At 70.8% G+C, this 56,962-nt stretch carries 50 protein-coding genes (2 of these 50 running past the window's edge); 20 read left to right on the top strand and 30 right to left on the bottom strand.

The window, feature by feature from the left end; genetic code table 11:
- Positions 1–477: the final stretch of a C40 family peptidase gene (locus ACZ7L9_RS11600; RefSeq protein WP_471414473.1), read on the top strand. The gene continues 699 nt to the left of window position 1, outside the view; 477 of the gene's 1,176 nt are visible here — the last part of the coding sequence; its start codon lies beyond the left edge, outside the window; its stop codon occupies positions 475–477.
- Positions 478–585: 108 nt separating this feature from the next.
- Here ACZ7L9_RS11600 and ACZ7L9_RS11595 read toward each other — a convergent pair whose 3' ends face one another.
- Entirely contained in the window at positions 586–939 is a 354-nt protein-coding gene (locus tag ACZ7L9_RS11595; RefSeq protein WP_471414472.1) for a hypothetical protein, read from the bottom strand.
- A 356-nt stretch (positions 940–1,295) separates the two neighbouring features.
- On the opposite strand from ACZ7L9_RS11595, the gene ACZ7L9_RS11590 reads away from it, so the two are divergent.
- Positions 1,296–2,342: a C40 family peptidase gene (locus ACZ7L9_RS11590; RefSeq protein WP_471414470.1), complete on the top strand. Its 1,047-nt coding sequence runs from the start codon at positions 1,296–1,298 to the stop codon at positions 2,340–2,342.
- Positions 2,343–2,400: 58 nt separating this feature from the next.
- Here ACZ7L9_RS11590 and ACZ7L9_RS11585 read toward each other — a convergent pair whose 3' ends face one another.
- Positions 2,401–3,096 (bottom strand): LuxR C-terminal-related transcriptional regulator, encoded by a 696-nt coding sequence (locus ACZ7L9_RS11585; protein ID WP_471414468.1) that lies wholly within the window; start codon positions 3,094–3,096, stop codon positions 2,401–2,403.
- Positions 3,080–4,381: a PspC domain-containing protein gene (locus ACZ7L9_RS11580; protein WP_471414466.1), complete on the bottom strand. Its 1,302-nt coding sequence runs from the start codon at positions 4,379–4,381 to the stop codon at positions 3,080–3,082. Before ACZ7L9_RS11580 ends, ACZ7L9_RS11585 begins: the two co-directional genes overlap by 17 nt.
- Positions 4,382–4,560: 179 nt before the next feature.
- Here ACZ7L9_RS11580 and ACZ7L9_RS11575 point away from each other — a divergent pair, with 179 nt between their 5' ends.
- Positions 4,561–5,901 carry a PspC domain-containing protein gene (locus ACZ7L9_RS11575; RefSeq protein ID WP_471414465.1) on the top strand — a complete coding sequence of 447 codons (1,341 nt, stop codon included), beginning with the start codon at positions 4,561–4,563 and terminating at the stop codon, positions 5,899–5,901.
- A gap of 156 nt (positions 5,902–6,057) precedes the next feature.
- Here the strand turns inward: ACZ7L9_RS11575 and ACZ7L9_RS11570 are convergent, their stop codons facing one another.
- The 5 genes from ACZ7L9_RS11570 to guaA all read right to left on the bottom strand — a co-directional run bounded on the left by ACZ7L9_RS11570 (position 6,058) and on the right by guaA (position 11,319).
- Positions 6,058–6,567 carry a DoxX family protein gene (locus ACZ7L9_RS11570; protein ID WP_471414680.1) on the bottom strand — a complete coding sequence of 170 codons (510 nt, stop codon included), beginning with the start codon at positions 6,565–6,567 and terminating at the stop codon, positions 6,058–6,060.
- Positions 6,568–6,742: 175 nt separating this feature from the next.
- Positions 6,743–8,011 carry a hypothetical protein gene (locus ACZ7L9_RS11565; protein WP_471414464.1) on the bottom strand — a complete coding sequence of 423 codons (1,269 nt, stop codon included), beginning with the start codon at positions 8,009–8,011 and terminating at the stop codon, positions 6,743–6,745.
- Between the two features lie 113 nt (positions 8,012–8,124).
- Entirely contained in the window at positions 8,125–8,895 is a 771-nt protein-coding gene (locus tag ACZ7L9_RS11560) for a class II aldolase/adducin family protein (RefSeq protein WP_471414462.1), read from the bottom strand.
- Between the two features lie 111 nt (positions 8,896–9,006).
- Entirely contained in the window at positions 9,007–9,609 is a 603-nt protein-coding gene (locus ACZ7L9_RS11555) for a Uma2 family endonuclease (protein WP_471414460.1), read from the bottom strand.
- A 114-nt stretch (positions 9,610–9,723) separates the two neighbouring features.
- Complete coding sequence (gene guaA / locus ACZ7L9_RS11550) at positions 9,724–11,319, bottom strand: glutamine-hydrolyzing GMP synthase (protein ID WP_471414459.1); 1,596 nt, start codon at positions 11,317–11,319, stop codon at positions 9,724–9,726.
- A 408-nt stretch (positions 11,320–11,727) separates the two neighbouring features.
- Between guaA and ACZ7L9_RS11545 the strand changes: the two genes are divergently transcribed.
- Both ACZ7L9_RS11545 and ACZ7L9_RS11540 read left to right on the top strand, forming a co-directional pair.
- The gene (locus ACZ7L9_RS11545) at positions 11,728–12,030 is read left to right on the top strand and encodes a chorismate mutase (RefSeq protein ID WP_471414457.1); all 303 of its coding nucleotides are present in this window, start codon (positions 11,728–11,730) and stop codon (positions 12,028–12,030) included.
- Positions 12,031–12,642: 612 nt separating this feature from the next.
- On the top strand, positions 12,643–13,662 hold the full coding sequence (locus ACZ7L9_RS11540) for an LAETG motif-containing sortase-dependent surface protein (RefSeq protein WP_471414454.1): 1,020 nt from the start codon (positions 12,643–12,645) through the stop codon (positions 13,660–13,662).
- Positions 13,663–13,747: 85 nt separating this feature from the next.
- Here ACZ7L9_RS11540 and ACZ7L9_RS11535 read toward each other — a convergent pair whose 3' ends face one another.
- From ACZ7L9_RS11535 to ACZ7L9_RS11515, 5 genes are all read right to left on the bottom strand, one after another.
- Positions 13,748–15,598, bottom strand: a complete 1,851-nt coding sequence (locus ACZ7L9_RS11535; protein WP_471414452.1) for a GMC oxidoreductase — start codon at positions 15,596–15,598, stop codon at positions 13,748–13,750.
- 49 nt (positions 15,599–15,647) lie between these two features.
- Positions 15,648–17,276: a succinic semialdehyde dehydrogenase gene (locus ACZ7L9_RS11530; RefSeq protein WP_471414451.1), complete on the bottom strand. Its 1,629-nt coding sequence runs from the start codon at positions 17,274–17,276 to the stop codon at positions 15,648–15,650.
- A 201-nt stretch (positions 17,277–17,477) separates the two neighbouring features.
- On the bottom strand, positions 17,478–19,205 hold the full coding sequence (locus ACZ7L9_RS11525) for a serine/threonine-protein kinase (RefSeq protein ID WP_471414450.1): 1,728 nt from the start codon (positions 19,203–19,205) through the stop codon (positions 17,478–17,480).
- 131 nt (positions 19,206–19,336) lie between these two features.
- Positions 19,337–22,075, bottom strand: a complete 2,739-nt coding sequence (locus ACZ7L9_RS11520; RefSeq protein ID WP_471414448.1) for a serine/threonine-protein kinase — start codon at positions 22,073–22,075, stop codon at positions 19,337–19,339.
- 183 nt (positions 22,076–22,258) lie between these two features.
- A complete protein-coding gene (locus tag ACZ7L9_RS11515; RefSeq protein WP_471414447.1) occupies positions 22,259–24,250 on the bottom strand; it encodes a serine/threonine-protein kinase in 1,992 nt (663 codons plus the stop codon).
- Between the two features lie 120 nt (positions 24,251–24,370).
- Between ACZ7L9_RS11515 and ACZ7L9_RS11510 the strand changes: the two genes are divergently transcribed.
- Positions 24,371–25,450 (top strand): serine hydrolase domain-containing protein, encoded by a 1,080-nt coding sequence (locus tag ACZ7L9_RS11510; protein WP_471414445.1) that lies wholly within the window; start codon positions 24,371–24,373, stop codon positions 25,448–25,450.
- 59 nt (positions 25,451–25,509) lie between these two features.
- Here the strand turns inward: ACZ7L9_RS11510 and ACZ7L9_RS11505 are convergent, their stop codons facing one another.
- Entirely contained in the window at positions 25,510–27,216 is a 1,707-nt protein-coding gene (locus tag ACZ7L9_RS11505; protein WP_471414444.1) for a glycerol-3-phosphate dehydrogenase/oxidase, read from the bottom strand.
- A gap of 303 nt (positions 27,217–27,519) precedes the next feature.
- Here ACZ7L9_RS11505 and ACZ7L9_RS11500 point away from each other — a divergent pair, with 303 nt between their 5' ends.
- Together ACZ7L9_RS11500 and ACZ7L9_RS11495 are read left to right on the top strand one after the other, a co-directional pair.
- The gene (locus tag ACZ7L9_RS11500) at positions 27,520–28,782 is read left to right on the top strand and encodes a nucleotide sugar dehydrogenase (RefSeq protein WP_471414442.1); all 1,263 of its coding nucleotides are present in this window, start codon (positions 27,520–27,522) and stop codon (positions 28,780–28,782) included.
- Between the two features lie 138 nt (positions 28,783–28,920).
- Positions 28,921–29,526: a hypothetical protein gene (locus tag ACZ7L9_RS11495; RefSeq protein WP_471414440.1), complete on the top strand. Its 606-nt coding sequence runs from the start codon at positions 28,921–28,923 to the stop codon at positions 29,524–29,526.
- 80 nt (positions 29,527–29,606) lie between these two features.
- On the opposite strand, the gene ACZ7L9_RS11490 is transcribed toward ACZ7L9_RS11495, so the two are convergent.
- From ACZ7L9_RS11490 to ACZ7L9_RS11475, 4 genes are all read right to left on the bottom strand, one after another.
- Complete coding sequence (locus ACZ7L9_RS11490) at positions 29,607–30,731, bottom strand: GuaB3 family IMP dehydrogenase-related protein (protein ID WP_010058709.1); 1,125 nt, start codon at positions 30,729–30,731, stop codon at positions 29,607–29,609.
- Positions 30,732–31,036: 305 nt separating this feature from the next.
- Positions 31,037–32,542, bottom strand: a complete 1,506-nt coding sequence (gene guaB / locus ACZ7L9_RS11485) for an IMP dehydrogenase (RefSeq protein WP_471414438.1) — start codon at positions 32,540–32,542, stop codon at positions 31,037–31,039.
- 149 nt (positions 32,543–32,691) lie between these two features.
- Positions 32,692–33,267, bottom strand: coding sequence for a sigma-70 family RNA polymerase sigma factor (locus ACZ7L9_RS11480; RefSeq protein WP_093893485.1), 576 nt, complete (start codon positions 33,265–33,267; stop codon positions 32,692–32,694).
- A 292-nt stretch (positions 33,268–33,559) separates the two neighbouring features.
- Entirely contained in the window at positions 33,560–34,171 is a 612-nt protein-coding gene (locus ACZ7L9_RS11475) for a response regulator transcription factor (RefSeq protein WP_003948568.1), read from the bottom strand.
- Positions 34,172–34,581: 410 nt separating this feature from the next.
- On the opposite strand from ACZ7L9_RS11475, the gene ACZ7L9_RS11470 reads away from it, so the two are divergent.
- Complete coding sequence (locus ACZ7L9_RS11470) at positions 34,582–34,917, top strand: WhiB family transcriptional regulator (RefSeq protein ID WP_266748016.1); 336 nt, start codon at positions 34,582–34,584, stop codon at positions 34,915–34,917.
- An 85-nt stretch (positions 34,918–35,002) separates the two neighbouring features.
- On the opposite strand, the gene ACZ7L9_RS11465 is transcribed toward ACZ7L9_RS11470, so the two are convergent.
- A complete protein-coding gene (locus tag ACZ7L9_RS11465; RefSeq protein WP_471414435.1) occupies positions 35,003–35,893 on the bottom strand; it encodes a LysR family transcriptional regulator in 891 nt (296 codons plus the stop codon).
- Positions 35,894–35,992: 99 nt separating this feature from the next.
- Here ACZ7L9_RS11465 and ACZ7L9_RS11460 point away from each other — a divergent pair, with 99 nt between their 5' ends.
- Positions 35,993–36,667 (top strand): MOSC domain-containing protein, encoded by a 675-nt coding sequence (locus tag ACZ7L9_RS11460; protein WP_471414679.1) that lies wholly within the window; start codon positions 35,993–35,995, stop codon positions 36,665–36,667.
- 68 nt (positions 36,668–36,735) lie between these two features.
- Positions 36,736–37,509 carry an SDR family NAD(P)-dependent oxidoreductase gene (locus ACZ7L9_RS11455; protein ID WP_471414434.1) on the top strand — a complete coding sequence of 258 codons (774 nt, stop codon included), beginning with the start codon at positions 36,736–36,738 and terminating at the stop codon, positions 37,507–37,509.
- 38 nt (positions 37,510–37,547) lie between these two features.
- Here ACZ7L9_RS11455 and ACZ7L9_RS11450 read toward each other — a convergent pair whose 3' ends face one another.
- Positions 37,548–39,080, bottom strand: a complete 1,533-nt coding sequence (locus ACZ7L9_RS11450; RefSeq protein WP_471414432.1) for a hypothetical protein — start codon at positions 39,078–39,080, stop codon at positions 37,548–37,550.
- A 199-nt stretch (positions 39,081–39,279) separates the two neighbouring features.
- Between ACZ7L9_RS11450 and ACZ7L9_RS11445 the strand changes: the two genes are divergently transcribed.
- From ACZ7L9_RS11445 to ACZ7L9_RS11425, 5 genes are all read left to right on the top strand, one after another.
- Positions 39,280–40,365, top strand: a complete 1,086-nt coding sequence (locus tag ACZ7L9_RS11445) for a LacI family DNA-binding transcriptional regulator (protein ID WP_471414431.1) — start codon at positions 39,280–39,282, stop codon at positions 40,363–40,365.
- A 178-nt stretch (positions 40,366–40,543) separates the two neighbouring features.
- Entirely contained in the window at positions 40,544–41,869 is a 1,326-nt protein-coding gene (locus ACZ7L9_RS11440; RefSeq protein WP_471414429.1) for an ABC transporter substrate-binding protein, read from the top strand.
- Positions 41,869–42,762, top strand: coding sequence for a carbohydrate ABC transporter permease (locus ACZ7L9_RS11435; RefSeq protein ID WP_471414427.1), 894 nt, complete (start codon positions 41,869–41,871; stop codon positions 42,760–42,762). The genes ACZ7L9_RS11440 and ACZ7L9_RS11435 overlap by 1 nt, the downstream gene beginning before the upstream one ends.
- Positions 42,759–43,613: a carbohydrate ABC transporter permease gene (locus ACZ7L9_RS11430; RefSeq protein WP_471414425.1), complete on the top strand. Its 855-nt coding sequence runs from the start codon at positions 42,759–42,761 to the stop codon at positions 43,611–43,613. The genes ACZ7L9_RS11435 and ACZ7L9_RS11430 overlap by 4 nt, the downstream gene beginning before the upstream one ends.
- A gap of 35 nt (positions 43,614–43,648) precedes the next feature.
- Positions 43,649–44,677 (top strand): hydroxyacid dehydrogenase, encoded by a 1,029-nt coding sequence (locus ACZ7L9_RS11425; RefSeq protein ID WP_471414423.1) that lies wholly within the window; start codon positions 43,649–43,651, stop codon positions 44,675–44,677.
- A gap of 89 nt (positions 44,678–44,766) precedes the next feature.
- On the opposite strand, the gene groL is transcribed toward ACZ7L9_RS11425, so the two are convergent.
- Entirely contained in the window at positions 44,767–46,392 is a 1,626-nt protein-coding gene (gene groL / locus ACZ7L9_RS11420) for a chaperonin GroEL (protein ID WP_471414421.1), read from the bottom strand.
- 99 nt (positions 46,393–46,491) lie between these two features.
- Positions 46,492–46,800, bottom strand: a complete 309-nt coding sequence (groES, locus tag ACZ7L9_RS11415; protein WP_124716902.1) for a co-chaperone GroES — start codon at positions 46,798–46,800, stop codon at positions 46,492–46,494.
- Between the two features lie 317 nt (positions 46,801–47,117).
- Here groES and ACZ7L9_RS11410 point away from each other — a divergent pair, with 317 nt between their 5' ends.
- A complete protein-coding gene (locus ACZ7L9_RS11410) occupies positions 47,118–47,582 on the top strand; it encodes a DUF6234 family protein (RefSeq protein ID WP_471414419.1) in 465 nt (154 codons plus the stop codon).
- A gap of 259 nt (positions 47,583–47,841) precedes the next feature.
- Here the strand turns inward: ACZ7L9_RS11410 and ACZ7L9_RS11405 are convergent, their stop codons facing one another.
- Complete coding sequence (locus tag ACZ7L9_RS11405; protein WP_471414417.1) at positions 47,842–48,882, bottom strand: polysaccharide deacetylase family protein; 1,041 nt, start codon at positions 48,880–48,882, stop codon at positions 47,842–47,844.
- An 82-nt stretch (positions 48,883–48,964) separates the two neighbouring features.
- Between ACZ7L9_RS11405 and ACZ7L9_RS11400 the strand changes: the two genes are divergently transcribed.
- Complete coding sequence (locus tag ACZ7L9_RS11400) at positions 48,965–50,230, top strand: THUMP-like domain-containing protein (protein WP_471414677.1); 1,266 nt, start codon at positions 48,965–48,967, stop codon at positions 50,228–50,230.
- A gap of 172 nt (positions 50,231–50,402) precedes the next feature.
- Here the strand turns inward: ACZ7L9_RS11400 and ACZ7L9_RS11395 are convergent, their stop codons facing one another.
- Complete coding sequence (locus ACZ7L9_RS11395) at positions 50,403–51,068, bottom strand: hypothetical protein (protein ID WP_471414416.1); 666 nt, start codon at positions 51,066–51,068, stop codon at positions 50,403–50,405.
- Between the two features lie 100 nt (positions 51,069–51,168).
- Between ACZ7L9_RS11395 and ACZ7L9_RS11390 the strand changes: the two genes are divergently transcribed.
- The gene (locus tag ACZ7L9_RS11390; protein ID WP_471414414.1) at positions 51,169–51,789 is read left to right on the top strand and encodes a class I SAM-dependent methyltransferase; all 621 of its coding nucleotides are present in this window, start codon (positions 51,169–51,171) and stop codon (positions 51,787–51,789) included.
- 57 nt (positions 51,790–51,846) lie between these two features.
- On the opposite strand, the gene ACZ7L9_RS11385 is transcribed toward ACZ7L9_RS11390, so the two are convergent.
- From ACZ7L9_RS11385 to tsaB, 6 genes are all read right to left on the bottom strand, one after another.
- Positions 51,847–53,118: an RNA polymerase sigma factor gene (locus ACZ7L9_RS11385; protein WP_471414413.1), complete on the bottom strand. Its 1,272-nt coding sequence runs from the start codon at positions 53,116–53,118 to the stop codon at positions 51,847–51,849.
- A 41-nt stretch (positions 53,119–53,159) separates the two neighbouring features.
- Positions 53,160–53,525: a YciI family protein gene (locus tag ACZ7L9_RS11380; protein ID WP_471414411.1), complete on the bottom strand. Its 366-nt coding sequence runs from the start codon at positions 53,523–53,525 to the stop codon at positions 53,160–53,162.
- Between the two features lie 214 nt (positions 53,526–53,739).
- A complete protein-coding gene (locus tag ACZ7L9_RS11375) occupies positions 53,740–54,021 on the bottom strand; it encodes a hypothetical protein (RefSeq protein ID WP_471414409.1) in 282 nt (93 codons plus the stop codon).
- The gene (gene tsaD, locus ACZ7L9_RS11370; protein ID WP_471414408.1) at positions 54,018–55,118 is read right to left on the bottom strand and encodes a tRNA (adenosine(37)-N6)-threonylcarbamoyltransferase complex transferase subunit TsaD; all 1,101 of its coding nucleotides are present in this window, start codon (positions 55,116–55,118) and stop codon (positions 54,018–54,020) included. Before tsaD ends, ACZ7L9_RS11375 begins: the two co-directional genes overlap by 4 nt.
- Complete coding sequence (rimI, locus tag ACZ7L9_RS11365) at positions 55,118–55,636, bottom strand: ribosomal protein S18-alanine N-acetyltransferase (protein ID WP_471414406.1); 519 nt, start codon at positions 55,634–55,636, stop codon at positions 55,118–55,120. Before rimI ends, tsaD begins: the two co-directional genes overlap by 1 nt.
- Entirely contained in the window at positions 55,633–56,295 is a 663-nt protein-coding gene (tsaB, locus tag ACZ7L9_RS11360) for a tRNA (adenosine(37)-N6)-threonylcarbamoyltransferase complex dimerization subunit type 1 TsaB (RefSeq protein ID WP_471414404.1), read from the bottom strand. Before tsaB ends, rimI begins: the two co-directional genes overlap by 4 nt.
- A 152-nt stretch (positions 56,296–56,447) precedes the next feature.
- Here tsaB and ACZ7L9_RS11355 point away from each other — a divergent pair, with 152 nt between their 5' ends.
- A protein-coding gene (locus tag ACZ7L9_RS11355; RefSeq protein WP_471414402.1) for a hypothetical protein crosses the window boundary here: on the top strand, positions 56,448–56,962 show its 5' portion. It continues 52 nt past the right edge of the window; 515 of the gene's 567 nt are visible here — the first part of the coding sequence; it begins with the start codon at positions 56,448–56,450; its stop codon lies beyond the right edge, outside the window.

Below are 56,962 nucleotides of genomic sequence, written 5' to 3'. Positions count from 1 at the left end.
GCCGCCGCCAAGGCGGAGGCGGACCGTAAGGCCGCAGAGGCCGCGAAGGAAGCAAATTCCGGCAGCGGTACGAGCACGGGCACCGGCACGGGCACCGGCACGGGCACCGGCTCGGACAGCAGCGCCACCACCAAGGCGGAGAAGGTCCTCGCCTTCGCCCGGGCCCAGATCGGCAAGCCGTACGTCTGGGGCGCGACGGGCCCGTCCTCGTACGACTGCTCCGGGCTCACCCAGGCGGCGTGGAAGGCCGCGGGCGTCGGCATCCCGCGCACCACGTGGGACCAGGTGAAAACAGGCACCCGGGTCGCGACGGCGGACCTGCGCCCGGGCGACCTCGTCTTCTTCTACGACGACATCAGCCACGTCGGCATCTACAAGGGCGACGGGATGATGATCCACGCGCCGAAGCCGGGAGCGAATGTGCGCGAGGAGTCGATCTACTACATGCCGATCTACGGCAGCGTGCGGCCGGCGTAGCGGTTCGCGTGGCCGTCGGCCGGGGCGCGGGCCGCGCCCCGGCCGACGCAGGACCCGGGTCCGGCTCAGGCCCCGGCTCTCAGGACAGCGGCCCCAGGTCTCGGTTTCTCAGGTCCAGAGCGTGGCGATGAAGATGTTGGCGAGCGTCAGCCCGCCCACGGCCGAGAAGGCACCCTTGTCGACCTTCTCCTCGTCCCGCTTGATGTAGACCAGCGCGAGTATGACGACCAGGAACAGCAGCTTGACCCCGATCTTGATGTTGTTCACGGTGTTGCCGTCGGCCTGGTTGAGCCCGACCAGCGCGACACCGGTGACCAGCATCGTCAGCGCGCCGTGCAGCATCGCCGGGACGAACCGGGCCGTGCCCGCGCCCATCGCCTTCATCTGGGTCAGGAAGCCGCCCAGCAGAGAGGCGATACCGATGATGTGCAGGGCGACGAAGACATGAATGAGTGCTTCCATGAGGCCGCAGCCTAGCCCCGCCCATATCACCACTCCGCAGGCAGGTGCAGCTTCCTGCCGCTTCACTCGTGTCTGCACCAATTGCCTCACTCTGTTGTCATTTTTCCGATCAAACAGAGACAGTGCCGCGCCAAAATGAGGCAATAGGCGTCATTACGACTCTTCCCCGTGCCCCGGGTTTAGCGTCCCTGGCAGGTGACCGTCTTCACCGCCGCTCCGCACCCGGACGGCACACCGGTCACCCCGCCGAGAAGTCCGGCGGCGGGCCGCTCCCCTGTTGGTGACCCGCCGCCGGACCTCCGGCGGGCCCGCCGGTAGACCCCGACGGGAAGTCGCCAGGAAGGACGCACGCCCCCGTGGCAGCGCACCGGAAACCCAAGCAGCGCCCGTACATCGGCTCTGCTGCCCGCACCGCGGCCACACTCGCCTTCGCCGGGGCCGCCACCGCTGCCGTATTACCGGGTTCGGCACACGCCGACCCCCAGCGAACCCCCGCTCAGATCACCGCCGAGGTGGACCGGCTCTACCACGACGCGGAGGTCGCCACCGAGCAGTACAACGGCGCGAAGGAGCAGGCGACCGCTGCCGCCGACGCCGTCGACACCCTGCGCGACGAGGCCGCTCGCAGGACCGAGCGTCTCAACGCCTCGCGCAACGCACTGGGTTCGCTCGCCGCCGCGCAGTACCGCACCGGCGGCCTCGACCCGTCCGTACAGCTGGCGCTCTCCTCCGACCCCGACCAGTACCTGGAGCGCGCCTCGTACATGGACCGGATCGGCGACCGCCAGGCCGCCGAGGTCGACCAGGTGGAGCGGCAGGTCGCCCGGATCGCCCAACTGCGCTCGCAGGCCAAGGGCAAGCTGGCGGCGCTGGCATCGCGCCAGGCCGAGCTGAAGGAACACAAGGCAACGGTCAGGGCCAAACTGGCCGACGCGCAACGGCTCCTCGCCACCCTGTCCCCGGCCGAGCGCACCGCCTACGAGGTCTCGGACGGCGTGCTTTCCGCCGGCCGCGCCGACCGCAGCACCGCGCGCGGCCCCGTACTGGCCGCCAACTCCCGCGCCGCCGAGGCCGTCGCGTTCGCGTACGGGGCGCTCGGCAAGCCGTACGTCTGGGGCGCGACAGGCCCGTTCTCGTTCGACTGCTCCGGGCTCACCCAGGCCGCCTGGCGCTCCGCCGGCGTCTCGCTGCCCCGGACCACGTACACCCAGATCAACGCCGGACAGCACATCCCGCGCTCCGAACTGGTCCCGGGCGACCTGGTGTTCTTCTACTCGGGCATCAGCCATGTCGGGCTCTACATCGGCAACGGCCAGATGATCCACGCCCCGCACCCGGGAGCGCCGGTCCGGATCGCGCCCATCGATCAAATGCCCTTCGCCGGAGCGACCCGGGTGGCATAGGCTCCCGGCTCCCGGTCAATCGGCGGCCGGTACCGGCCTACCGGTACCGGCCGCCGCCTCAGACCAGCCGTCGCGCCGTCGCCCACCGGGTCAGCTCGTGCCGGTTGGACAGCTGGAGCTTGCGCAGCACCGCCGAGACGTGCGACTCGACCGTCTTCACCGAGATGAACAGCTGCTTGGCGATCTCCTTGTACGCGTAGCCGCGGGCGATCAGCCGCAGCACCTCGCGCTCGCGCTGCGTCAGCCGGTCCAGGTCCTCGTCGACCGGTGGCGCGTCCGTGGAGGCGAAGGCGTCGAGGACGAAGCCGGCCAGCCGCGGCGAGAACACCGCGTCGCCGTCCTGGACCCGGAAGACCGAGTCGACCAGGTCGGTGCCGGTGATCGTCTTGGTGACATAGCCGCGGGCGCCGCCGCGGATGACTCCGATGACGTCCTCGGCGGCGTCCGAGACGGACAACGCCAGGAACCGCACCGGGTTCTCGACCGCGCCCATCAGCGGGGCGCAGCGGCGCAGCACCTCGACGCCGCCGCCGCCCGGCAGGTGGACGTCGAGGAGGACGACCTCGGGGCGGGTCGCCGTGATGACGGTGACCGCCTGGTCGACGTCGGCGGCCTCGCCGACCACCTCGACGCCCGTCTCCTCGGTGCGGCCGATCTCGGCCTGGACGCCGGTGCGGAACATCCGGTGGTCGTCGACGAGCACGACCCGTACCCGGCGCTCCGGGCCCCCGGCCGCCTCAGTGGTCTTGGTCATCGCTCGCCCTCTCCATCTCCAACTCGACTTCCGTGCCCCCGCCGGGCACCGAACGCAGCCGCGCCGTACCGCCGTTGCGCTGCATCCGGCCGATGATTGATTCTCGTACGCCCATTCTGTCCCCCGGTACGGAATCCAGATCGAATCCCGGCCCCCGGTCGCGCACCGAGACGAAGACCGAGCGGCCTTCGACCTCCGCGTAGACCTGCACGGCTCCGCCCTCGCCACCGTACTTGGCGGCGTTGACCATCGCCTCGCGCGCGGCCTGCATCTGCGCGGCCAACTTCTCGTCCAGCGGGCAGTCGCCGACGACGACGACCTCCAGTGGGACGCCGTGCTTGTCCTCGACCTCGGCGGCGGCACGTTTGACCGCCTCGGCGAGGGTCTCGGGTTCGTCGTCCTCGTCCTTGCCGGTGCCCTCGGGGTTGTACAGCCAGTTGCGCAGTTCGCGTTCCTGGGCCCGGGCCAGTCTGCGGACCTCGCCCGCGTCCTCCGCGTGGCGCTGGATCAGGGTGAGGGTGTGCAGCACCGAGTCATGGACATGGGCGGCGACCTCGGCGCGCTCCTGGGCCCGGATCCGCATCGTGCGTTCCTCGGAGAGGTCCTGGGTCATGCGGACGAGGTAGGGGCCGGCCAGCAGCGCGATGCCGGTGAGGACGGCTATCGCGGCGGTGAGGACGTTTCCGAGCTGGGCCGCGGAGCCGCGTACCACCATGAAGACGGCCAGGCCCAGGCCGACCAGGGCGACCCCGGCCAGCGCCCGGGCCAGGTGGAGGACCCGGCGGCGGCTGCCGACCTCCATCCAGCGGGCCCGCCGGGCATTGTCGGCCTGCCGCCACACCAGCACGGAACCGGCGCCGATCAGCAGCGTGGGCCAGATGTAGCGGTCGGCGCCGCTGCCCATGTCGACGTTGCCGACGAAGATCATGGCGCCGATGAACAGCGCGATGAGGGCGAAGATCTGGCCCCTGTCGGGTTTACGGAGCCGGCGCCTGCCGTCCGGGGCGGTCTCGAAGACGGAGCGCGGCGCCTCCACGCCACCGACACCGAGCGGGACGACGATCCAGAACACGGCGTAGAGCAGCGCGCCGAGGCCGTCCGCGAAGAACAGGCCGAGGAAGACGAACCGTACCCAGACGACGGGCAGCCCGAGATGCCCGGCGAGTCCGCGCGCGACACCGCCGAGCATCCGTCCGTCGGCGCTGCGGTACAGCTTGCGCAGCGGCGGCTCCTCCGGGTCGGTTCCGGCGGAGCTCGCGGCGGCTCGGGGAGTGGCGGCTGGCATGACCCGATGGTCACATGCCCGCCCGCGCGACGGCATCAGGGTCCGCCCCGGACTCGACCCTGAGAGCTCGGCTCCGGAAGGCGCGGACGATTCCCCCAGGGGTTCCGCGGGCCAATATCAGGGATCGGCCAGGGTCGGCGCGGGTCCCGGACGGGCGCCCGGCCCGTCACCATGGAGCCATGACCGTTCCCCAGGACGCCTCCCCCGGTGTCGCACCGCCCCCGGCCCCGGGACCTCACCTGCGCCGCAGCTCGCGGCACAAGGTCGTGGCCGGGGTGTGCGGCGGGCTCGGCCGGTACTGCGACGTCGATCCGGTGATCTTCCGGATCGTGCTCGGTGTGCTGTCCGTCACCGGCGGCATCGGACTGATCTTCTACGGCTTCGCCTGGCTGCTGATCCCCCTGGAGGGGGCGGACGAGAACGAGGCGCGCAGACTGCTGTCCGGTCGCGTCGAGGGGGCGTCCCTGATCGCGGCGCTGCTCGCGCTGATCGGCTGCGGGCTGTTCCTCTCGATGCTGGGCAACGGCGGCACGCTGGCGTTCTCCGCGATGCTGACGCTCGCGGTCGTCGGCTTCGCCGTCTGGACGCAGAACCGCAGGACCGCGGCGCCCGAGGACCCGCTGCATCCGGCGACCGCGCAGGCGGCGGCGGACGCGCCGCCCGAGGTGAAGGCCCCGCCCACGCCGGGCAGCCCGTCGTGGTGGCGGGACCCGATCATCAAGGACGGCACCTCGGGGCCGGTGGGCCCCGGCTATCTGTGGGGCCCCGCCGACACCGCGCCGGCCGACCGGGCGGTACGGCCCCGCGGGGCGCCGCCGGAGGACCCGTTCCGCGTGCCCCGGCGGGAGCCCGGCACCACGGGCCCGGTCTCGATCGGCGGTCTCGTGTTCCTGTTCGCGCTGATCGCAGGCGGGCTGGGCACGGGGCTGAGCTGGGACTCCCACCCCCTCGGCACGAGTCTGCAGATCGGTCTGGCCGGCGCGCTCGCGGTGTTCGGACTGGGAATGCTGGTCAGCGCGTTCCTCGGACGGACCGGATTCGGCACGGTCATGCTGTCGATGATCACTGCGGCCCTGCTGGCGGGCGCCTCCACGCTGCCCAAGAACATCACCACCCAGTGGGTGCGTGAGGGCTGGCGGCCGGCCTCGGTGGCGGCGGTCCGGCCGCACTACGAACTGGGCACCGGGGTGGCGCGGCTGGATCTCACGGAGATCACGGTTCCTCCGGGCGGCACCGTCCGTACGGAAGTCAACGTCGGGGCGGGCCGCGCGGTCGTCGTCGTACCGAAGGCGGTGACCGTCAAGGTGGACGCGCGGGCGACCCTCGGCGACATCACTCTGCCGCTCAGCCGGCCGAGCGGCGCACCGGCCGGCAGCAAGGCGCGCGAGGTGGACGTCAATCCCTCGCAGAATGAGCACAGGACGCTGCCGCCGCCCCCGGGGAGCAAACCGGCCGGCACGGTCGAGCTCACTCTCGAAGTCGGCATCGGACAGGTGGAGGTCACCCGTGCTGCGTCATGAGATCCGTCCGGGACGGGCGGTCGCGGGTGTGGTCATGCTCGCGCTGGCAGCGGGATACGCGGCGGACGCGGCGGGGGCCTGGAACGCCCCGTGGGTGTTCTTCTTCCCGCTGTTCTTCGGCGGCCTCTGGCTGGCCGCCACCGCGACCTGGGTGAACTACCTGATCCGTCGCCGTCGGGACGCGAGAAAGGCGTCCACGGAGAACGCCGTGGCCCCGCCGAGCAGCAGCGGCAGCCAGGCCATGAGGTAGGCCAGGTCGTTGCCGAAGTAGTACGGCTCGATCTGCCAGCTCACCGTCAGCCACAGGCTCAGCGAGATCAGTGCCCCGCCGAGCGCGGCGAGCTGTGCCCGGAGCCCGATGAGGGTGCCGATGCCGACGAGGAGTTCGCCGATGGCGATGGCGTACCCGAAGGAGCCGGGGCTCTTCAGCGCGAGGTCGACGAGGGCCGGGATCGCGGACGAGTCGCGAACCGCGTGCATCGTCTCGCCGATGGAGCCGGCGCCGCTCGCGCGGAAGAAGGAACTGTCCGTCAGTTTGTCGAGCCCGGCGTAGATGAAGGTGACGCCGAGAAGGACCCGCAGCGGCAGCAGGGCATGCTCCCGTGCCAGCTCCTTTAGCCCTCTCGGCTCACCCAGACCGCGTACGTTCGTGCCGTACCCCTGCATGTGGCTGCCCGCCTTCCGTAGATCCGTCACCAGACCATACGTACGCGGTGAACGCGCTGTTCACCCGGTGGGGCGTCCGATCGGCGGTGTTCCATGGGCCATCCGATAGGCCGGTGTCCACCAGCCGGTGTCCATCGGCCGGTGACCGTCCGCCCGGCGGGGTCGCCTCCTGCCGTCAGTCCGTCACATCGATCTCGACCCGGTTCGTCTCGACCCCGGCGGCGGTCACGACCTGCACCTCCACCAGCCCCGGTTCCACCTCCACCGGTACCGGCACGGTGAGCAAGCCGTCGGTCGGGTTGGCGAAGCCGCCGGCGACCGGGACCAGCGGCACATGCACATGGACCCGGCCGATCCGTACGACCATGCGGGCCAGCCGGTCCGGCGCCCCGGCGCCGGGCGGCACGAAGCCCGCACCCCGGATCTCGATGTCGTCGCCGGTACGGATCGGCGCGTCCAGATCCCCGGCCTCCCGGGCCCGGACCACCGAGAGCACCACGGGGCGCCCGCCCTCCGCGTACTTCCCGGCGAAGTACGCGAGCGCCGAGACGGTGACCAGCAGCGCGAGGCCCCAGGGCAGGTCGGGCAGCTGCTCGGGCCGCCGGGCCAGCCGGACCGCGGCGAACAGCACGGCAACGGTGCTCACCAGCACGTACTGCACATCCGTGAAGCTGCCCCGCCCCGAGTCGTCGGTGAGCAGATCCGCGGCGCGCGGCCGCTCGGCCCGCAGCTTCTGCAGCCGCCCGGACAGGGCGCGTACGGTCACCACCCGACGTACGACGACGGCGACGGCGCACACCAGCGCCAGCACGGTCACCACCCCTGCGCCCCGGGACAGCTCCAGCCCCTCGATCAGTTCGTCGCGCTCGGCGTGGCCGGAGGCCCCGGCCAGCTGGAGCGCCAGTACGAGGACGGAGAAGACGGCGATCAGCACCCAGGACGCGGCGACCGCCCGGGAGGTGGAGAGCCGGTTGTCCTCGCCGATCACCGGGGCGAACAGGCCGCCGCGGGCCCGGTGGACGTGGGCGGCGGCGGTCAGCAGGCCCGCGGTGACGAGTCCGGCGACGAGCCCCGCCGTACGGGCGTTGGTCCAGCCCGCACCGATGGCGGTGGCGGCCTCGGCGACGACCAGCACGGCGACGCTCCCCCACACCGCGATCAGGGTGCGCCGCCACACCCGGTACAGCCAGACGTCGCCTGCCTCCCGGCCCCGTTCGGCCACGGTCCTGGCCGACTGGGTCAGCTCGTCCGAGACCCACTGGCGGGTCGCGGAGGCGGACTGGGCGACCCCGGGCGGCAGCCCCTGGCCCGCGGCGAATTCGTCCCGTTTGGCCAGGAAGGCGGCCACCGCGCGCCGGTGGCCCTCGCGCGCCCCGTGCGGGCAGTCGCCGCACGTGCAGCCGCCGCCGTGCGTGCCGCTCGCCCTCACCTCGTCCAACGCCACGGAGAACGCCGCCCTTTCAAGCCCCGGTACAGCCAACTCGGCTGTGATTGCTGCGAATTGTGCCGTACGACAGGGCTACGGACCGCATCGGGGCGGCCCGTCGGCGCGTATCGTCAAAATGTGCGACTGATCCGGCGCCACAGCGGCTGGTAGTTGATCCACGCCACCAAATCGCTGCCGAGCTGCTCACGGGTGGCGACGGCGTCCCGGTGCTCGATCAGCACCGGCTTTCCGGCCGCCCGCGCGGCCAGTTGCACCTGGCAGGAGCGTTCGAGTGCGATGAACCACCAGGCGGCCGCGTCCACCGAGTCGCCGACGGTCAGCAGCCCGTGGTTGCGCAGCACGATCGCCTTGTGTCCGCCGAGCGCGGCGGCGATCCGGCGCCCTTCCTCCTCGTCGACCACGACGCCCGTGTATGCGTCGTACAGCACGTGATCTTCGTAGAAGGCGCAGGATTCCTGGGTGATCGGTTCGATGAGCTCGCCGAGCGCGGAGAGGGCCCGTCCGTGCACGGAGTGGGTGTGCGCGACGGCGACGACGTCCGGACGCGCCCGGTGCACCTGCGCATGGACGGCGAACGCCGCCTGATTGACGTGGTGTCGCCCCTCGACGACCTGTCCTTCCCCGTTGACCAGTATCAGCTCGTCCGGCGCGAGCCCGTCGAAGGGGGCCCCGAAGGGGTTGACCCAGAAGCAGTCGGCGAACTCCGGGTCCCGCGCGGTGAGGTGACCGGACACGCCGTCCTCGTACCCGTACTCCCCGAACAGCCTGAGCGCCCCGGCCAGCCGCTCCTTGCGGTACGCGCGTTCCTCGTCGACCGACTGATGGACCGGCGGCAGCGCGAACTGCAGCTGTTCCACAGGTATCGGTGTGGGCTCGGGCATGGCGGCTCCTCCGGACTCCCAGGGCGTACGGGATCGGAAGTTACCGCCGGTTGCCGCAAGTGGCCAGGGGTGTCGGGGAACGATCCGTCGTGGGGCCGGGGACGGGCTCCTTCAGGGGCGGCGACGGTTGATCGCGGTGAGGTCGATATCGATGGGGAAGGGGGCGTCCAGCTTCAGCCTGCTGTGGTGGATGCCGGTGGCCACGTAGGCCCTGAGCGCGGGATCGAGCTCGTAGACGTACACCACCGGGAGGCCCTCGTTCTGCTCCACCCGCCAGAAGTACCGGACGCCTGCGGCAGCGTATTTGCGGGGCTTGACCTCGCGGTCCCTGTCTTCCGACTCCTCCGAGACGACCTCCACGGCCAGAATGACGTCCTCCGGCCGCAGCCACGTGTCGTTCGGTCCGGTATCCGCTCCGAGCGGAACCACGAGCACGTCCGGCTCCGGCCGGTTCCGCTTGTTCAGCCTGATGCTGAATTCCCGGAAGACATCGAGACCGTCCGGAGCCTGGTCGAGAAGTGCGTTTTCCAGCAGACGCATGGTTCGCATATGAAACTTTGTCTGCGGACTCATGAAAACGAGACTCCCGTCGATCAACTCCGTGCGCCTCGGCAGATTCGGCAGCCGGTCGAGGTCGTCAGCAGTCCAGCCACCGGGCGGCGGAACGGGATAGTTGTACTTCTCGTCCAACTCGAACTCGGGTGCGGCGCTCATGATTGCTCCCATGGGAGTGAGTCTCGTCCAATAAGCCAGCCTACCCAGCTGGTACGACAATGCCGCCGCCCAAACGAATGAGCGACGGCATCGGCGTTGACCCTGCAAAAAAGGTCACTCCCACTCGATGGTGCCCGGCGGCTTGCTCGTCACGTCGAGCACGACGCGGTTGACGTCGGCGACCTCGTTGGTGATGCGGGTGGAGATCCTGGCGAGGGTCTCGTACGGCAGGCGCGACCAGTCGGCCGTCATGGCGTCCTCGGAGGAGACCGGGCGCAGGACGATCGGGTGGCCGTACGTGCGGCCGTCGCCCTGCACGCCGACCGACCGGACATCGGCGAGCAGGACCACCGGGCACTGCCAGATGTCGCGGTCCAGACCGGCCGCGGTCAGCTCCTCGCGGGCGATGGCGTCGGCCTCGCGGAGCAGGTCGAGCCGCTCCTTGGTGACCTCGCCGACGATACGGATACCGAGGCCTGGGCCGGGGAACGGCTGGCGCTGGACGATCTCGTCGGGCAGGCCGAGCTCCTGGCCGACCATCCGGACCTCGTCCTTGAACAGCTGGCGCAGCGGCTCGACGAGCTGGAACTCGATGTCGTCGGGAAGACCGCCGACGTTGTGGTGGGACTTGATGTTGGCGGTGCCGGTGCCGCCGCCGGACTCGACGACGTCCGGGTAGAGCGTGCCCTGGACGAGGAAGGCGACCTCTTCGCCGTCGGCGGCGCCCTCGGCCACGAGCTCGGCCTGGGCCTGCTCGAAGACACGGATGAACTCGCGGCCGATGATCTTCCGCTTCTGCTCGGGTTCGGAGACCCCGGCCAGCGCGTCGAGGAAGCGCTGCTCGGCGTCGACGACCTTCAGCTGAACGCCGGTGGAGGCCACGAAGTCCTTCTCGACCTGCTCGCTCTCGCCCTTGCGCATCAGGCCGTGGTCGACGTACACACAGGTCAGCTGGGAGCCGATGGCCTTCTGTACGAGGGCTGCGGCGACCGCGGAGTCCACGCCGCCGGACAGGGCGCAGATGGCGCGCTTGGTACCGACCTGCTCGCGGATCAGCGCGATCTGCTCCTCGACCACATTGGTCGTGGTCCAGGTCGGCTCGATGCCGGCGCCGCGGTAGAGGAAGTGCTCCAGGACCTGCTGACCGTGCGTGGAGTGCAGGACCTCGGGGTGGTACTGGACGCCGTAGAGCTTCTTCTCGTCGTTCTCGAAGGCGGCGACCGGTACGACGTCCGTGGACGCGGTGACCTTGAAGCCCTCGGGGGCGGCGGAGCAGGCGTCGCCGTGCGACATCCAGACCGACTGCTCGGCGGGGGTGCCCTCGAAGAGCGTGGAGCCGGACTTGGAGACGGTGAGCGGGGTGCGGCCGTACTCGCGGGCACCGTTGTCGTCGACGGTGCCGCCGAGCGTGGTGGCCATCAGCTGGAAGCCGTAGCACATGCCGAAGACCGGAACCCCGGCCTCGAAGATCGCCCGGTCGAGGGAGGGCGCGCCCTCCGCGTACACCGAGGAGGGGCCGCCGGACAGGATGATCGCCCGGGGGTTCTTGGCCAGCATCTCGGCCACCGGCATCGTGGACGGGACGATCTCGCTGTAGACCCGGGCCTCACGGACGCGTCGGGCGATGAGCTGGGCGTACTGCGCCCCGAAGTCGACAACGAGAACCACGTCGGTGGCGATGTCGGGGGCGGCGAGGGGTGCTGCTGGCACGGGCGGCCTTCCGGCGGTGAAGGGGGGTCGGTTCTCTCGATTCTACCGGTCCACCCGGGTTACGGAGTCGGCCGTCGTCCCGCCCGGGACCGGGGGCACGGAGCCGGACGTCGTCCCACCCGGGACCGGGGGTGCCGGAAGCACGGGCCACGGAGCGGCCTCCGGGCGGTGTCTCATCATCCGGGCGCCGGGTTGGTCCGCCCGGGCCGACCGGGCCATACTGGGTTCCATGCGTCAGCACACGACCTTCGTCTTTACCTATGGCATCCGGCCCGCCGGCTGCCATGGTCGTGCTGCTTGATCCACTGACAAGCAACGTTCCAGGCGCCCCGGGCCGAAAGGCCCGGGGCGTTCTGGCGTTCCGGACCGGTCGGCTTCGGGGGCCGCATCCCACGAGGAGTCACCACCATGGCCAGCACCGCTCCCACGAAGACCGCCGCCGAGAAGACCGGCGCGCACACCGATGAGGCCGCCGCCCTGATCGACGGCGCCAGGTCCCGCATCGACGCCCTCGACGACCGGATCATCGGACTCGTCCAGGAGCGAATGGCCGTCTCGGCGGTCATCCAGGAGGCCCGGATCACCTCCGGCGGCCGCCGGATCAACCTCTCCCGCGAGATGGAGATCCTCGGCCAGTACCGGGACGCGCTCGGCAAGCCCGGCACCTCCCTCGCCATGACGCTGCTGGAGCTCTGCCGCGGCCGGGCCTGACGCCCGGTGCCCGGGGCCCGGGGTGTGTCGACGTATCCCAGTTCGGGCCGACTCTCACCCGTACGGCGCGTGACCGGGTCCGTCGCGGCTTCGTTGGTCCCGGTGTCCGTGCCAGCCAGGGGCGGCTTTGGAAGAAACCACGCGTGGCTCCGCTGGAGCGTGTGGCGTACTGCAGGTACGCCGTGGGACCGCGCCCCAGCGTGCGTGACCGGTCGGCAGGGGACAGCAGCCCGGTCACTCCAAGAAACGGTCGGCTCCGGGGACGCTCGGAGCCGACCGTATCCGGTCGAAACGGTCCGCTCGGGGAGCAGCCCGTCCAGCTCGGCGCCGAGACCGCGTCCGGGTGTTCATCCAGCAGGGCCCCCTGGACCACTTCCGGTCCGCGGGGCCCTTGCTCATGTGCGTGTCCAGGTTCCCGGCGACCACGGATCGGGCGCGGAGAGGGACGTGAGCGGTATCACATAAAGGTTCTGTGAATAAGCGGACAACCATTGCGGCGGACCACGGGTCAATCATGCGGAACCACCGGACCCGCTCGTGTCCCCCGCCACGCCGGGCCAGTCCCCTTATCCGTACTGCTCCCAGCGGTACGCCGGACTTCTGAGGTCATTCATGAAGCTTCGCCGCGCCATGGCGCTCGCCGCCGCCACGGCAGTCATCGCTCCCGCCGCGATCCTGGCCGCCCCGGCCGCGTTCGCCGAAACGACGGACGGGACCGCTGCCGTCGAGACCACCGCCTCGCCCTCGCCGAGCGAATCCGAGTCCACGGAGGCCGAGGCGAGCCCCTCCGCCAGCGAGTCCACCACCGCTCCCGCCGAGGAGCCCGGCAAGCCCGGCCCGAGCGAGACGACCGAGGCGGCCGCCCCGAAGGAGACCGCCACCGCAAGCCCGAGCGATGCGGCGAGCGCCTCCTCGTCCGCGTCCCCGTCGAAGTCCGCTTCCCCGTCGGAGTCCGAGGACCCGGAGATGCCGGCGGAGTGCTCCAAGTCCGACCTGGACATCTCCATCAACGGCCTGCCCGGCAAGATCGCTCGGGGCAGTGGCTGGCACAAGTTCAAGATGAACGTCTACAACTCCTCGAAGTCCGTCGTGAAGGAGATCGACTACTTCGCGGGCGCCTCTTCCGACAAGGACGGCAACGACCTCTTCAAGTCGAAGCACGTCAGCCTCCAGGCCTTCAACGAGGACACGAACAAGTGGGAGGACCTCAACGAGGACGGCCGCGCGGTCGGCTACGTCGGCCAGTCCGACGAGATCCGTCCGGGTTACGAGGTCGACATCCCGCTGCGCATCAACGTGAAGTCGACCGCCCCCATCGGCGCCGGCTTCACCCTCGGTGCCGGTCTGTACGTGGGTGACAAGGACTGCTTCGGCGTCAGCGACGTCGCGTACAAGTTCAAGATCGTGAACTCCGGCGAGAGCGGCTCGACGCCGCAGACCGGCGGCACCGCTCCGGTCCCGACCACGAAGCCGGCCGACAACCCGACGGGGAAGGTCTCCGGCTCGCTCGCGGAGACCGGTTCGTCCTCCGCGGTCCCGGTGATCGCCACGGCGGGCGGCGCGGCCATTGTGCTCGGCGCGGGCGCGATGTTCATCGTGCGGCGCCGCAGGAACGGTGACGCTGCCGCGTAAGGCGTTTCGTCACCGTAAGCACGGAGGGGGCTGCACTCGGAGGGGGGTGCAGCCCCTTCTGCTGTCCCGGTCCGCCGGGGCCCTGCTACCGCTGCTCCGACCGCTCCTGCGGATTCTTCTTCGGCGGGACCGTCGGCAGCCCGAGGAACGGCAGCTTCAGCGCGCCGAACGCCTCCTTCGGTACGGCCGGTGCCTGCGGCTCGACCGCGGCCAGCCGTTCGTACCCCGCACCCTGCGCGGGACGCGGGTCCGCCCCGCCCTTGTTGGGCCAGAAGGACATCGCGCGCTCTGCCTGTGCGGTGATGGTGAGCGACGGATTGACGCCGAGGTTCGCCGAGACCGCGGAGCCGTCGACCACCGAGATGCCGGGGTGTCCGTAGAGCCGGTGGTACGGGTCGATCACTCCTTCCTCGGCGCTCGCGCCTATGGGGCAGCCGCCGAGGAAGTGCGCGGTGAGCGGGGTGCCCATCAGCTCGCCGATGTTCGAGCCGGCGAAGCCGTTGATCTCGTCGGCGAGCAGGGAGGCGCTGCGCGTCGCCTCCTCGATCTGGGTCGGGTTGGGTGCGCCGTGCCCTTGCCGTGCGGTGAGCAGGCCCTTCCCTATTCCGCCCGGCTTCCGGTACGTCGTCAGGGAGTTGTCCAGCGACTGCATGACGAGCCCGATGATGGTCCGCTCCGACCAGCGGCGGTTGGAGAGCGACCGCAGGGCGAGGGTCGGGTGCTTTGCCACGTTACCGAGCCAGCCCAGCACCCGGCGGCCGCCGTAGGGCACCTGGAGGATGGACATCGCGCCCATCGCGTTGGAGCCCTTGCCGTAGCGGACCGGCTCGATGTGGGTGTTCTCGTCGGGGTGGATCGAGGAGGTGATCGCGACGCCCTGGGTGAAGTCGGCCTTCGCGGTGCCGTGCTTCTTGCGGTAGCGCCGGTCGCTGGTCTGCGAGCCGACGAGCGCCTCGGAGTTGGTACGGGTCAGCTCGCCGAGCCGGTCGGAGAGCCGGGGCAGCAGACCGCGGTCCTTCATCGTGTGCAGCAGGGTCTGCGTTCCGTACGTGCCCGCTGCGACGACCACCTGGCGGGCGCGCAACCGCGTGGGCTTCGCCTTCTTGCGGCGGTCGGTGGGGACGGTGGTGACGTGGTAGCCGCCCTCCGGGTGGTCCGTGATCGCGACGACGGAGGTCATCGGGTGGATGACCGCCCCGGCCTTCTCGGCGAGGTGGAGGTAGTTCTCGTTGAGGGTGTTCTTCGCGCCGTGACGGCAGCCCGTCATGCATTCGCCGCACTCGGTGCAGGCCTTGCGGGCGGGGCCCGCGCCGCCGAAGTACGGGTCGGCGACCGTGCCGCCGGGCTTCGCCGTGGCCGTGCCGTCGGCGTCCTCGCCATCGCCGAAGAAGACGCCGACCGGGGCGAGATGGAAGGTGTCTCCGACACCCATGGTCTGCGCGGCCGCCTTCAGATGGACGTCGGAGGGGGTCATCGTCGGATTGAGCCGGACCCCGAGCATCCGCTTCGCCTGGTCGTAGTACGGCTTCAGCTCGTCCTGCCAGTCGGTGATGGACGCCCACTGCCGGTCCTCGAAGAACGGCGCCGGGGGCACGTACAGCGTGTTGGCGTAGTTGAGCGAGCCGCCGCCGACACCCGCACCGGCCAGCACCATCACGTTGCCGAGCAGGTGGACGCGCTGAATGCCGTAGAGGCCGAGCGCGGGGGCCCACAGGTAGTTCTTGATGTCCCAGGAGTTCTTGGGGAGGGTGCCGGGGCTGAAGCGGCGGCCCGCCTCCAGGACCCCGACCCGGTATCCCTTCTCGGTCAACCGCAGGGCCGAAACCGCGCCGCCGAAGCCCGAGCCGACGACCAGGACGTCGTAGTCGTACGCGGCGTCGTCGTCGGTCCCGCCGGCCGGTTCGGCCTGATTCTGGGCAGGGCTGTCCTGGGACATGGCTCTCCTCGGTACGAAAAGGGCAGAACGTGCTGCGGTGCTACGGGGGTCAGCGCAGGCGGAACGCCTTCATCGCCTTCAGGCTGCGAGTCATGAACGCCGCGTACTTCTCGTCGTCCATGCCGAACGCCGGGGCGAGCGGAATCAGCCGCTGCTGGGCGACGGTCTGCGCCTCCGTGTACTTGAGGATGCCCTCGGAGCCGTGCCGCCGGCCGAGACCGGAGTCCTTCATGCCGCCCATCGGGGACTGCACGCTGCCGTACGCGGGGGCGTACCCCTCGTTGATGTTGACCGTGCCGGTCCGGAGCCGGGCGGCGACCTGGTGGCCGCGCTTGGCGTCCTTGGTCCAGACGCTGGAATTCAGGCCGTACGGGGTGGCGTTGGCGAGGGCGACGACCTCGTCCTCGTCCGCGAAGCGGTAGATGGAGACGACCGGGCCGAAGGTCTCCTCGTTGCACACGGCCATCGGCGCCTCGACGCCGTCGAGGATGGTCGGCTCGTAGAAGAGCGGGCCGATGTCCGGGCGGGCGACGCCACCCGCGACGAGCCGGGCGCCCTTCTCGACGGCCTCCGCGACATGCCGGGTGACGGTCTCCAGCTGGCGCTCGCCGACCAGCGAGCCCATGTCGGCGCCGTAGGCGAGGGAGCTGCCGAGCCGCATGGCCTTCGTACGTGCGGCGAAGCGGGCCACGAAGTCGTCGGCGACCGACTCGTGGACGTACAGCCGCTCGATGGAGATGCAGAGCTGGCCGGCCGAGGAGAAGCAGGCGCGCACGGCCCCCGCGGCGGCCTTCTCCACGTCGGCGTCCTTCAGGACCAGCATGGCGTTCTTCCCGCCGAGCTCCAGCGAGACCCCGACGAGCCGGGCCGCCGCGCCCTGTGCGACCTCGCGACCGGTGCGGGTGGAACCGGTGAACGAGACGTAGTCGGCGTGCTTGACGACCTCGGGGCCGACGACCGGTCCGTCACCGAGGACCACCTGGAACACCTCGGCGGGCAGCCCGGCCTCGATCAAGAGGTCCCGGGCCCACAGCGCGGTCAGCGCGGTCTCCGTGTCGGGCTTCATCACGACGGCGTTGCCGGAGACGAACGCGGGCAGCGCATCGCCGACGGACAGCTCGAGCGGGTAGTTCCACGGCGCGATCTGGCCGATGACACCGCGCGGCTGACGCAGCTCGGTGACCTTGGTGAGGGTCGGTACGACTCCGGTGTGCCGCTTCGGCTTCAGGTACGCGGGGGCCTTGCGCCCGTAGTGCCGGGCCGCGACGGCGACGGCCTGCACTTCCTCGTGGGCGTGCAGCCTGGCCTTGCCGGTCTCCAACTGGATGAGATCGAGCACCTCGGCCTGGCGGCTGAGCACGAGGTCGTGGAAGCGGAGCAGGACGGCCGCTCTGGCGCGGACGGGGGTCGCGGCCCAGGCCGCCTGGGCCGCCCCGGCCCGCTCGAAGGCCGTCGCCACGTCCTCGGGGGTGGCTTCGGGCAGATCGGCCAGCTTCTCCCCCGTGAAGGGGGTGTGGTTGGCCGTACGGCCGGAGCCGGCCACGCCACGGGTCAGCTGGGCGACCACCTCGGGTGTCACCACATCGGCTGCGGTGCGCACGCCTGCGGGGGCGGCGGCCACGGGGTTGGTGCCGACCGGGGCTGCGGGGGTGGACGTGGAGGCCTGCGAGTCCGTCATGAGGGCGAGAGTACGTCCAGCCGCACGCTTTGGGTACCCGTGAGTAACGGGTTTTCACACTCCCCACAAACAAGCCAGTGATCACTGGCAACAAAGCCCCTGATCAGGACCCCTGCGGTCACCGGACCGACCCGACAGTCCCCGGTCGGAGCCGCCGGGCCGCAGCCCGAACTGCCGGGCAGCAGCCCGGGCTGCCGGATCTCAGCCGGAGCTGTCGGGCGGCCGCCAGCCGCGCAGCATCGTGTCGAACTGTTCCCGGGTCGTGTCCCAGTCCGAGGCCGGACCCGTCATGTACATCGCATACTCCGGGCCGCCGTCCTCCCCGTAGTACATCTGGTCGATCGCGTGGCGCGGGCCCGGGTGGTCCTTGGTCTCGGTCCAGGTGAACTCCCAGAGCGAGCCCGCCCGGTCGCGGTACGTGTTGGAGTGCAGGGTCTCGCGCTGGTACCCGGGAAGCCGTTCGGCCAGCTGCTTCTCCAGGTTCAGCATGTGCATGTACGAGTTCTCGAAGTCGGGCGCCGGGTCGATGCTGATCCGGATGTAGTGCACGCCGTTGTCCGGGGTGTAGTCGATCTGGTTGCCGTCCGCCCGGCGCACCCAGCCGTCGGGCACGGTCAGGCTGAAGCCCTCGGGGTCGTTCACCCGGTGCCAGCCGTCGGGCATGCCCTTCCCCGGCGTGTCCGGCTTCGGGGTGTCCGGCTTCGGCGCCCGCGAAGTGCTGGGCTGCGAGGGGGTGTCGGTCGCGTGCGTGCCCGTGCCGCCGCGCCCGGCGGTACTGTCCGCGCGGTCCCCGTACTTCATCGCGGCGAGCCCCGCGCCGCCGCCGACCAGCGCGGCCGCGGCGATGACCAGGACCGTCGTACGCCACCGGCTCCGGCTGCGCCGGGTCACCGGGGACGACGCCGGCCCGGCGACGGAACCGGCGGCCGGGTGCGGAAGCCGGGCCGTACCGGGCGCACCCGCCGTACCAGGAGCACCGGAAGCACCCGCCGTCGCACCGGCCGCCTCTCCCGACGCGCCGTCCGGGTCCAGCGTGCGCAGGACCTCGTCGGGGACGCGCTGCGTCGGTACGAACGCCTGCGCGGCCCGGGGCTCGCGGCCCTCCATGGCCTCCAGCAGCATCCGTTCCGCCTCGGCCGCCGACGGCCGGTCCGCGGGCTCCTTGCGGAGCAGCGCGGTGATCACTGGGGCCAGCGGACCCGCCCGCTCCGGCGACGGCGGCTCCTCGGTGACGACGGCCTGCATGGTGGAGATCGGGGACGTGCGGCGGAACGGCGAGCGCCCCTCGACCGCGGTGTAGAGCGTGGCACCGAGGGACCACAGATCGGACGCGGGGCCCGGATCCCCGCCGCGTACCCGTTCGGGCGCCAGATAGTCGATGGAGCCGACCAGTTCACCGGTCCTGGTGATGGTCGAGTCGCCCTCTATCGCCGCGATCCCGAAGTCGGTGAGCAGCACCTGGCCGTCCCTGGCCAGGAGTACGTTGCCGGGCTTGACGTCCCGGTGCAGCACCCCCGCACCGTGTGCGGCGCGCAGGGCGCCCAGCACGTGGAGGCCGATCCTGGCGGCCTCGCGGGGCTCGATCTCGCCGGACTCCTTGGCCGCGTCGGCGAGTGACGGACCGTCGACGTACTGCATGACGATCCAGGGCCGGTTGTCGTACTCGATCACGTCGTGGACGGTGACCACGCCCGGGTGCGTGATCCGGGCGGCGGCGCGGGCCTCCTTCTGCGTGCGGGCGTGCAGCACGATCCGGTCGGCCTCGGCGACGTACAGCCCGGCGGTCAGCTCCTTGACCGCGACCGTGCGGTGCAGCACCTCGTCGTGGGCACGCCAGACCTTGCCCATGCCGCCGCGCCCGAGGACTTCACCGAGCCGGTACCTTCCGGCCAGCACCAGTCCCGCGTCCGTGCCCTGTGATCGATCCACGTATTCCGCCCCGTTCCCTCGGAGGCCAGATTACGGAGCTGATGCGGGGCCACGGAACCTCGCATCACCCAAGAGACCGCACTGTGATGCTTGTCGCTCCGCCCACTGTCCAGGTGACGCACCGGAATGCTTCAGTGCGTCACCCGGTAGGAGGCGATGGCTTGTTCGTAGATGTCCGCGACCTCGTCGCGCCGATCCTCCGGGCCGATGACCTGGAGGATGTGGTAGCGGCCGCCGACAATCATCGCGAGGTTGCGGGCGTACACCTCGCGGCCACTGGCGTCCTGCCAGGTGAACTGCCCCTCGGCCATGGCCTGTCGGCCGACGTCGATCCGGCGCAGCCCGCTCGACCCCGACCAGCTGGAGTCGCGGAACGGCTGCAACTCCAGCTCCTTGTCGGCCTGGTACGCCAGCGGGTCGTCGCCGTTGGCCTTTACGGTGTCGCGTCCGGGGACGATCAGCAGGCTGAAGCCGTCACTGCCGTACCGGATCTGCCGGTCCGCGTTGGCGGGACTGCGCTGCCAGCCCTTGAGCACACCGATCTCGAAGCCCTCCGGGTCCTTGCGCAGGACATAACCGGGGGCGAGCGCGACGGCGGAGCGGCTGGTCTGCGGCTGCTGCGCGCCGGGGGGCTGCGAGGGTGACTGCCCGTCGGACGCGCCCTCGCCGGGCTCCGGTGAACCGGAAGCCGCCGACGCCGAGCCCGAGGAGCGGGTGCCGGAGCCGCTGTCCGCCTTGGGCATGAACATCACGGCGTACGCGATGGCCGCGAAAAGGGCCAGCAGGATCAGCAGCAGAAGCAGCCGTCCCAGCCGTCGCGGCGCCCGGCCCTCGCCCGGCCGGCGGTCCGGCGGCGGGGTGCGCAGCGCCTTGGGGCCCTTGGGCTCGCGCGGCGTCCTGGGCGCCTTCTCCGCCCGGGGCCTGTCGTGCCGGTCGGGCTTCTCCTTCGTGTGGCGGTGACGGCCGTGGGACGCCCCCTGGCCGAAGCGGCCGCGGCGCCTGCGGACCAGCTCGCCCCGGCGGCGCACGACGGGAAGCCGGGCGCTGTCGACGGACGGCAGCGGTACGACGTCCAGACCGGCCTCGGGCTCGGGCGCCGACCGTACGAGGGAGCGCAGCCAGCCGCGCAGCTCCTCGAAATCCGGCCGCTCGGTGGGGTCCTGACGCAGCAAGGACTCGACCACGGGGCGCAGTGGACCGCATTCCTCGGCGAAGGCGGGCGGCTCGGCGCAGACCATCTGGACGAGCTCGGCCGCGTTCTCCTCGGGGTACGGGGCGTGGCCCTGGACGGCGCGGTAGAGCAGCGCGCCGAGCGCCCAGAGGTCGGTGGCGGGTCCGATCGGCGGCGCCAGCCGCCAGTTCTCGTGGACGGGGCCGGCCTGCTCGGGCGCCCAGCGCTCGGTGACCGCGCCGACGACTGCGATCCGGGCCTGCCGGGCGCGCTCGGCGGCGAGAGTGGTGGCGGGGCCTCGGTAGACGGCGCCCGTACGGCCGCTCGCCACGAGGTCGTCCCAGCGGGTCGGCTCCTGCCGCTGCTCGGGCCGGTGTGCGGGCAGCGCCGGGGAGTTGCCGTGGCGGCGGGCATCGGCACGCAGGGCGTCCTCGCCCGAGCCCCCGGCGGGCACGGGACGCCCGGATCCGGGCCCGTCGCTCCAGCTGCCGGTGAGGTGCAGCCGCCGGGCGGGCGGTGACTGGTCGTCGCCTCCGTAGCCGTCCTCGTCCTCGTCGTCCTCGTCGTCGTACGGGTCCTCGGCGGGCCGGCTCCAGGGGCCGGTCGGCCGCGGGTGGCCGCGGTCCGGGTCCGACGGCCCCGCGGGGCGCTGGACGGGGAGGGATCCGGTGTCCTCCGCGTCCCCCGCCTCGCCTGCCCCGGCCCGGCGCCGGTCCTCGCCGGCCCGGGCGGCGGCGAGGGCGCCCGCGCGGTACGCGGCGATGGCTCCGGCGCGCTCGGCTCGCGACTGCGCGCCGCTCCCCGTTCCGGCGACGGGGCTCCCCGGCCGCCGTACGGCCTCCAGCTCGCCCGGTGCACCGGTCTGCGCATCGTCGCCTTCGTACGCATCGCCATCGCTGTACGCGTCGTCACCGCCGTATGCGTCGTCACCGCCGTACGCGTCGTCACCGTACGGATCGCCGGTCGCGCGGCCTGTCTCGATCGCCGCCGGGCCTCGCGAGGCCGGCACCACGGCCGGAGGGACGGGTGGGACGGATGGCGTGTACGGCCCGGACGGCCTCGTCTCGACGGCCGGGGGGCCGAAATCGATCTCTTCCTCGTCGTCGGGCTGCGGCGTCGGTACGTACCCGCAGAGCGCCTCCTCCGCCGCCCCGGCCGCCAGGCCGGTCAGCACGACGCGGCCGTCGTCGCAGATCAGCACCGTGCGGACGGTGATGTTCCGGTGGGTCCAGCCATGGGCATGCAGCACCCGCAACGCCGTCAGCACGTCGGAGCCGATCTCGGCGGCCCGGAAGGGATCGAGCGGGCGATCCGCCAGCAGGGCCGCGAGCGGGCGGGCCATGACGAGTTCGCTCACGATCCACAGCGAACCGGCCTCGGCGAACACGTCGAAGACCTGGTCGAGCCTGGGATGGTCGGGGATCCGGGCCGCCGCCTGCGCCGCCTCGATGGCGCGCCGCACCGCCGGATCCGTGGACCGCCGCACGGCACGCCCGGTGACCTGCCGGGCCGCCCGTGCCGGACCGTCGGCATCGACCACCTCGGCGTCCACCACCTCGGGCAACGGCACCTGCCGGACCAGGACTTCCTGTCCGCTGTAGGTGTCGAACGCCCGGGTCTCGGCCAGTTCGTACTCGTCGGACGGCGGCAGCGGAAGGCGGTAGCGGTCGGCAAGCACCCGACCCGCGTAGTCGTCCACGACGCCTCCCCAGAGCGCGCTGTCCCCCCGGTCACGATGACCGCACAAACCCATCAATTGCGGTCACTTACCGTGCAATTGACCCGCCGTTCCGGCTGCGTACGGTCTTCCGGCTCTCACGATACGTGGCAAGTGACCGCCACGCGTCAGGGTCGGCGCATCCCGGCCCTTTTCGCCCACGGATCAGTCGGTGGGCTCGAAGGTGTCGAACGCGGTCTTGCGCAGCGTCCGGCACTCCTCGCTGTCCCATTCGCTCGCCTTGCAGCTGATCATGATCGCGTAGCCGTGGGTGGCATCGACCTTGAAGCCCCGGTTCAGCACCCGGATCGGCTGACCCTGCTGGGTGCGCTCGAACTGCCAGTCGGCGACGGTCGGGTAGCCGTTGTACTGGACCTTCTTCACGCCGAGGTGGTGGTAGTTGTTGCTGCTGGCCGCGACGCCGCCCTTCGCGGCGTTCCAGGCCGCGGCGGCGTCGCCGCCGGGCGAATCGGTGTAGTCGACCTGGACGCGCGGGAAGCCGCCGTCGGCGTTGAAGATGCCGCCGGAGTTGCGGCCGGCCGTGTTATTGAGCCGGAAGTCCTCGGGCATCGCCATCGCGAAGTGGAACCGCTTGTTCGTGATGGTCCGGTATCCGGCGGGCAGCGCGTCGGCGCCGTCCTGGCCGTCGCCCTTCGAACCGTCGGACCCCTTGTCCGGGTTGCCGCCCTTGCCCTGGTCCTTGCTCTGGTCCTGGGTCTTGTCGCTGCCGTTGCCGCTGTCGGTGTCGGCGGAGCCGCCGGTCGTCGTCGAGGCCCCGGCCGAGGTGGACTTGTCGTCCTTGCCGCTGCCGCCACCCGCGTTGTTCTTGTCGTCTCCGCCGAGCGTGAGCGCGAGGACCGTGCCGATCACGGCGAGCACGATCACGGCCGCGGTGATCGCCAGAGTGCGGCGCGGCACCACGTCCGTGAGGGACGCGCGGGACTCGGTGGCCGACGACGTGGCCTGGCGCGGCGGTGGTACGGCGGCGGAGGCCGCGCCCCCGGTCGCCGCGGCCGGGGGCCGGGCAGGCTTCGCGGGGGCTGCGCCACCACTCGCCGAGGCAGCGGCCTTCGAGGGCGGGGGCGGCGCGGCGGCCGAGGCGGCGGCGGCCGGGGTCGCGGCTGCGGCCGGCGCCGCCTTCGCGCTGCGCACGGAGCGCAGTGCACCGCGCAGCCGGTCCCGTGTGCCCTCGCCCTGCTCGCCGGACTTCGGGGCCGTCTTGGCGCCGGACGCGGAGGTCTGCCCGGGCAGCGCCATGACCTGGGTGGCGTCGGCGGGCGGGGGCACCACCGGGTCCGGCTTCTCGGGGGCGTGGATCACGTCATTGAGCAAGGCACGCGCGCCCGCGTCGTCGAGCCGCTGATCGGGATCCCTGGCGAGCAGGCCGTAGATGACCTCCTCCAGCGGACCGGCGTTCTTCGGCGGGTCGAGCGGCTCGGTCATCACCGCGGTCAGGGTGGCGATGGCCGACCCCTTGTCGTACGGCGGGGTGCCCTCGACGCTGGCGTACAGCAGTCCGCCGAGTGACCACAGGTCGGCGGGCGGCCCCGGCTTGTGTCCGCGGGCGCGCTCCGGGGAGATGTACGAGGGGGCGCCGACGAGCATGCCCGTCGAGGTGACCGACGGGTCGCCCTCGACCTGCGCGATACCGAAGTCGGTCAGCACGACCCGGCCGTCCTCGGCGATCAGTACGTTGGACGGCTTCACATCGCGGTGCAGGATGCCCTCGCGGTGTGCCGAACGCAGCACGTCGAGGATGGCGAGGCCGACCTCGGCGGCGCGCTTCGGCGTCAGCACCCCGTCCTCGCGGATCGCCTCGGCGAGGGACTTGCCCTCGATGAGCTCCATCACGATCCACGGCCGGTCGTCCTCGTCGACCACGTCGTAGACCGTCACCGCACCGTTGTTGCGGATCCTGGCGATCGCCTTCGCCTCACGCAGCGTGCGCGTGATGAGGCGACGCTTCTCGTCCTCGTCGATGGCCGAGGGGAACCGCAGCTCCTTGACCGCTACCGTGCGGCCCAGCGTCTCGTCGACGGCACGCCAGACCGTGCCCATACCGCCCCGGCCGAGCACCTCCCCGAGCCGGTAGCGCCCCGCAAGGAGACGTCCGTCCTTGTCCCGTTGGGGCTCCCGTGCCTGCTCCGCCTCCGACATGCGTCCCCTCTGCGATCAACCCGCCCTGGCAGAGCGTTCATTGTCCCTCACCCCGGGACCGGTCATGGTGCCGGGTCCGTGGGCCCGGCATGATGTGCCCGGAGGAAGGGAATCCCTGCCATGCCGACACTCAGGGCGCTGCTCGCCGCCCCGCTGCTGCTGGCACTGTTCGGCTTGGGAACAGCAACCCTGCCCAGCGAACCACACCTCACGCCCGCAGCCTCCTACCTTCCCCGGCTCGTCGCCGGGGGCGGCGCTCCCACGGCGGCGCTGCTGGCCCGTCAGACCTCTTCCGCACCGTACGGCACCTATCGCTCGACGGGCCCCGGCATTCACAGGGAGGACCGGTTCCGGGCCGGCAGCATCACCAAGACCTTCGTCGCCACCGTCGTGCTCCAACTCGCCCGGGAAGGACGGCTGCACCTGTCGGACACCGTCGACCGGCTGTTGCCCGGCCTGATCCACGGTAACGGCAACGACGGCCGCCGCATCACCCTGCGCGCCCTGCTGAGCCATACCAGCGGCCTCTACGACTACACCGCCGACGCCTCCGCCCGCCCCGTCTCCGCCACCGCGGCGGTCCGTGTCGCCCTGGCCCACCGCCCGACGAACGCCCCCGGCCACTACGCCTACTCCAACACCAATTACGTCGTACTCGGACTCGTCATCCGACGCGTCACCGGACACGGCTACGCCACCGAGATCCGCCGCCGCATCATCACCCCCCTCCGTCTCACCGGTACCTCACTGCCCGGCTCCCGTACCGCGCTGCCCTCCCCGCACGGCCGCGGCTTCACCCGCGATCCGGCCGACGGCAGCCTCCGCGACGTCACCGATCTCGACCCTCGCACGGCGGGCGCGGCCGGGGAGCTGATCTCCACGCTCGCCGATCTGAACCGCTTCTACGCGGCTCTGCTGGGCGGGCGCCTCCTCCCGCCCGCCCAGTTGACGGCCCTTCTGAACACGGGTACCACGCACGGCGCCTACGGCCTGGGCATCTACCCGCAGAGGCTCACCTGTGGCATCACCGTCTGGGGCCACAACGGTCACATAGCGGGCAGTTACGTCCGTACCGCCGCCACGCTCGACGGCCGGCACGCCCTGACGTACCGCATCGACACGGACACCCTGACCGATGCGGAGACGCTCGAACCGGCGCTGCTCGACGCAGAGTTCTGCAACCGACCCGCCCGGCCCTAGCGCTGCTCCCGGCAAGCTTTGCCGGTCACGGCACCAGGTCCTGTCCGGCAGGACAGGACCTAGATCGGCACGATGTCCGGCGCGCCGAGCCGCGCCGCGTCCGCCGTGAGGTCGTCCGGCTGCCGCTGCGACTCCCGCTCCGCCTGCACCCGCTTCTCGTAGTGCTCGACCTCGCGGTCGATCTGCCCCTCGTCCCAGCCGAGCACCGGCGCCATCAGCTCCGCACAGATCCTGGCGCTGCGTGTGCCCCGGTCGAAGGTCTCTATGGAGATCCGGGTGCGGCGGGTCAGCACGTCGTCGAGATGGCGGGCCCCCTCGTGCGAGGCGGCGTAGACGATCTCGGCCTTCAGGTAGTCGTCCGCCGACGGCAGTGGCTCACCCATCGTCGGATCATCGACGATCAGTTCGAGCAGTTCCTCGGTCATGGAGCCGTAGCGGTTGAGCAGATGCTCCACCCGGGCGACATGGAGCCCCGTCCGGGCCGCGATCCGCGCCCGGGCGTTCCACAGCGCCCGGTAGCCCTCCGCCCCGAGCAGCGGAATGTCCTCGGTGACGCAGTCCGCCACGCGCTGGTCGAGACCGTGCACCGCCTCGTCCACGGCGTCCTTGGCCATCACTCGGTACGTCGTGTATTTGCCGCCCGCCACGACTACGAGGCCCGGCAGCGGATGCGCCACCGTGTGCTCGCGCGAGAGCTTGCTGGTCGCCTCCGACTCACCGGCCAGCAACGGCCGCAGCCCCGCGTAGACGCCCTGGACGTCATCCCTGGTCAGGGGCGTGGCCAGGACCGAGTTGACGTGTTCGAGCAGATAGTCGATGTCGGCGCTGGACGCCGCCGGGTGCGCCTTGTCCAGGTCCCAGTCGGTGTCCGTCGTCCCGACGATCCAGTGCCGCCCCCACGGGATGACGAAGAGGACGGACTTCTCGGTCCGCAGGATCAGGCCGGTCGAGGAGTGGATGCGGTCCTTCGGGACGACCAGGTGTATGCCCTTGGATGCCCGGACGTGGAACAGCCCGCGCTCCCCGATCAGCGCCTGGGTGTCGTCCGTCCAGACCCCCGTCGCGTTGACCACCTGTTTGGCCCTGACCTCGTAATCACCGCCCGCCTCGACGTCCTCCACGCGGACGCCGACGACCCGCTCGCCCTCCCGGAGGAAGCCGATCACCCGCGCCCGGTTCGCCACCCGGGCGCCATATCCGGCGGCGGTGCGCACCAGCGTCGCGACATAGCGGGCGTCGTCCATCTGCGCGTCGTAGTACTGCAACGCCCCGACCAGGGCGTCCTTCCTGAGCGCCGGGGCGACCCGCAGGGCGCGGCGGCGGGAGAGATGCCGGTGGACGGGCAGGCCGCGGCCGTGCCCCGAGGACACCGACATCGCGTCGTAGAGCGCCACTCCGGAGCCGGTGTAGAGCCGCTCCCAGCCCTTGTGCTGCAACGGATAGAGGAACGGCACGGGCTTCACCAGATGCGGGGCCAGCCGCTCCAGGAGCAGGCCGCGCTCCTTCAGCGCCTCCCGGACCAGCGCGAAATCGAGCATCTCCAGATACCGCAGCCCGCCGTGGATCAGCTTGCTCGATCTGCTCGATGTGCCCGAGGCCCAGTCGCGCGCCTCGACCAGACCGGTCGAGAGGCCCCTCGTCGCCGCGTCCAGCGCCGTACCGGCGCCGACCACGCCCGCCCCCACGACCAGCACGTCCAGTTCGCGCTCGGCCATCGCGGCGAGCGCCTCGGCGCGCTCCGCAGGTCCCAGTGTCGCTGTCCTCACCGCTGCCTCCCGGGGTAGATCGGGGTGGTCCGGCACTGGACGCGACCCGACCGAGCGGTCGGACGCCCCGCGCCCACCCCTCGATTCTGTCCGCGGTCCACGACTTCGGCCACCGCCTGTGGACAACACCTGGGCGATGAGAGCCGCGCAATGCGACATATAGGTCATATTTACGCCTAGTCTGACATTGCGCTGTCCCCAGCGGTTGCGCTTTCCGCTCTCATGTGTCTTGGCACCGACCGGCAAATAGAGGGTGGCGCCCTCCATCTGCCGGTCGGCCCAAGGGAAGGACGGCCCATCCACATGCCCGCAGACCTCGCAGTCATCGGACTCGGCCACCTCGGCCTGCCCCTAGCCCAAGCCGCCGTCGCCGCCGGTGTCCAGACCGTCGGTTACGACACCGACCCACGCGCCTACGCGGAACTCGCCGCGGGCCGCACCCCCGTCGAGGGATCGCTCACCGCCTCGGACCTCCGCCGGATGCTCTCGGGGGGTTTCCGGCCCACCACCAACCCGGCCGAACTGGGCCGGGTCCGTACCGCGGTGATCTGCGCGCCAACCCCGCTCGGTGCCGACCGCACCCTCGACCTCACCGCCGTCGGCGACGCGGCCCGCGCGCTCGCCGCCCGGCTGCGCCCGCACACCACCGTCCTGCTGGAATCGGCCGTACAGCCCGGCACCACCGAGGGCTATGTACTGCCCCTCCTCGAAGAGGGCTCGGGGCTCCGCGCCGGCCGCGACTTCCACCTCGCCTACTCCCCCAGCCGCCTCGACCCCGGCAACAGGACCCACGTCTACGCCAACACCCCCAAGGTCATCGGCGGCCTCACCCCCGCCTGCACCGAATCCGCCGCCGCGTTCTACGGCCGGCTCACCGACAAGGTCGTCCGGGCCCGCGGGCCGCGCGAGGCCGAGATGACCAAGGTCCTGGAGACCAACTTCCGGCACGTCAACATCGCCCTGGTCAACGAGATGGCGGTGCTCTGCCACGATCTCGGCGTCGACCTGTGGGATGTCATCCGGTGCGCCGAGACCAAGCCCTTCGGCTTCCAGCCGTTCCGTCCGGGCCCCGGCGTCGGCGGCCACGGCGCCCCCGTCGACCCGGGCTACCTTCCGTACAACAGTCGCACCCCCGGCCACCCCCTGCGGATGGTCTCGCTCGCCCAGGAGATCAACGACCGGATGCCGCAGTACGTGATCCAGCGCTGCGCCACCCTCCTGAACGAGCACGGCAAGTCGGTACGCGGCGCCCGGGTGCTGCTCCTCGGGGTCACCTACAAGCCGGACCTCGCCGACCAGGAGGCCTCCCCCGCCCGGGAGATCGCGGCCCGGCTGATGGACATGGGCGCCCAGATCGGCTACCACGACCCGCACGTCCTGGACTGGCGGGTCCGTGAACTCCCTGTCCCGCGCGCCGACTCGCTGTACGAGGCGGCATCGAGCGCCGACCTCACGGTGCTGCTCCAGCACCACCGCACGTACGACCTCCAGGGCCTCGCCGTGAAGGCCCAACTGCTCCTGGACACCCGGGGCGCGACCCCGGCGGGGGCCGCACACCGGTTGTGACAAGCGGGCTCCCCGAGGATTCAAGGGGATCCCTGGAGTTCCCCAAGGATTTCGGTGGGCGATGTCGTAGGCGACTGCTAGCCTGCGGCGTCACTTCTCGCACAATCGTGCGCTTCCGTCCCAGGGGGGATCCCACCCATGAGCCAGCCCGTGCCGCCGAACCAGCCGCAGCAGCCGTACGACGCACACCCCGGCGGCGGCAACCCGTTCGCGGGCCAGCAGCCCGGTCAGCCCGGCGTCCCCACCGGCAACCCGTTCGCGGGCCAGCAGCCCGGCCCGTACGGCCAGCCCGGTCAGCCCGGCGCCGCGTTCGGCGGAGCGCCTTTCTCCCCGGCGGCCCCCGCCCGCGACAACCTGGGGCTCGGCCTACTGACGGCGGTGGTCACGGCGGTCGTCGCGGCCTTCCTGTACGGCGTCATCGCCGGCGCCATCGACCGCGAGATCGGCTACATCGCCGTCGGCGTCGGCTTCCTCGTCGGCTTCGCGGCGAGCAAGGTCGGCGGTCAGAACCCGGTGCTGCCCGTCGTGAGCGCCGTTCTGTCGGTGGGCGCCGTCTACCTCGGCCAGCTCGTGGGCATAGCGATCGCCCTGTCCGATCTGATCCACCAGTCCGCGTCCAGCCTCTTTTTCGACCACTTCGACAGTCTGACGAAGGCCTGGAACGCGGGATCGGACTTCAAGACCTACCTCTTCCTGCTGCTCGCTGCCGTGGCCGCGATCGGTGGCGCCAAGAAGGCCGCGTAACCGTTCGCTGAACGGACACGGGCGAGGCCTGGACCGCATCGGCGGTCCAGGCCTCGCCCGTGTCTGTCTGCTGAGAGCGGTCAGCGGCGGTGCTGGGAGTCCGCCACCGTCACCTCGACGCGCTGGAACTCCTTGAGGTCGCTGTATCCCGTCGTCGCCATCGCGCGGCGCAGTGCACCGAAGATGTTCATCGAACCGTCGGGGGTGTGCGAAGGACCGGTGAGGACCTCCTCGGTCGTGCCGACGGAACCCAGGTCCACCAGCTTGCCGCGCGGCACGTCCTCGTGGACGGCCTCCATGCCCCAGTGGCGGCCGCGGCCCGGCGCGTCCGTCGCACGGGCCAGCGGGGAGCCCATCATCACGGCGTCCGCACCGCAGGCGATGGCCTTGGGCAGGTCGCCGGACCAGCCGACGCCGCCGTCCGCGATCACGTGCACGTACCGGCCACCGGACTCGTCCATGTAGTCGCGGCGGGCCCCGGCCACATCGGCGACCGCGGTCGCCATCGGAACCTGGATGCCGAAGACGTTGCGCGTGGTGTGCGCGGCGCCACCGCCGAAGCCGACGAGGACACCGGCCGCGCCGGTACGCATGAGGTGCAGGGCGGCGGTGTACGTGGCACAGCCGCCGACGATCACCGGGACGTCCAGCTCGTAGATGAACTGCTTGAGGTTGAGCGGCTCGGCCGCACCCGAGACGTGCTCGGCGGAGACCGTCGTACCGCGGATGACGAAGATGTCCACGCCCGCGTCGACGACGGCCTTGGAGAACTGCGCGGTGCGCTGCGGGGAGAGCGCTGCGGCGGTGACGACACCGGAGTCGCGCACCTCCTTGATGCGCTGCCCGATCAGCTCCTCCTGGATCGGCGCGGAGTAGATCTCCTGAAGACGGCGGGTCGCCGACTCGACGGGCATCTCGGCGATCTCGTCGAGCAGCGGCTGCGGGTCGGCGTGCCGGGTCCACAGGCCCTCGAGGTTGAGGACACCGAGGCCGCCCATCTCACCGATGCGGATCGCGGTCTGCGGGGAGACCACGGAGTCCATGGGGGCCGCCAGGAACGGCAGCTCGAAACGGTAGGCGTCGATCTGCCAGGCGATCGAGACCTCCTTCGGGTCGCGGGTACGGCGGCTCGGAACGACGGCGATGTCGTCGAATGCGTACGCCCGGCGGCCGCGCTTGCCGCGCCCGATCTCGATCTCAGTCACGATGGTGTGGCCTTTCCCTCTACGTCTGCGCTGTCCAGTATCCCCGACACACGGTTGAGAGCCTGTCGGGTGGCCTCTGATCGGGCGGCCACGCCCTGGCACGCACGCTTCCCGCGTTGCCGAAACGCCCTAGTGGCTCCGCTACAAGGACCTTCCGGCGCCTTGGAATCGCACGCACCAGACCGCGTCCGCTTTCCGATCGAAGGTCACTCGACAGGCTCTGAGGGGCGGTCCCGGGAACCCCGGACACTGTTGGTCAACAGTGTCCGGGAGCCCCCGGGCCGCCCCTCGGCTGCGCCGATGCGTTACTTCCTGCTGTAGTTCGGCGCTTCGACCGTCATCTGGATGTCGTGCGGGTGGCTCTCCTTGAGGCCCGCCGAGGTGATCCGGACGAACCGGCCGTTGGCCTGGAGCTCCGGGACGGTGCGGCCGCCGACGTAGAACATCGACTGGCGCAGACCGCCGACGAGCTGGTGGACGACCGCGGAGAGCGGGCCTCGGTAGGGGACCTGGCCCTCGATGCCCTCGGGGACCAGCTTCTCGTCGGAGGCGACGCCCTCCTGGAAGTAGCGGTCCTTGGAGAACGACTTGCGGTCGCCACGGGTCTGCATCGCGGCGAGCGAGCCCATGCCGCGGTACGACTTGAACTGCTTGCCGTTGATGAAGAGCAGCTCGCCCGGGGACTCCTCGCAGCCCGCGAGCAGCGAGCCGAGCATCACGGTGTCCGCGCCGGCCACCAGGGCCTTGGCGATGTCACCGGAGTACTGCAGGCCGCCGTCGCCGATGACCGGAACACCGGCCTCCTTGGCGGCGAGCGAGGCCTCGTAGATCGCGGTGACCTGCGGGACACCGATGCCGGCGACGACGCGGGTGGTGCAGATGGAGCCCGGGCCCACACCGACCTTGATGCCGTCGACGCCCGCGTCGATCAGCGACTGGGCGCCGTCACGGGTGGCGATGTTGCCGCCGATGACATCGACACCGGAGGCGTTCGACTTGATCTTGGCGACCATGTCGCCGACCAGCCGGGAGTGGCCGTGGGCGGTGTCGACGACGATGAAGTCGACACCCGCCTCGATCAGTGCCTGGGCCCGCTCGAAGGCGTCGCCCGCGACACCGACGGCCGCGCCGACCAGCAGCCGGCCTTCCTTGTCCTTCGCGGCGTTCGGGTACTTCTCGGCCTTGACGAAGTCCTTGACGGTGATGAGGCCCTTGAGGACCCCCGCGTCGTCGACCAGCGGAAGCTTCTCGATCTTGTGGCGGCGCAGCAGTTCCATGGCGTCCACGCCGGAGATGCCGACCTTGCCGGTGACCAGCGGCATCGGCGTCATGACCTCGCGCACCTGGCGCGTACGGTCCGGCTCGAAGGCCATGTCACGGTTGGTGACGATGCCGAGCAGCTTGCCCGCGGCGTCGGTGACCGGGACACCGCTGATGCGGAACTTGGCACACAGCTCGTCGGCGTCGCGCAGCGTCGCGTCCGGGTGCACCGTGATCGGGTCGGTGACCATGCCGGACTCGGAGCGCTTCACCAGGTCGACCTGGTTGGCCTGGTCGGCGATGGAGAGGTTGCGGTGCAGCACACCGGCGCCGCCCTGCCGGGCCATGGCGATCGCCATGCGGGCCTCGGTGACCTTGTCCATCGCGGCGGAGAGCAGCGGGATGTTCACCCGCACGTTCTTGGAGATGTACGAGGAGGTGTCGATCTGATCGGGCGCCATGTCCGACGCGCCGGGCAGCAGCAGCACGTCGTCGTATGTCAGCCCGAGCGTCGCGAATTTCTCGGGCACTCCGTCGACGTTTGCAGTCATGACACCTTCCCCATATGGCCTTGATCGGTGCGGATGTCCATGCTAACGGCCTCCGGGGGTGTCTCATTCCACGAGCAAGATCAACCAGAGGTTCTGTAGCTTCGTACGGATCGGGACAACCGGCCCGCACGGACCCGGAAGCGCCCTGCTCACTGTTCCGCGAGGGCCCGCAGCCTGCTCAGCGCCCGGTGCTGGGCGACCCGGACCGCGCCCGGCGACATGCCCAGCATCTGTCCGGTCTCCTCCGCGGTCAGACCGACCGCGACCCGCAGAACCAGCAGCTCACGTTGATTGTCCGGGAGGTTGGCGAGAAGTTTCTTGGCCCAGGCGGCATCGCTGCTGAGCAGCGCGCGCTCCTCGGGCCCGAGCGAATCGTCCGGCCGCTCGGGCATCTCGTCGGAGGGCACGGCCGTCGACCCCGGGTGCCGCATGGCGGCCCGCTGGAGATCGGCGACCTTGTGGCCCGCGATGGCGAAGACAAAGGCTTCGAAGGGCCTGCCGGTGTCCTTGTAGCGCGGCAGCGCCATCAGCACCGCGACACAGACCTCCTGCGCCAGGTCCTCCACGAAGTGGCGGGCATCACCGGGCAGCCGGTTCAGCCGGGACCTGCAGTAGCGCAGCGCGAGGGGGTGGACATGCGCCAGCAGGTCATGAGTGGCCTGCGCATCCCCCTCGACAGCACGGTGCACCAGTGCACCGATCACCGTCGTCTCGTCGTCGCGCATCGGACCATGGTGCCTCGGAGCCGCGTCTTCTGCTCCGCCGCGTCCGTAGTTGTGCACCGAAGCGTTATGAGCGGGTGCGCCGGAAGTCATGCCTGCGCCCTCCCCTTCCGCTCGACCGAATCGTCCCCGAGGAACTCCACCTCTCAAGGATGCGGCATCGGCCGGGAAGCGTCACATGCCGTGGGCGCGGAAGGCGGCACCGGCGGGGTGGAGTCCGCGCCACGCACCCCTGTCACATCGCCCCGTCCGCCGGTGTGCGGACGGGGAATCGACTGCCGGCCATGGCCGGTCCTCAGCGGACCAGGCCCCAGCGGAAGCCGAGCGCCACGGCGTGCGCCCGGTCCGAGGCGCCGAGTTTCTTGAACAGACGCCTGGCGTGCGTCTTCACCGTGTCCTCGGAGAGGAACAGTTCACGGCCGATCTCGGCGTTCGAGCGGCCGTGGCTCATTCCTTCGAGCACCTGGATCTCCCGCGCCGTGAGCGTCGGCGCCGCACCCATCTCGGCCGACCGCAGCCGGCGCGGGGCGAGCCGCCACGTCGGATCGGCCAGCGCCTGGGTCACGGTGGCCCGCAACTCCGCGCGGGAGGCGTCCTTGTGCAGATAGCCGCGGGCGCCGGCGGCGACCGCGAGTGCGACGCCGTCCAGGTCCTCGGCAACGGTCAGCATGATGATCCTGGCGCCGGGGTCGGCGGAGAGCAGCCGCCGGACCGTCTCCACACCTCCCAGACCGGGCATGCGTACGTCCATCAGAATCAGATCCGAACGGTCGGCGCCCCAGCGGCGGAGGACTTCCTCGCCGTTGGCCGCCGTCGTCACACGCTCGACGCCGGGCACGGTCGCGACCGCGCGACGGAGCGCTTCTCGGGCAAGCGGGGAGTCGTCGCAGACGAGGACGGATGTCATGACCGTCCTCCGCAGCTGATGCGCGTCACCTTGAGCCTCCAGGCTGTTACAAGTCGTCACCTCAGCGGTTGACGCTCTCGGACATCTGCCCGATCGCTTTTTCTGTCAACCGCCTCAGCCCTCTCAACGATGGTCACCCGAAAGAGTTACGGGCCAGGCGGCCGAGTTCGGCACTCTACGTGAGGGTTCGCGCACGGAGGGGAACGGCGCGGTTCATCCAACGGTCAACGGAAACTCATATGAAACTATGCCCCATTTAGCGGGTTTTCTTCCCTTTTGCTGGTGTCTGTGGCTAGATTCGCAATCAGTCATATTTACATCTACTTACACAGTAGATGTAATGTCATGGACACGGTCAAAAATGGATGACAACGACGATTCCGACTCAGCATGGTTTGAGGGGACAAGCAATGGCAGATTTCTCCCGCCTTCCCGGACCCAACGCCGATCTGTGGGACTGGCAACTGCTGGCGGCCTGCCGCGGGGTCGACAGCTCGCTGTTCTTCCACCCGGAGGGTGAACGCGGGGCGGCACGGAGCGCCCGCGAGAACTCGGCAAAAGAGGTCTGCATGCGATGCCCGGTGCGCGCCGAGTGCGCAGCACACGCTCTGGCCGTACGAGAGCCCTACGGAGTGTGGGGCGGACTGACCGAGGACGAGCGCGAGGAGCTCATGGGACGGGCCCGTAATCGCCTGATCGCGGCAGCGGCGCCGTCGGGCGTTCCGTCCCCGTCGGGGCACGGCTGAACCCGCCCCGCCCGCACGCCAATAGAAAAACGTTTTTGCGCTTCACCCGGCCAGCGAAGGGGGCCGGGTCATAGGCAGGCCCCGGTCAGCGGGCGGCCGCCAGGGACAACTGGTCCAGGGTTGCCGCCACCGCCGGTACCTGGGCCAGGTCGGGCAGGGTGAGCGCGACAATCTCGCGTTCGATGGCCGGTTCCACCGCGACGGTGCGGGCCCGCTTGGGGCGTACCGACTCGATCGCCAGCTCCGGCAGTACGGCCACGCCCAGTCCGGCGCCGACCAGGCCGACGACCGCCGGGTAGTCGTCGGTGGCGAAGTCGATCCGGGGCGTGAAGCCGGACTTCTCGCAGACCTCCACCAGCTGGCGACGGCAGCGCGGGCAGCCCGCGATCCACGACTCCTCGGCCAGCTCGGCGACGGCGACGGCGTCCGAACCGGCCAGCCGGTGCCCCTCGGGGACCAGACCGATCAACCGGTCGGCGAGCAGCGGGCGCACGACCAGGTCGTCCCACTCGGTGCCGGAGGCGCCGTAGCGGAACGCCAGCGCGATGTCGCAGTCGCCCTCGCGCAGCATCTCGACCGAGCGCGGCGGTTCGGCCTCGACCAGGGAGACCCGGGTGCCGGGGTGGGCCGCGCGCAGTGCCGCGAGGGCGCCGGGGACCAGAGTGGAGCTGCCGCTGGGGAACGAGACGAGCCGGACGCGGCCGGCCCGCAGCCCGGCGATCGCGGCGACCTCCTCCTCGGCGGCGGTGAGCCCGGCGAGGATGCCGGAGGCATGGCGGACGAGCGCCTCGCCGGCCTGGGTGAGCCGCATCTCGCGTCCCGTGCGGATCAGCAGCGTGGTCCCCGCGGAGGCCTCCAGGGCCTTCATCTGCTGGCTGACCGCTGGCTGGGTACAGCCCAGTTCGCGGGCGGCGGCGGAGAACGAGCCGGTGGCGGCGACGGCGCGCAGGACACGGAGATGACGGGCTTCGATCACCCTTCAACCATAAGTTGCTCTTGGGCTGGATGCGAATTATTGACATGCACCTTTGGGGGCGGGCTGGTTAGCGTTCTCCGCATGAAGCCGATGAAGCCGATGAGGCTGTTGACCGTGAACGCGGGGCGACCGGAGGTCGTCGAGTACACCGACGCCGAGGGCGGCCTGACCGGGATCGGCAAGCACCCGGTCGACGGCCCCGTACGCGTCACCGATCCCGGCCCCAAGGGCACCGGGGGCAGTGGCCTGGCCGGGGACGCGGTGTGCGATCTACGTCATCACGGCGGCTCCGACCAGGCCGTGTACGCCTTCGCCCGCGAGGACCTCGACGGCTGGGAGCGGGTGCTCGGCCGCCCCCTGGCCAATGGCGCGTTCGGCGAGAACCTGACGACCACTGGTCTCGACGTGAACGGCGCGAGGATCGGCGAGCGCTGGCGGATCGGCCCCGATCTGGTGCTGGAGGTCACGTCGAGCCGGATTCCGTGCCGTACGTTCGCCGGTCATCTCGACGAGAAGGGCTGGGTCAGGCGGTTCACGCCGGCGGCCGCCCCGGGTGCGTACCTGCGGGTGATCGAGCCGGGCGACATCCGCTCCGGCGACGCGGTCGAAATAGTGCACCGGCCCGGCCACGACGTCACCGTGCAGCTGGACTTCCAGGCGTCGACGACGCGAAGGGAACTGCTCCCGAAGCTGCTCGCGGCGGGCGAGGCGCTGCATCCCGAGTCGCTGCGTGCCGCACTGAAGTACGTGGAGAAGGAGGCCGCGCGCGACTGATCGCGGTGGTCCGCGGGGCGACGGTGCCTGTCAGTCGCGGTCGGCGGACAGGCACTAACGTGCCGCGTATGACGACTGCACTGATTACGGGCGCGACCGCGGGCATCGGAGCCGCCTTCGCGCGGCGGCTGGCGGCCGACGGGCACAACCTGGTGCTGGTGGCCCGGGATACCGAGCGGCTGCGCGAGCAGGCGACCGAACTGCATGACCGGCACGGCATCGAAGCCGAGGTACTGACGGCCGATCTGTCCGAGGACAAGGGGATCGCCGCGGTCGAGGACCGGTTGACGGACCGTCACCAACCGGTCGATCTACTGGTCAACAACGCCGGGTTCGGCAACAAGGGCAGCTACCTGGATGTGCCCATGGCCGATGAGCTGAACATGCTGAAGGTGCACTGCGAGGCGGTGCTGCGGCTGACCTCGGCGGCCGCGGCCGGGATGCGCGAGCGCGGGCGGGGAGGGGTCGTCAACGTGGCCTCGGTGGCGGCGTTCGTGCCGCGCGGGACGTACGGCGCGTCCAAGGCGTGGGTCGTGCAGTTCACCCAGGGCGCGGCGAAGGACCTGGCCGGTTCGGGGGTGCGGCTGATGGCGCTGTGCCCCGGTTTCGTACGGACGGAGTTCCACCAGCGGGCCGGCATGGGGACCGGCAACATTCCGGGCTGGATGTGGCTCGACGCGGACAAGCTGGTGACGACGGCCCTCGCGGACCTGGCACGCGGCAAGTCGCTCTCCATCCCGGACCCGCGCTACAAGGCGCTGATGGGGCTCGTGAAGGTGACACCGCGCGGCCTGCTCGGAGGGGTCACCTCCAAGACAGGCCGCAAGTACGGTCCTCAATGAGCGGTCGGTCGACGGGTGCGCGGCCGCCGGATGCGCGGTCAGCGCACCCCGTGGCCCGCGTAGGCGCCGATGTTGGGGGCGCCGGGCGTCAGCTTCTTGCCGAAGTAGTCCCTTCCGCCGTTGTTCTCGATGACGGCTCCGGCGGCCAGGGCCGGCGAGCCCGCGCCGAGCCTGAAGTCCGTGCGGAGCTTCGGGTCGGCCGTGATGCCACCGGGGTCGGGGCGGGTCATCTCGATGCCGTAGAAGGCGTTGTGGTCGAAGGAGAGCCCGGGCGTCGGGTTCTTGAAGGCGTAGCCGCCGGTGCGCTCGCTCACGAAGATGTTGTTCCGGATGGACAGTTCGTGCTGGGTGGTGGCGGGACTGCCGGCGTCGTCCTGGACGAGATAGCCGGGGATCTGCTCCTTGTTGTGGAAGGTGTTGTTGTGGATCTCCGTGTCGAGGATCGGGCCCCAGCAGTTCTGGATCAGACGGGCACCGTCGTTGCGGCTGACGTTGTAGCGGGCGACCGTGCCGATGGTCTTGGCGCCGCTGTACGGGCAGATCAGCAGGAAACCGCCCTTGTTGTCGTGGCTGTAGTTGTACTGGAAGACCGTGTTCTGCGAGGCGCCGTCGGCGTCGAAGGACATCCCGTCGTGGGTGTTTCCGCCGCCCGAGACCTCGTTGTACTCGACGGTCGTGTCGTCGGTGTTGAAGGTCCAGATGCCGGCGTTGGCGGAGGGCGAGCGGAGCTGGAAGCCGTCGACCCGGTTGTGGTCGACGCGGGCGCCGCTGGTGGTGTCGAGCTTCATGCCGTCGCCGGCCAGGGACTTCAGCGTGTTGTGGTGGACGCGGACTCCGGTGCTGGGCGTCCACTCCCCCGGGTAGACGTTCGGGTCCTGCTGCTGGCCGACCAGATCGCGCTTGGAGAAGGTCGACTTGAAGTAGATGCCCTCGCGGTCGACGTCCTCGATGCGGTTGTGCCCGATGTCCAGGCCGTCGTACCAACTGGCCTTCGCCTTGCCCTCGACCGCGATGTGGATCGCGCTGGAGCCGGACACCGTCTTGTAATCGCCGCCTCGCACATCGTGGATGTAGAGGCCGGAGATGTCGAAGCCGCGGGCGACGCCGTAGTCGGTGAGGCGGAGGCGGACGCCGTTGCGCTCGCTGCCGGGGTTGTCCGCGTTGGTGATCTCCAGCGCCTTGAGGTGCACGTACTGCGTGTTGGAGAGCAGGACGACGTCGTGGGCGCCCGCGCCGTCGAGTCTGGCGCGGGCCGGGCCGGTGCCGTAGTCGGCGATGGTGAACGGGGCGTTGGCGGAGCCGGTGCCCGTGGGGGCGAGGGTGCCGGTGCAGGTGGCACCGCGCTTGAAGAGCAGCCGGTCGCCGGGGCCGTAGGTGTGCGCGTTGGCCTCGGCGAGCGTGGTCCAGGGGCGCTGCTTGCTTCCGGTGGCGCCGGCCGGCGCGGCGGCACAGTCGACATGGAAGGCGCGGCCGGCGGATGGAGCGGCGTGCGCGGCGCTCTGGCCGGTTGCGGTCAGACCGGCGGCGGCCGTCAGGGCCGCGAGCGTCGCAGCGGTGACGCGATGTCTCACAATTCCTCCGTACGAACAGTCAGGGACGGGACGAGTCGGCATCGCCGGGAATCCTGGACTCGGATTGATCGAACGTCAATGGATTCCGTTTGAATGATCGAAACTCCCATCGTTCGATCACGTTGGTCTAGGGTCGGACCACGGCCCCGGCACCGGCCGGACCGGGGGCCGGGCCACACACTGCGAGGGGACTGCTGCCGTGCGCGAAAGTGCTGCTGAACGTCATGACCGCCTGCTGGGGCTGGTACGGGAACGGGGTTCGGCCCGGGTCTCGGATCTCGCCTCGCAGCTGGGGGTCTCTCCCGTCACGGTGCGCCGGGACGTGGAGGAGCTGGCCGGCCGGGGCCTGCTCGACCGGGTCCACGGCTCGGTGTCCTGGCCGCAGGACGCCGCTGCCGGCCCCGCCGCGGGGCCCGGCGGCAGCGGCCTGGTTCTCGGCATGCTCGCACCGTCATCGACGTACTACTTCTCCGAGGTCATCCGAGGGGCCCACGAGGCGGCCGCCGGGGCGGGTGCCCGGCTGATCCTGCGGATCTCCGACTATCGGCCTCAGGAGGACCAGGCCCGCGCCGAGGGGCTGCTCTCCGCAGGCGCCGAGGGGCTGCTGATCGCACCGGGCTGGCAGCACCCCGGCGACCCCGCCGCGTTCGGCGACTGGATCGCCTCGCTGCCCGTGCCGACCGTCCTGCTGGAGCGCAGGCCCACCGCCGGTTCCCCGCTGGACGGCCTGGACCGGGTCTGCTCCGACCATGCGCACGGGGTGCTGCTCGCCGTACGCCACCTGGTGGATCTCGGGCACGGGGCGCCGCTCCTGATGGCCCGGGCGGACTCGCCGACCGCCCTCGCGGTGCGGTCCGGGTACGCGGAGGCCCTGGCCGTGCTCGACCTGCGCGCGCCGCGGGACGTGATCGAGTCCGTACCGGCCGAACTCGCTCCGGAGACGTTCGACCAGGCCGTGCGGGCGCTGCGCGAGGCGGTCCGCACGGGCGTGGCGACGGCGGCGCTGATCCACAACGACGTGGATGCGATCCAGGTCGTGCAGCGCCTCGCCGAGCTGGGCGTACGAGTGCCGGACGATCTGGCGCTGATCGCCTACGACGACGAGGTCGCGGCTCTCGCGGACACCCCGCTCACGGCGGTGGCACCGCCCAAGCGCGACGTGGGCCGCCATGCGACGGAACTCCTGGTGGAGCGGCTCGGCCAGAGCGGGGGCGCGCCACGGCGCCATCTGATGCTGCTGCCGCAGCTACGGGTCCGGGACTCGTGCGGAGCACCCCTCTCGTAGGCGTCGTGGGCGTTGCGCGCGGGCCCCGCGTTCCCTCACGCAGGGCGTTCCACACACTTCCGTACGCAACTTATCTGATCTTTTTTCGATCAATCGCTCTTTCGCTCTTGACTTCGGTCACGGCTGGTTCAAGGATCACGGCCAACGCCAATGTCGTCGCCTGTTCAGGAGCCTCGCTGTGAGCCGCAGTTCGAGCAGAACGTCCCTCGCCGTAGTCGGCGCCGCCACCGCCCTCGCCGTTCTCACGGCCTGTGGTGGCGGCGACGACAAAGCCGCCGCCGGAAGCGACGGCAAGCCCGTCAGCATCACCTTCTGGGGCTGGGCCAAGGGGTCCAAGGAGGTCGTTGACGCGTTCAACGCCTCGCACAAGAACATCAAGGTGGTCTACGAGGAGATCCCGTCCGGCAACGCGGGCGGCTACGCCAAGATCTCCAACGCGGTCAAGGCGGGCAACGCCCCCGACCTGGTCTCCATCGAGTACCCGCAGCTTCCGGAGTACGTCAGTCAGGGCGCGCTCCAGGACATCGGCCAGTACTTCACCGAGGACATCAGGAAGAAGCTGCTGCCGCAGGCGGTCGAGCTGACGACGCTCGGCGGCAAGAACTGGGCCGTCCCGTTCGACGCCTCGCCGCAGTCCTTCTACTACCGCAAGGACCTGTTCGAGAAGTACGGCGTCGAGGTCCCCAAGACCTGGGACGAGTTCCGCAAGGCCGCCGAGAAGATCAAGAAGGCCGACAAGAAGGCCCGGATCGGCACCTTCTTCCCCGACGACCCGACCACGTTCCAGGCGATGGCCTGGCAGGCCGGCGCCCAGTGGTACAAGCCCGAGGGCGACACCTGGAAGGTCAGCACCGCCGACGCGGCCACCAACAAGGTCGCCGACTACTGGCAGGGTCTGCTCGACGACGACCTGATCCGCGCGAACGCCTCGTTCAGCCCCGAGTGGACCAACTCCCTCAAGAACGGCGGCACCGTCGGCTACCTCGGCGCCGCCTGGGGCGCGGGCGTCCTCAAGGGCACGCTGCCCGAGCAGAGCGGCAAGTGGGCCGTCGCCCCGATGCCCAGCTGGGACGGCAAGCCGGCCAGCGGCATGCTCGGCGGCTCCACCTTCGCGGTGACGAAGACCAGCAAGAAGGCCGAGGCGGCGGTCGAGTTCGCCACCTGGATGTCGACCACCGAGGAAGGCATCAAGGCCCGCATCGAGTCCGGCACGTCGAGCGCCTTCCCGGCCGCGGCGGCGCTGCGCCCGGTGGCGAAGAAGTCCTTCGACGCCGGCTTCTACGGCGGCGAGGACATCTACCAGGTGTTCGAGGACGCCGCGACGTCCATCGGCCCCGACTGGAACTGGGGCCCGACGACCGGCACCACGAACACCACCATCAAGGACCAGTTCGGCAAGGTGGCCAGCGGCGGCACCACCATCAAGGACGCGGTGAAGGCCGGGCACGACGCCACGGTCGCCGAGCTGAAGAAGCGCGGTCTGAAGGTCGAGGACGCCGGCTGATGAAACGCGCCCGGACGACCAGAGCCGCCGCCATCCTGCTGGGGCCCTTCTTCGCACTGTTCACCGTGGCCATGGTGCTGCCGATCGGATACGCGGTCTGGCTCAGCCTGTTCACCGAGAAACAGTCCGGCCTGGGCTTCGGCGGCACCGAGACCGTCTTCAGCGGACTCGACAACTACACGGCGGCCCTGGGCGACCGGGCGTTCCGCGAGGGCTTCGGCGTACTCCTCGGATACTGCCTGTTCTACATTCCGCTGCTGCTCATCGGGGCCCTCGCCCTCGCCCTGCTGCTGGACTCCGCGCTGGCCCGCGCCCGTCGGTTCTTCCAGCTGGCGCTCTTCCTCCCGCACGCCGTGCCCGGCATCATCGCCGCGCTGATCTGGGTGTACCTCTACACGCCCCAGCTCAGCCCGGTGGTCAGCGCCATGGAGTCCGGCGGCATCGGCTTCGACTTCTTCTCGCCCGAGGGCGCCCTCCCCTCCATCGTCAACATCGCCCTGTGGGAGTGGCTCGGCTACAACATGGTGATCTTCTATGCCGCGTTGCAGGCCATCGACCGCTCCGTGCTCGAAGCGGCCACGGTCGACGGGGCGGGCGCCTGGCGCGTCGCCCTCAGCATCAAGGTCCCGCTGATCCGTGCCTCGGTCGTGATGGTCGCGCTGTTCACCGTCATCGGCTCGCTCCAGCTGTTCACCGAACCGCTGATCCTCAACAAGGGGACCGGTTCCGCCGTCTCCTCCACCTGGACGCCGAACATGTACGCGTACACCGCGGCCTTCGAGCGCAACGACTACGGTCTCGCCGCGGCGGCCTCCATCCTGCTGGCGCTCACGGCCGCGCTGCTGTCCTTCGTCGTCACCCGCTTCACCGGCCGGAAGGGCAAGAAAGCATGAACTCCCCAGCTTCCCACGGCCGTTGGATGTCGAAGACCGCGGTCAACGGCTTTCTCCTGCTCGCCGTCGTCTACATGCTCTTCCCCCTCGTCTGGCTGGTCACCGCCGCCACGAAGGACACCGGCGGGCTGCTCGCGGGCAACGCGTTCTCCTTCGAGGGCTTCAATCTCGGCGAGAACCTGTCGAATCTGGCCGCCTACGGCGACGGCATCTACTTCCGCTGGTACCTCAACAGCCTCCTGTACGCGGGCGGCGGGGCGATCGTCTGCTCGCTGATCTGTGTCGCCGCGGGATACGCCTTCGACAAGTACGAATTCCGGGGCAAGGAGAAGCTGTTCGGCCTCGTGCTGATGGGCGTGCTCGTCCCCACCACGGCGCTCGCCCTGCCGATGTATCTCCTGGCCTCCAAGACCGGCCTGGTCAACACCTACTGGTCCGTGCTGATCCCGGTGCTCGTCAACCCGTTCGGCGTGTATCTCGCCCGGGTGTTCAGCGCCGGCTACATACCGAACGAGGCCCTGGAGGCCGCCCGTATCGACGGGGCCGGCGAGCTGCGCGTCTTCTGGTCCATCGGACTGCGCATGGTCATGCCGGGCTTCGTGACCGTCTTCCTCTTCCAGTTCACCGCGATCTGGAACAACTTCTTCCTCCCCCTCGTGATGCTCTCGGACCGCAAGCTCTTCCCGCTGAGCCTCGGTCTGTACTCCTGGAACACCAACACGCACGGCGAGCCGAGCTTCTATCCGCTCGTCGTCACCGGCTCCCTCCTCGCCGTCATCCCCCTGATCGTCGCCTTCGTCTCACTGCAGCGGCACTGGAAGGCCGGTCTCACCGCCGGCAGCGTCAAGTGACTCTCGCGCGAGCCCTGAGGAGTACGAGTTCCACCATGCCCCACACCACTGACAACCGGCCGGCCGCCCTGCTCGCGATGGGCCCCGGCATCGCCGCACGCCTCCTCACCGACCACCACCGCACCCGGCTGGCCGCCCTCACCCGCACCGACCCGCACCTCGTCGCCCACAACCTGGCCGACCCGACGCCCGAGGTGGCCGCCGCGCTCGCCGATGCCGAGGTGCTGTTCACCTGCTGGGGCGCGACGCCGCTCACCGCCGAGGTGCTGACGGCCGCCCCCCGGCTGCGGGCCGTGGTGCACGCGGCCGGTTCCGTGAAGCACCACATCACGGACGCCTGCTGGGAGCGCGGGATCGCCGTCACCTCGGCGGCCGGGACCAACGCGCTGCCGGTCGCCGAATTCACCCTCGCCGCGATCCTGTTCGCGAACAAGCGCGTCCTGCACTCCGCGGACCGCTACCGCACGCTGCGCGCCGAGCACGACTGGCACGCGGAGCTCGACGGCACCGGCAACTACCGCCGCACGATCGGCATCATCGGCGCCTCGCGCATCGGCCGCCGGGTGATCGAGCTGCTGCGCCCCTTCGATCTGGACGTCCTGCTGTACGACCCGTACGTGGACGTCACGGAGGCGGCGCGGCTCGGCGTCCGGCTCACCTCGCTCAACGAGCTGTGCGCGAGCAGCTCCGTCGTCTCGGTGCACGCGCCACAGCTCCCCGAGACGCACCATCTGATCGGCGCGGCGCAGCTGTCGGCCATGGCGACCGGGACGACCCTGATCAATACGGCGCGGGGTTCGCTCATCGACGAGGACGCGCTGCTGCCCGAGCTGACGAGCGGGCGGCTGCACGCGGTGCTGGATGTGACGGAGCCCGAACTTCCGCCTGCGGATTCACCGTTGTACGAGTTGCCGAATGTGCTGCTCACTCCGCATGTGGCGGGTTCGCTGGGCAATGAGCTGCACCGGATGGCCGACGAGGCACTGGACGAGCTGGAGCGTTTCGCGGCCGGCCTGCCGTTCGCGGCTCCGGTGCTGCCGGGAGCGCTGCCGCGCTCGGCGTGACATGGGGCCCCGACCCGGGGCAGCACACGCCCGAGGCCCGGTACCCCGTGACGGGGTACCGGGCCTCAGTGGCTGGGTGGAGCTACGCGTCAGTGCGAGTGGCCGTGGCCGCCGTGACCGGCATCGGCCTCTTCCTCGGCCGGCTTCTCGACGACCAGCGTCTCGGTCGTGAGCAGCAGCGACGCGATGGACGCGGCGTTCTCCAGCGCGGAGCGGGTGACCTTGACCGGGTCGATGACGCCGGCCTTCACCAGGTCGCCGTACTCGCCGGTCGCGGCGTTGAAGCCCTGGCCCTTGTCGAGCTCGGCGACCTTCGAGGTGATGACGTAGCCCTCGAGGCCGGCGTTCTCGGCGATCCAGCGCAGCGGCTCGACGGCGGCGCGGCGCACGACCGCGACACCGGTGGCCTCGTCGCCGGTCTTGTCGAGGTTGCCCTCGAGGACCTTGACGGCGTGGACCAGAGCGGAGCCACCACCGGAGACGATGCCCTCCTCGACCGCGGCGCGGGTCGCGGAGATGGCGTCCTCCAGACGGTGCTTCTTCTCCTTGAGCTCCACCTCGGTGGCGGCACCGACACGGATCACGCACACGCCGCCGGCCAGCTTCGCGAGGCGCTCCTGGAGCTTCTCGCGGTCCCAGTCGGAGTCCGTGGCCTCGATCTCGGCCTTGATCTGGTTGACCCGGCCCTTGACGTCGCCGGGCTCGCCGCCGCCGTCCACGATCGTCGTGTCGTCCTTGGAGACGGTGACGCGGCGGGCGGTGCCCAGCACGTCCAGACCGGCCTGGTCGAGCTTGAGGCCGACCTCCTCGGCGATGACGGTCGCACCGGTGAGGGTGGCGATGTCGCCGAGCATGGCCTTGCGGCGGTCACCGAAGCCCGGGGCCTTCACCGCGACGGCGTTGAAGGTGCCACGGATCTTGTTGACGACGAGGGTCGACAGCGCCTCGCCCTCGACGTCCTCGGCGATGATCAGCAGCGGCTTGGAGCCACCGGCCTGGATGACCTTCTCCAGCAGCGGGAGCAGCTCCTGGATCGCGCCGATCTTGCCCTGGTGGATCAGGATGTACGGGTCGTCGAGGACGGCCTCCATACGCTCCTGGTCGGTCACCATGTACGGGGACAGGTAGCCCTTGTCGAAGGCCATGCCCTCGGTGAAGTCGAGGTCCAGACCGAAGGTGTTGGACTCCTCGACGGTGATGACACCGTCCTTGCCGACCTTGTCCATCGCCTCGGCGATGAGCTCGCCGACCTGCGGGTCCTGCGCGGAGAGCGCGGCCACGGCGGCGATGTCGGTCTTGTCGGCGATCGGACGGGCGGTCGCGAGGAGCTCGTCGGAGACGGCCTTGACCGCGGCGTCGATGCCCTTCTTCAGGGCGGCCGGGGAAGCACCCGCGGCGACGTTGCGCAGACCCTCGCGGACGAGCGCCTGGGCCAGCACGGTGGCGGTGGTCGTACCGTCACCCGCGACGTCGTTGGTCTTGGTCGCCACCTCCTTCACCAGCTGGGCACCGAGGTTCTCGTACGGGTCGTCGAGCTCGACCTCGCGCGCGATGGTGACACCGTCGTTGGTGATGGTGGGAGCGCCGAACTTCTTGTCGATGACGACGTTGCGGCCCTTGGGGCCGATCGTCACCTTGACCGTGTCGGCAAGCTTGTTGACGCCGCGCTCAAGGGCGCGACGGGCGTCCTCGTCGAACTTCAGGATCTTCGCCATGGCTGCTGAGCTTTCCTCTCGAACGAACTGCGCCCCCGACCACCCGGCTGGTTATTCGCAGGGGGCCAGGGGCGCAGAACAGAAGCAAACGTGGGTGAATTACTTCTCGACGATCGCGAGCACGTCGCGGGCCGAGAGGACGAGGTACTCCTCGCCGTTGTACTTCACCTCGGTGCCGCCGTACTTGCTGTAGAGCACGACGTCGCCGGTCTTGACGTCGAGCGGAAGGCGCTCGCCGTTCTCGAAGCGGCCCGGGCCCACGGCCAGGACGACGCCCTCCTGGGGCTTCTCCTTGGCGGTGTCCGGAATGACCAGGCCGGAGGCCGTGGTCTGCTCGGCGTCGAGCGGCTGGACCACAATGCGGTCCTCGAGCGGCTTGATCGCAACCTTGGTGCTGGCGGTCGACACGATCCGGTCTCCCCCTTCGGAGATCTCACGGGGTAACAGTCTTTGGGTGGCGACCAGGTGGATCCGTCGTCGCGGGTGCCGGACCTGCCAGTCGCACAGTACTGCTGGCACTCTCCAGTGGTGAGTGCCAGCACCGAGACTATGACCGCGATTAGCACTCGGTCAAGCGGAGTGCCAATTCCTGCGGTCGTGGCGTCCACCGGCGCCCCGCTCCCGCTCTGCGCCACGCGCCGACCGGGGCACCGCTCGGACAACAGTCCGGACAACACTGGGACAACGGTCGTACGGACCGCGGCGTTCCGTACGACGGTGTGAACATGACCGAATCTCCGTACCGGCGGTCGGCCCCGCGGCCCCGGCGCGGCTCGCGCGCCGTGAACGGCTGTCTCGATGTGGTGCTGGGTCTGCTGCTGGTGCTCCTGGAGGGGGTGATCTGCGCGGTCGCCGCCTACTCCCTGGCCCTGTCGCGGTGGGACCCCGGTGGTCCGGAGGCGCCGGGCCCGCCGCCGATGGACTGGACGCCCGTCCTCGTCTTCGGCGCGATCGCGGCGGTGGTCGCGCTGATCGCCGTGGTGCTGATCCGTGAGAACTGGCCCTGGGCGGGGGCGATCCAGATCCCGGTCGTACTTCTGCTGTGCATGGCGACGGTGCAGGTCGGGCACGAGGACTACCGCCGCTCGCACCCGGCGCCCGCCTCCACCCCTTCGGACGATCCCGGCCGGTCCGGCCACCAGTGCCTCAGCGGCGGCGACAACCGCGAGTGCCTGGACTCCGGCGGCTGAGGGCAGGCGATGACAACCAGCGAACCCGGCGCCCCGTGGTCACCGCGGTCACGGCGGCCGCTGCGGCCGCTGCGATCACCCCGATCGCCGTGCGGATGCGTCTGCGGGCCCGCCGCGGGGCTCGGCCCCGGGTGGGTCACTTTCTGTGCGGCCTTACGGCCCAGCCGTTCGATCGGGGCGACCGACTGCGCGCACCCGGCGGTGCTGGTCAGGAGCGCACCGGCTGCCAGCAGGCCGACGAGCAGCAGGTACGCCCTTCTCATACGTAGTCCTCCAGCCGGGCCACGGCGTACCCCTGGTCCGTGACGGTCTTCATGACCGCACGGACCAGGTCGGCCATGTCGGCGCCCCACTGCTTCCGGCCCCGGAAGTGCGTGAGGATGATGTCGCCGGGGTGCAGTCGGTACCCGTCGCGCCACTCCATGTGGTCCGGGAACGCCTCCGCGTTCCAGAGCGGCACGGCCTTGATCCCGCAGGACTTCGCGATCCGGAGCGTGTCCCCGTTGTAGTTGCCGTACGGCGGACGGAAGAGGACGGGGCGCTTCCCGTACTGCTTCTCGAGGTTGGCCTGCTGGTCGCAGATCTCGTGCTTCTGCTCGCTGTACGAGAGTCCGGGAAGGTACGGGTGGCTGATCGTGTGGTTGTTGAGGCGGACTCCCAGCCGCTGCGCCTCCCCGAAGTACCCGTAGTTGTCGCGCACCTCCTCGTCGCTGAGGAAGGCGCTGTACGGGATGTCCAGCTCATCCATCATCTGGAGCAGTTCGGGGTCCTTGTCGGACCCGTCGTCCATCGTCAGGAAGACGACCCGGTCCTCGGTCGGGACGGTGGTGAAGACCGGCGGCAGCGAGTCGTCGCCGCCCTTCACCTCGAAGCCCTCCCGGGTGGTGATGTGCGGCTTGACTGCGGGCGGCGGGGGTGCGATCAGGGGTGGCCGGTCCAGCCGCCATTTCTTGGCGAGGGCCGCCCGTACGGCCGGACGGAGCTTCGCGTTCTCATAGGGACCGGCGGGTGCGCGGCCCTGACCGGCCGGCTGCCCGGGGCCCGCCTTCTGTCCGGGACCGCCCGGGAGTCCCGGACCGCCCGGGAGTCCGGCGGAGGGCCGGGCGCGGTGTTCCACGTCGGCGTCGGCCCGGCCGTCGGTCTCGGCGGCGCAGCCGGAGCCGACGGCGGCGATCAGGAGCGCGGCCAGGACCGCGCAGACGGGCCGGTGCCCGCCGGGGCCCCGTCCGCGCCGGGATTCGCGCGCACCCGATTCGCTCAGATTCACGGCCAGCTCTCCCTTTTGTCGTACAAGCTGCATGGCGTCGCATCCTGCCAGCAGGGGACGGGCGTCCCGGCCCGACACCGCCGCCGGGTCCGCCGGTCAACCCGGCTGGCTCACAATGGGGCGGGTGAACGCTCTCGCCCCGAACGACCCGAACGACCCGAGCAGCCCGAGCGACCCGTCCGGCGCCGACTCCCCCCTCGCCGCCTTCATGGCCCTGCGCACCCCCGAGGGCGCGGCGCTCCTGGACGAGCTGCGGTCGTACGACCCCGCCCAGGAGCTCGCCACCGCCACCCGGCTGCGCCGCGGCCATCCGGCCCCCCTGGTCTCGGCGGCGCTGGGGCAGGCGCGGCTGCGCCAGCGGGCGGTGGCGAAATTCGGCGCCGAGGACGCGTACCGGATGTTCTTCACGCCGAACGGCGTCGAGCAGGCCACCCGTACGTCGGTGGCCACCCATCGTGCGCGGCGGTTCGCGGCGGCGGGCGGAGTGCGGCGCGTCGCCGACCTCTGCTGCGGGATCGGCGGCGACGCGATCGCGCTCGCGCGGGCGGGTATTTCCGTCCTCGCCGTGGACCGCGACCCGCTCACCGCCGAGGTGGCCCGCGCCAACGCCGCCGCACTCGGACTGGACGGTCTGATCGAGGTGCGGTGCGCCGATGTCACCGAGATCGACACCTCGCCGTACGACGCGGTCTTCGTCGACCCGGCCCGGCGCGGCGGCAGGGGCAGGATCTTCGACCCCGAGGCGTACTCACCGCCGCTCTCCTGGGCGACCGGCGCCGCGCTCGGCGCCCCCCGCGCCGCGCTGAAGATCGCCCCCGGCATCCCGCACGAGGCGATCCCGGCGCGGGCGGAGGCCGAGTGGATCTCGGACGGCGGCGACGTGAAGGAGGCGGTGCTCTGGTTCGGCGAGGGCTTCGCGCCCGGTTCGTACCGCGCCACCGTGCTCCCGGCCCGCGCCACCCTGTCGTCCGCGGCCCCGCTGCCCGCCCCGCCCGTGGGACCGGTCGGCCGCTACCTGTATGAGCCGGACGGGGCCGTCATCCGCGCTCATCTGGTCGCCGACATCGTGGCGCGGTGCGACGGCCGGCTGATCGACGAGACCATCGCGTACGTCACGAGCGACGAGCCGTACGACTCCCCGTACACCACCGGGTACGAGATCACCGACCGGCTGCCGTTCAACATGAAGAAGCTGAAGGCGCTGCTGCGGGAGCGGAAGGTCGGCGTCCTGACAGTGAAGAAGCGCGGCTCGGCCGTCGAGCCGGAGGAGCTGCGCCGCAGGATGAAGCTCCAGGGGCCGAACGCCGCGACGGTCTTCCTGACCCGGGTGGCCGGAGCCCCGACGATGCTGATCGGGCACCCGCTGACCGGTCCCGCCTGATCGCGGGGCGGCCGTCACGCCAGGTCGGTCAGGTCCTCGGCGTACACCTGCGAGAGCGGCTGAGGACCCACGTACTGCCGGCAGTTGCACTGCCCGACTCGAAGCGGACCGGCTTCTTCGATTCGTTCCAGGCCGTCGGGTCCTCGACCGGTTCATGGCACTTGCCCTGCTCTCAGCGGTGCGCGCCGCCGCCGACGGAGAACAGCGGCTCCGGAGCGGGCACCCCGATCAGCACCCGCAGCACCCAACGGCGGTGCGCGGAGGCCTTGGTGATGCCGATCAGCCCGATGATCCAGCCGATCATCCCGAGTCCCGTGAACAGGGCGACCAGCCCGAAACTGCCCCGGGCCGCCTCGGCGGTCGCCGGGACGGCAATGCACGCGTACAGCCCGAGTGCGCACAGCATGAAGGACATCAGCAGCCAGACGAGGCTGACGCCCGGCATCCGCAACCCGGCGTCCCGTACCGGATCGCGGTCCAACTGACCCCAGGCGCCGAGCAGTCGGCGGATCTCCAGGTCGCGGCGCAGACCGATGACGACGAAGACGATCGCCGGTACCGCGCAGCAGGCGCCCATGCCGGCGATGATCACAGCGAGGAGGGCGCTGAAGATGTCGTACGTCTCCTCGAACGTGATGAGCGCCGCGCTCACCAGCGACCAGCCGAGCGCACAGAGCGCTCCCCACAGCCACAGCGTCACCAGTCGCCCCGGTGACACATGCATCCTCACCAACTCCCCGAGCGCCACGGCCCGGTCGGCGAGCAGCGCCTCGCGGTCGGGCCAGGAACGTATCTCCACGGGCGGTGGCGGCGGCGGCAGTTGTGCGTGGCGAAACATGGGCCAGACCCTACCGACCGCGCGCCCTCGCCCCGCGGGCGGCACGGTGCGCGGGGGCCGCCGCGGTGCCATGCTGGAAAGGGACACACGGAGGTTCGCGATGGGGTTCTATGCCGAACGGATCGTGCCCCGGATCGCCGATGCCGTCGGCGGAATGAAGCAGGTCGAACCGTTGCGGCGCCGGGTCTGCGAGGGCCTGTACGGCGAGATCATCGAGATCGGGTTCGGTTCCGGACACAACGTTCCGTACTACCCGGATGCCGTCACCGAAGTGGCCGCGGTCGAGCCGTCCGATCTCGGCTGGAAGCTGGCTCGTGACCGGATCGACGCGGGGCACACCCTGGTGCGGCGCGCCTGTCTGGACAGCCGGTACCTGCCGTTCGAGGACGACACCTTCGACGGCGCACTGTCGACGTGGGCGCTGTGCACCATCCCCGACGCCGACGCGGCGCTGCGCGAGGTGCGCCGGGTCCTCAAACCCGGTGCGGCCCTGCACTTCCTGGAGCACGGTCTGGCGCCGGAGGAGGACGAGAACGTACGCCGCTGGCAGCGCCGCCTCGATCCGCTGGAGCGGAGGCTCTTCGCCGGGTGCCGCCTGACCCGGCCGGTCACCGAGATGCTGACGGCCGCGGGGTTCACGATCGTCGACCTCGACGAGTTCTACGAGAAGGGCGCGCCGAAGGCGATGGGCGCCGAGTCGATGGGCGTGGCCGTGCCGTAGGCCGCGCGGCCGTGCCGTAGGCCGCGCGGCCGTGCCGTCCGGTCCGGCGCCCGGAACTCATCGGCCGGCACGGTCCGCAAGTGCCGCGCGGTCCAGGAGCAGCGCGCGCTCCCGTTCGTTGCGGGTCAGTCCCGCCGCCCGTACGAACTCCGCCCGCGCTTCGTCCGTACGTCCCAGCCTGGCCAGCAGGTCCCCGCGGACGCTGGGCAGCAGGTGGTAGTCCTTGAGCGCGGGGTCGCCGGCCAGCGCGTCGACGAGGGCGAGACCGGCCGCCGGGCCCCGCGCCATCGAGACCGCCACCGCCCGGTTCAGCTCGACGACCGGGGACGGTGCGATCGCGGCGAGGCGGGCGTAGAGGGCGGCGATGGTGGTCCAGTCCGTGTCCTCGTACGTCACCGCCCGGGCGTGGCAAGCGGCGATCGCGGCCTGCACGGTGTACGGGCCGAGACCGGCGCCCTCCTCCGTCGCCGCCACGGCCCGTTCCAGGGCCGCGACGCCGCGCCGGATCAGCAGGTGGTCCCAGCGGGCCCGGTTCTGGTCGGCGAGGAGCACCGGCGCACCGTCCGGCCCGGTCCTGGCGGCGGTGCGCGAGGCCTGGAGCTCCAGCAGCGCGACCAGGCCGTGGACCTCGGGTTCCCGCTGCATCAGGCCCGCGAGGACCCGGGCCAGCCGCAGCGCGTCCTCGCACAGTGCCGGGCGCAGCCAGTCGTCGCCGGCGGTCGCCGCGTACCCCTCGTTGAAGATCAGGTAGATGACTTCGAGCACGGAGTCGAGGCGGGCGGCGCGCTCGGGTCCGTACGGCACCTCGAAGGGGACGCCCTCCCGGCCCAGGGTCCGTTTCGCCCGGACGATGCGCTGGGCGACCGTCGGTTCGGGGGCCAGGAACGCGCGGGCGATCTCCTCCGTGGTGAGCCCGCCGAGCAGCCGCAGGGTGAGGGCGATCCGGGCCGCGGTGGTGAGCACCGGGTGGCAGGCGGTGAAGATCAGCCGGAGCAGGTCGTCGTCGATGTCGTCCGCTTCCGGGGGCTCGGGCGCCGGCACGTCCTCCAGGGCCCGCCCCACCTCGGCGAGCTTGCGCGCGTACGTCTCCTTGCGGCGTACGAGATCGATCGCGCGGTGTCTGGCGGTGGCCATGAGCCAGGCGCCCGGCCGGTCCGGGACACCTGACTCCGGCCACTGTTCCAGCGCGGCCACCAGGGCGTCCTGCGCGAGTTCCTCGGCGATGCCCACGTCCCGCACAATGCGGGCGACACCTGCGATGATCCGCGCGGACTCGATCCTGAAGACCGCCTCGACCGCCGCCTGCGCGCTTGCTGCCGTCACGGTCACTCATCAGAGCAGCCGGGCGGGAACGCGGCAAGCGGGGGCGGTCAGATGCTCGGGGCCTCGTCGATCTGGCGGACCTCGGAGGTGACGGTCCAGTTCTCCGGGTGGACCTGCAGGAACCGCTTGGTCCACTCCAGGGCCTCGGCCTTGTCCTTGGTCTGGAGGATGGCGTAGCCGCCGACGACCTCCTTGGTCTCGGTGAAGGGGCCGTCGGTGTAGCTGAGCCTGCCGCCGGACCAGGTGACCCTGGTCCCCTGGGAGGTCGGGGTGAGCCCGGCCGTCTCCAGCATGACTCCGGCCTTGGTGATCTCCTCGAACAGGGCGCCCATACGCTTCTCGAACTCGGGGCCCGGGCTCCCGGTCGGGAGGTTCTGCTCATCGATGCGGATCAGCGACATGAAGCGGGGCATGGTGACTCCTCGGTCGGGAGGACGGGGTCCTTCCCCGCCTCTCACCCTTGCGTCGAACGGGAGACGGCCGGATCGACAGCTCCACCGGAATTCTTCTGAGAATCTTCCGGGGCGGCCACCGGAGCAGCTGATGAGTCGGCCACCGGAGCGGTCGAGGGGGCGGGGGGACCCGACGCGATCAACGAGGGCTGATCAGCCGGGGGATTCGAGGAGCTCAGGCGGCCCCCAGCGACTCGAAGCGCCACCGGTGCACCGGGCGGGTGATCAACTCCGGGTCCGGCTCGGGGAGTTCGGGCAGCTCGTCGCCGTACTCCGCCTCCCACCAGGTGAGGACCAGGACCCGGTCCTGCGGGGCGCGCAGCAGTTCGCGCCGCAGCGGCTCGCGCGCCAGCTCGGCCGCACGGGCCCGCGCCCACTCCAGGAGTTCGGGGCCCCGGCCGGCAGTGGCGCGCGCCTCCCACATCAGTGCGACGGTCGTACCGCTCGTGCCGCTCATGAGTAGAGGTTGTCCTTGCTGATCTCGTGCACGTGATCGTGGTCGTGCGCGTCGGCACCGGGGACGTGGGTGTCGGTCACCGGCAGCGACGAGTCCGCGGACAGTTCCAGATCCGAGGCCGGCCTGTTCCGGGCCACCATCTCCGCGCCCAGCGCCGCGACCATCGCCCCGTTGTCCGTGCACAGCCCCGGCCGCGGAACCCGCAGCCGGATGCCGGCCCGCTCGCACCGCTCCTCGGCCAGCGCCCGCAGCCGCGAGTTGGCCGCGACGCCGCCGCCGATCATCAGGTGGTCGACGCCCTCGTCTTTGCAGGCCCGGACGGCCTTCCGGGTGAGCACATCCACCACGGCCTCCTGGAAGGACGCCGCCACGTCCCGTACCGGCACGTCCTCGCCCGCCGCGCGCTTCGCCTCGATCCAGCGGGCGACGGACGTCTTCAGGCCGGAGAAGGAGAAGTCGTACGCGGGATCGCGCGAGCCGCTCAGACCACGCGGGAACGCGATCGCCTTCGGGTCGCCCTCCTTCGCCAGCCGGTCGATGACCGGGCCGCCGGGGAAGCCGAGGTCCAGCACCCGGGCGATCTTGTCGAAGGCCTCGCCCGCCGCGTCGTCGATGGTCGCGCCCAGCGGCCGTACGTCGTTGGTGATGTCCGGCGCGAGCAGCAGCGAGGAGTGGCCGCCGCTGACCAGCAGCGCCATGGTCGGTTCGGGCAGCGGGCCGTGTTCCAGCTGGTCGACGCAGATGTGCGAGGCGAGGTGGTTCACCCCGTAGAGCGGCTTGTTCAGCGCGTACGCGTACGCCTTCGCCGCGGAGACGCCGACGAGCAGCGCGCCCGCGAGCCCGGGACCGGCGGTGACGGAGATGCCGTCGAGGTCACGGGCGCTGATCCCGGCCTCCTTCAGGGCGCGCTCGATGGTGGGGACCATCGCCTCCAGATGCGCGCGGGAGGCGATCTCCGGGACGACGCCGCCGAAGCGGGCGTGCGTGTCGACGCTGGACGCGACGGCGTCGGCGAGCAGCGTCGTACCGCGGACGATGCCGACGCCGGTCTCGTCGCAGGAGGTCTCGATGCCGAGTACGAGCGGTTCGTCAGCCATCAGTCAGTCTCTGTTCCTTGTACGTCGTGCTCTGGTACGTGCTCTTGTACGTGGAGGCGCATGACGAGTGCGTCGACGTTGCCCGGCTGGTAGTAGCCGCGGCGGAAGCCGATGGGTTCGAAGCCGAAACGTTCGTACAGCTTCTGCGCCCGGGTGTTGTCGACGCGGACTTCGAGGAGCACCTCGGCGCACTCGAAGGCCGTGGCGTGCTTCAGCAGATCGGTGAGGAGTTCGGAGCCGAGGCCGCCGCCCCAGTGGTCGCGGCTGACACCGATCGTCTGTACGTCGGCGAGGTCGCCGGCCGCGGCGAGCCCGGCGTAGCCGACGATCCGGCCGGTGGCGGGGTCCTCGGCGACGACGTAGCGGCGGGTGGCCCGCGGGCCGCGGGCGTGCGCCAGCTCGGACCAGAACATGCCGGCCGACCAGGCGTCGTCCGGGAACAGCTCGTGTTCGAGCGCCAGCACCGGATCGATGTCCCACCAGCGCATCTCGCGCAGTACGGCAGTCGTGCTCGTCACTTCGGGGTGACCACCTTGTAGTTCTTCGGAACCTGGGCGTCGGGCCTGCGCAGGTAGAGCGGCCGCGGCGGCAGCAGTTCCGCGCCCGCGGCAAGCCGCTCGGCGGCAAGGGCGGCCAGCGCACCGGCACCGACGTGCTCGGGGCCCCGGGCGTCCGGGAACGCCTCGGGGTAGAGCACCGCGCCCGCCCCGACGACGGGGACCGAGGCGAGCTGCTCGGCAATGTCCGCGGGCCGGTCGACGGCGGGCTCCGTGACGCGCGTACGGCAGTCCTCGTAGCGCGCCCAGTAGACCTCCTTGCGGCGGGCGTCCGTCGCCACGGCGAACGGGCCCTCCAGACCGGCCTGCCCGGCGGCGTACGCGAGACCGTCCAGGGTGCAGACCCCGTGCACGGGCACGGAGAGGACGGAGCCGAAGGTCGCGGCCGTGACCAGGCCGACCCGCAGCCCGGTGTACGGGCCGGGGCCGACGCCCACGACCACGTCCGTCACGGCGTCGAGCCTCACCCCGGCCTCGGCGAGGACCCGGTCGACGGCGGGCAGCAGCAGCTCCCCGTGCCTTCGGGCGTCGACCTGGCCGGACTCGGCGACGACGGAGGTCCCGTCGTGAAGGGCGACGGTGACGGCGGGGGTGGCGGTATCCACGGCGAGCAAGAGCACGCAAACAGCCTACGGCTCCTCCGACGGGGGCACGGCGTCCCGTACGGCGTCCCGGTACGACCGGCCCCGGCTGCTACCGTCACCGAGAACACGCGGGTACGACGTAATAGCTAAACGCTTGTACGACATACAGAGCGAAAGGGGCGCGCACGGTGGCAAGGGGCAGCTCGGGAATCGTGGCCGGGCTCACTGCGGCGGCTCTCGCCGCGGTCGGCTTCCTGGCCTACCAGGCATCGGCGAACGCCCCCGACTCCGTCGCCGCCCCCAAGCCGAAGGTCTCCAGCAGCGCATCCGCCGCCGGCCACGACAAGCCGAAGGAAAAGAAGCCGCCGGCCGCGCTCCCGGCCGGCTCCGGCACCGGGAAGCGCGTGGTGTACGCCCTGAAGGACCGCCAGGTGTGGCTCGTCGACGAAGCCGGGAAGGTCGTCAGGACCTTCCCGGTCATGCCGAGCGCGCTGAGCCCCCAGCCCGGGACGTACCAGGTGGGCACCCCGCGCCAGGGGCCCCCCACGAAGGGCTCGGACGGCGTGATGATCGAGCACGTGGTGCGGTTCACGATGGTGGACGGCGTGTCCGTCGGATTCAGCGCGGCGGTCGACGGTTCGATGAAGAGCCCGGATCCGTCACTGAAGACCGGGGGCGTGCGGATGTCCCGCGCCGATGGGGA

It is taken from the genome of Streptomyces sp. NPDC111516 (assembly GCF_055635345.1).
The sequence above is the reverse complement of the archived record's forward strand: the minus strand, read 5'-3'. Positions and strand labels throughout refer to the sequence as shown.

Excerpts from the sequence above, each read along its gene's own strand:
- ACZ7L9_RS11595 (WP_471414472.1), bottom strand. The coding sequence starts at position 939 with ATGGAAGCACTCATTCATGTCTTCGTCGCCCTGCACATCATCGGTATC.
- ACZ7L9_RS11535 (WP_471414452.1), bottom strand. The coding sequence starts at position 15,598 with ATGTCCCAGGACAGCCCTGCCCAGAATCAGGCCGAACCGGCCGGCGGG.
- ACZ7L9_RS11470 (WP_266748016.1), top strand. The coding sequence starts at position 34,582 with ATGGCAGATTTCTCCCGCCTTCCCGGACCCAACGCCGATCTGTGGGAC.
- ACZ7L9_RS11425 (WP_471414423.1), top strand. The coding sequence starts at position 43,649 with ATGCCCCACACCACTGACAACCGGCCGGCCGCCCTGCTCGCGATGGGC.
- ACZ7L9_RS11410 (WP_471414419.1), top strand. The coding sequence starts at position 47,118 with ATGACCGAATCTCCGTACCGGCGGTCGGCCCCGCGGCCCCGGCGCGGC.
- ACZ7L9_RS11390 (WP_471414414.1), top strand. The coding sequence starts at position 51,169 with ATGGGGTTCTATGCCGAACGGATCGTGCCCCGGATCGCCGATGCCGTC.
- ACZ7L9_RS11500 (WP_471414442.1), top strand. The coding sequence starts at position 27,520 with ATGCCCGCAGACCTCGCAGTCATCGGACTCGGCCACCTCGGCCTGCCC.
- ACZ7L9_RS11375 (WP_471414409.1), bottom strand. The coding sequence starts at position 54,021 with ATGAGCGGCACGAGCGGTACGACCGTCGCACTGATGTGGGAGGCGCGC.
- ACZ7L9_RS11570 (WP_471414680.1), bottom strand. The coding sequence starts at position 6,567 with ATGCAGGGGTACGGCACGAACGTACGCGGTCTGGGTGAGCCGAGAGGG.
- ACZ7L9_RS11430 (WP_471414425.1), top strand. The coding sequence starts at position 42,759 with ATGAACTCCCCAGCTTCCCACGGCCGTTGGATGTCGAAGACCGCGGTC.
- ACZ7L9_RS11585 (WP_471414468.1), bottom strand. The coding sequence starts at position 3,096 with ATGACCAAGACCACTGAGGCGGCCGGGGGCCCGGAGCGCCGGGTACGG.
- ACZ7L9_RS11540 (WP_471414454.1), top strand. The coding sequence starts at position 12,643 with ATGAAGCTTCGCCGCGCCATGGCGCTCGCCGCCGCCACGGCAGTCATC.
- ACZ7L9_RS11555 (WP_471414460.1), bottom strand. The coding sequence starts at position 9,609 with ATGAGCGCCGCACCCGAGTTCGAGTTGGACGAGAAGTACAACTATCCC.
- ACZ7L9_RS11510 (WP_471414445.1), top strand. The coding sequence starts at position 24,371 with ATGCCGACACTCAGGGCGCTGCTCGCCGCCCCGCTGCTGCTGGCACTG.
- ACZ7L9_RS11435 (WP_471414427.1), top strand. The coding sequence starts at position 41,869 with ATGAAACGCGCCCGGACGACCAGAGCCGCCGCCATCCTGCTGGGGCCC.
- ACZ7L9_RS11395 (WP_471414416.1), bottom strand. The coding sequence starts at position 51,068 with ATGTTTCGCCACGCACAACTGCCGCCGCCGCCACCGCCCGTGGAGATA.
- ACZ7L9_RS11455 (WP_471414434.1), top strand. The coding sequence starts at position 36,736 with ATGACGACTGCACTGATTACGGGCGCGACCGCGGGCATCGGAGCCGCC.
- guaB (WP_471414438.1), bottom strand. The coding sequence starts at position 32,542 with ATGACTGCAAACGTCGACGGAGTGCCCGAGAAATTCGCGACGCTCGGG.
- ACZ7L9_RS11545 (WP_471414457.1), top strand. The coding sequence starts at position 11,728 with ATGGCCAGCACCGCTCCCACGAAGACCGCCGCCGAGAAGACCGGCGCG.
- tsaD (WP_471414408.1), bottom strand. The coding sequence starts at position 55,118 with ATGGCTGACGAACCGCTCGTACTCGGCATCGAGACCTCCTGCGACGAG.
- groL (WP_471414421.1), bottom strand. The coding sequence starts at position 46,392 with ATGGCGAAGATCCTGAAGTTCGACGAGGACGCCCGTCGCGCCCTTGAG.
- ACZ7L9_RS11460 (WP_471414679.1), top strand. The coding sequence starts at position 35,993 with ATGAGGCTGTTGACCGTGAACGCGGGGCGACCGGAGGTCGTCGAGTAC.
- ACZ7L9_RS11515 (WP_471414447.1), bottom strand. The coding sequence starts at position 24,250 with ATGTCGGAGGCGGAGCAGGCACGGGAGCCCCAACGGGACAAGGACGGA.
- ACZ7L9_RS11495 (WP_471414440.1), top strand. The coding sequence starts at position 28,921 with ATGAGCCAGCCCGTGCCGCCGAACCAGCCGCAGCAGCCGTACGACGCA.
- ACZ7L9_RS11480 (WP_093893485.1), bottom strand. The coding sequence starts at position 33,267 with ATGCGCGACGACGAGACGACGGTGATCGGTGCACTGGTGCACCGTGCT.
- ACZ7L9_RS11405 (WP_471414417.1), bottom strand. The coding sequence starts at position 48,882 with ATGCAGCTTGTACGACAAAAGGGAGAGCTGGCCGTGAATCTGAGCGAA.
- ACZ7L9_RS11400 (WP_471414677.1), top strand. The coding sequence starts at position 48,965 with ATGGGGCGGGTGAACGCTCTCGCCCCGAACGACCCGAACGACCCGAGC.
- ACZ7L9_RS11560 (WP_471414462.1), bottom strand. The coding sequence starts at position 8,895 with ATGCCCGAGCCCACACCGATACCTGTGGAACAGCTGCAGTTCGCGCTG.
- ACZ7L9_RS11575 (WP_471414465.1), top strand. The coding sequence starts at position 4,561 with ATGACCGTTCCCCAGGACGCCTCCCCCGGTGTCGCACCGCCCCCGGCC.
- ACZ7L9_RS11475 (WP_003948568.1), bottom strand. The coding sequence starts at position 34,171 with ATGACATCCGTCCTCGTCTGCGACGACTCCCCGCTTGCCCGAGAAGCG.
- ACZ7L9_RS11380 (WP_471414411.1), bottom strand. The coding sequence starts at position 53,525 with ATGCCCCGCTTCATGTCGCTGATCCGCATCGATGAGCAGAACCTCCCG.
- ACZ7L9_RS11580 (WP_471414466.1), bottom strand. The coding sequence starts at position 4,381 with ATGCCAGCCGCCACTCCCCGAGCCGCCGCGAGCTCCGCCGGAACCGAC.
- ACZ7L9_RS11530 (WP_471414451.1), bottom strand. The coding sequence starts at position 17,276 with ATGACGGACTCGCAGGCCTCCACGTCCACCCCCGCAGCCCCGGTCGGC.